The organism is Lysobacter sp. 1R34A (assembly GCF_051217035.1).
Taxonomy (GTDB): Bacteria; Pseudomonadota; Gammaproteobacteria; order Xanthomonadales; family Xanthomonadaceae; genus Lysobacter.
Genome location: NZ_JBPKJP010000022.1, coordinates 1 through 46,852, shown reverse-complemented (window position 1 = coordinate 46,852; position 46,852 = coordinate 1). Strand labels below are relative to the sequence as shown.

General features: G+C 66.7%; 32 protein-coding genes, 1 tRNA gene and 2 pseudogenes. 23 read left to right on the top strand and 12 right to left on the bottom strand.

All coding sequences use genetic code 11. The annotated features are described in order from the left end of the window. From ACSAMQ_RS08200 to ACSAMQ_RS08190, 3 genes and pseudogenes are all read left to right on the top strand, one after another. On the top strand, positions 1-653 hold a 653-nt coding region (locus tag ACSAMQ_RS08200), incomplete at its 5' end, for a hypothetical protein (RefSeq protein ID WP_435395165.1). Between the two features lie 356 nt (positions 654-1,009). Next, positions 1,010-2,134: pseudogene (locus ACSAMQ_RS08195) on the top strand (sensor histidine kinase); the annotation flags it as partial. Further along, positions 2,123-2,545, top strand: a complete 423-nt coding sequence (locus ACSAMQ_RS08190; RefSeq protein WP_435395166.1) for a response regulator — start codon at positions 2,123-2,125, stop codon at positions 2,543-2,545. The pseudogene ACSAMQ_RS08195 and the gene ACSAMQ_RS08190, both read left to right, overlap by 12 nt. Before the next feature lie 140 nt (positions 2,546-2,685). Here ACSAMQ_RS08190 and ACSAMQ_RS08185 read toward each other — a convergent pair whose 3' ends face one another. The 4 genes from ACSAMQ_RS08185 to ACSAMQ_RS08170 all read right to left on the bottom strand — a co-directional run bounded on the left by ACSAMQ_RS08185 (position 2,686) and on the right by ACSAMQ_RS08170 (position 6,140). Continuing rightward, complete coding sequence (locus tag ACSAMQ_RS08185; RefSeq protein ID WP_435395164.1) at positions 2,686-2,856, bottom strand: DUF1328 domain-containing protein; 171 nt, start codon at positions 2,854-2,856, stop codon at positions 2,686-2,688. Positions 2,857-2,984: 128 nt separating this feature from the next. Next, on the bottom strand, positions 2,985-3,164 hold the full coding sequence (locus ACSAMQ_RS08180; protein ID WP_435395163.1) for a hypothetical protein: 180 nt from the start codon (positions 3,162-3,164) through the stop codon (positions 2,985-2,987). Positions 3,165-3,413: 249 nt separating this feature from the next. Further along, complete coding sequence (locus ACSAMQ_RS08175; protein WP_435395162.1) at positions 3,414-4,712, bottom strand: hypothetical protein; 1,299 nt, start codon at positions 4,710-4,712, stop codon at positions 3,414-3,416. A 135-nt stretch (positions 4,713-4,847) separates the two neighbouring features. Further along, positions 4,848-6,140 carry a phospholipase D-like domain-containing protein gene (locus tag ACSAMQ_RS08170; protein WP_435395161.1) on the bottom strand — a complete coding sequence of 431 codons (1,293 nt, stop codon included), beginning with the start codon at positions 6,138-6,140 and terminating at the stop codon, positions 4,848-4,850. Between the two features lie 993 nt (positions 6,141-7,133). Here ACSAMQ_RS08170 and ACSAMQ_RS08165 point away from each other — a divergent pair. Further along, positions 7,134-8,339: a hypothetical protein gene (locus ACSAMQ_RS08165; RefSeq protein ID WP_435395160.1), complete on the top strand. Its 1,206-nt coding sequence runs from the start codon at positions 7,134-7,136 to the stop codon at positions 8,337-8,339. 192 nt (positions 8,340-8,531) lie between these two features. On the opposite strand, the gene ACSAMQ_RS08160 is transcribed toward ACSAMQ_RS08165, so the two are convergent. From ACSAMQ_RS08160 to ACSAMQ_RS08140, 5 genes are all read right to left on the bottom strand, one after another. Next, positions 8,532-9,314, bottom strand: coding sequence for a helix-turn-helix transcriptional regulator (locus ACSAMQ_RS08160; RefSeq protein WP_435395159.1), 783 nt, complete (start codon positions 9,312-9,314; stop codon positions 8,532-8,534). 1,222 nt (positions 9,315-10,536) lie between these two features. Further along, the gene (locus ACSAMQ_RS08155; RefSeq protein ID WP_435395158.1) at positions 10,537-12,162 is read right to left on the bottom strand and encodes a flavin-containing monooxygenase; all 1,626 of its coding nucleotides are present in this window, start codon (positions 12,160-12,162) and stop codon (positions 10,537-10,539) included. 80 nt (positions 12,163-12,242) lie between these two features. After that, positions 12,243-13,466: a flavin-dependent oxidoreductase gene (locus tag ACSAMQ_RS08150; protein WP_435395157.1), complete on the bottom strand. Its 1,224-nt coding sequence runs from the start codon at positions 13,464-13,466 to the stop codon at positions 12,243-12,245. Positions 13,467-13,713: 247 nt separating this feature from the next. After that, positions 13,714-14,040: an antibiotic biosynthesis monooxygenase family protein gene (locus ACSAMQ_RS08145; protein WP_435395156.1), complete on the bottom strand. Its 327-nt coding sequence runs from the start codon at positions 14,038-14,040 to the stop codon at positions 13,714-13,716. Positions 14,041-15,512: 1,472 nt separating this feature from the next. Then, a complete protein-coding gene (locus ACSAMQ_RS08140) occupies positions 15,513-16,538 on the bottom strand; it encodes a methyltransferase (RefSeq protein WP_435395155.1) in 1,026 nt (341 codons plus the stop codon). 632 nt (positions 16,539-17,170) lie between these two features. Between ACSAMQ_RS08140 and ACSAMQ_RS08135 the strand changes: the two genes are divergently transcribed. From ACSAMQ_RS08135 to ACSAMQ_RS08105, 7 genes are all read left to right on the top strand, one after another. After that, complete coding sequence (locus ACSAMQ_RS08135; RefSeq protein ID WP_435395154.1) at positions 17,171-18,577, top strand: class II 3-deoxy-7-phosphoheptulonate synthase; 1,407 nt, start codon at positions 17,171-17,173, stop codon at positions 18,575-18,577. A gap of 142 nt (positions 18,578-18,719) precedes the next feature. After that, a complete protein-coding gene (locus ACSAMQ_RS08130) occupies positions 18,720-19,346 on the top strand; it encodes an isochorismatase family protein (protein WP_435395153.1) in 627 nt (208 codons plus the stop codon). Beyond that, a complete protein-coding gene (locus ACSAMQ_RS08125; RefSeq protein ID WP_435395152.1) occupies positions 19,343-21,214 on the top strand; it encodes an anthranilate synthase family protein in 1,872 nt (623 codons plus the stop codon). The genes ACSAMQ_RS08130 and ACSAMQ_RS08125 overlap by 4 nt, the downstream gene beginning before the upstream one ends. Beyond that, positions 21,211-21,549 (top strand): hypothetical protein, encoded by a 339-nt coding sequence (locus ACSAMQ_RS08120; RefSeq protein WP_435395151.1) that lies wholly within the window; start codon positions 21,211-21,213, stop codon positions 21,547-21,549. Before ACSAMQ_RS08125 ends, ACSAMQ_RS08120 begins: the two co-directional genes overlap by 4 nt. 226 nt (positions 21,550-21,775) lie before the next feature. Continuing rightward, positions 21,776-22,405 carry a pyridoxal 5'-phosphate synthase gene (locus ACSAMQ_RS08115; RefSeq protein WP_435395150.1) on the top strand — a complete coding sequence of 210 codons (630 nt, stop codon included), beginning with the start codon at positions 21,776-21,778 and terminating at the stop codon, positions 22,403-22,405. A gap of 12 nt (positions 22,406-22,417) precedes the next feature. Continuing rightward, positions 22,418-23,272, top strand: coding sequence for a PhzF family phenazine biosynthesis protein (locus ACSAMQ_RS08110; RefSeq protein WP_435395149.1), 855 nt, complete (start codon positions 22,418-22,420; stop codon positions 23,270-23,272). Positions 23,273-23,338: 66 nt separating this feature from the next. Beyond that, on the top strand, positions 23,339-23,830 hold the full coding sequence (locus tag ACSAMQ_RS08105) for a PhzA/PhzB family protein (protein WP_435395148.1): 492 nt from the start codon (positions 23,339-23,341) through the stop codon (positions 23,828-23,830). Between the two features lie 458 nt (positions 23,831-24,288). On the opposite strand, the gene ACSAMQ_RS08100 is transcribed toward ACSAMQ_RS08105, so the two are convergent. Further along, positions 24,289-27,240 carry a winged helix-turn-helix domain-containing protein gene (locus tag ACSAMQ_RS08100; protein WP_435395147.1) on the bottom strand — a complete coding sequence of 984 codons (2,952 nt, stop codon included), beginning with the start codon at positions 27,238-27,240 and terminating at the stop codon, positions 24,289-24,291. A gap of 305 nt (positions 27,241-27,545) precedes the next feature. On the opposite strand from ACSAMQ_RS08100, the gene ACSAMQ_RS08095 reads away from it, so the two are divergent. The 11 genes from ACSAMQ_RS08095 to ACSAMQ_RS08045 all read left to right on the top strand — a co-directional run bounded on the left by ACSAMQ_RS08095 (position 27,546) and on the right by ACSAMQ_RS08045 (position 44,336). Beyond that, positions 27,546-29,657: a S8 family serine peptidase gene (locus tag ACSAMQ_RS08095; RefSeq protein ID WP_435395146.1), complete on the top strand. Its 2,112-nt coding sequence runs from the start codon at positions 27,546-27,548 to the stop codon at positions 29,655-29,657. A 486-nt stretch (positions 29,658-30,143) separates the two neighbouring features. Beyond that, a complete protein-coding gene (locus ACSAMQ_RS08090; protein ID WP_435395145.1) occupies positions 30,144-32,264 on the top strand; it encodes a S8 family serine peptidase in 2,121 nt (706 codons plus the stop codon). A 688-nt stretch (positions 32,265-32,952) separates the two neighbouring features. Next, a complete protein-coding gene (locus tag ACSAMQ_RS08085; protein ID WP_435395144.1) occupies positions 32,953-33,144 on the top strand; it encodes a hypothetical protein in 192 nt (63 codons plus the stop codon). 238 nt (positions 33,145-33,382) lie between these two features. Beyond that, positions 33,383-35,533 (top strand): peptidase domain-containing ABC transporter, encoded by a 2,151-nt coding sequence (locus ACSAMQ_RS08080; RefSeq protein WP_435395143.1) that lies wholly within the window; start codon positions 33,383-33,385, stop codon positions 35,531-35,533. After that, complete coding sequence (locus tag ACSAMQ_RS08075) at positions 35,511-36,746, top strand: efflux RND transporter periplasmic adaptor subunit (protein ID WP_435395142.1); 1,236 nt, start codon at positions 35,511-35,513, stop codon at positions 36,744-36,746. Before ACSAMQ_RS08080 ends, ACSAMQ_RS08075 begins: the two co-directional genes overlap by 23 nt. Next, a complete protein-coding gene (locus ACSAMQ_RS08070) occupies positions 36,733-37,422 on the top strand; it encodes an ABC transporter ATP-binding protein (RefSeq protein WP_435395141.1) in 690 nt (229 codons plus the stop codon). Before ACSAMQ_RS08075 ends, ACSAMQ_RS08070 begins: the two co-directional genes overlap by 14 nt. Before the next feature lie 11 nt (positions 37,423-37,433). Then, entirely contained in the window at positions 37,434-38,636 is a 1,203-nt protein-coding gene (locus tag ACSAMQ_RS08065) for an ABC transporter permease (RefSeq protein ID WP_435395140.1), read from the top strand. Beyond that, on the top strand, positions 38,633-39,940 hold the full coding sequence (locus tag ACSAMQ_RS08060) for an ABC transporter permease (RefSeq protein WP_435395139.1): 1,308 nt from the start codon (positions 38,633-38,635) through the stop codon (positions 39,938-39,940). Before ACSAMQ_RS08065 ends, ACSAMQ_RS08060 begins: the two co-directional genes overlap by 4 nt. Before the next feature lie 9 nt (positions 39,941-39,949). Further along, the gene (locus ACSAMQ_RS08055) at positions 39,950-40,594 is read left to right on the top strand and encodes a DsbA family protein (protein ID WP_435395138.1); all 645 of its coding nucleotides are present in this window, start codon (positions 39,950-39,952) and stop codon (positions 40,592-40,594) included. A 1-nt stretch (position 40,595) separates the two neighbouring features. Next, positions 40,596-43,370 (top strand): type 2 lanthipeptide synthetase LanM family protein, encoded by a 2,775-nt coding sequence (locus ACSAMQ_RS08050; protein ID WP_435395137.1) that lies wholly within the window; start codon positions 40,596-40,598, stop codon positions 43,368-43,370. A 264-nt stretch (positions 43,371-43,634) separates the two neighbouring features. Next, the gene (locus ACSAMQ_RS08045) at positions 43,635-44,336 is read left to right on the top strand and encodes a hypothetical protein (RefSeq protein WP_435395136.1); all 702 of its coding nucleotides are present in this window, start codon (positions 43,635-43,637) and stop codon (positions 44,334-44,336) included. A 208-nt stretch (positions 44,337-44,544) separates the two neighbouring features. Here ACSAMQ_RS08045 and ACSAMQ_RS08040 read toward each other — a convergent pair. Together ACSAMQ_RS08040 and rnd are read right to left on the bottom strand one after the other, a co-directional pair. After that, positions 44,545-44,620: transfer RNA gene (locus ACSAMQ_RS08040), tRNA-Ala, on the bottom strand. A gap of 79 nt (positions 44,621-44,699) precedes the next feature. After that, positions 44,700-45,803: a ribonuclease D gene (gene rnd, locus ACSAMQ_RS08035; protein WP_435395135.1), complete on the bottom strand. Its 1,104-nt coding sequence runs from the start codon at positions 45,801-45,803 to the stop codon at positions 44,700-44,702. A 271-nt stretch (positions 45,804-46,074) separates the two neighbouring features. Between rnd and ACSAMQ_RS08030 the strand changes: the two are divergent. Continuing rightward, positions 46,075-46,852, top strand: a pseudogene (locus ACSAMQ_RS08030) (formylglycine-generating enzyme family protein); the annotation flags it as partial.

The window sequence follows — 46,852 nt, the reverse complement described above, 5'->3', positions numbered from 1 at the left end:
CGCTTGCCGGCCCGATCGGCATGCTGATCGGCGGCGGCGTGGGCGCCGTCGCCGGCGCGGCGGCCGGCAAGGGCATCGCCGAGCGCATCGATCCGACCGGCGAGACCGAGTACTGGCAGAACGCCCACAGCACGCGGCCGTATCACGACTCGAAATACGATTACGCCACCGACTACGCGCCGGCCTATGCCTACGGCACCGAGGCCCGCGCGCGCCTGCACGATCGCAGTTGGGACCCAGCCACCGAGGCGGAACTGGAACGCGACTGGGCCAGTGCGCGCAACCAGTCGCGCCTGGACTGGGCCGATGCGAAGGCGGCGGTGCGCGATGCCTGGGATCGCACCGACCGGACTTACCGCACCTACGACGCGACCGACCGTTACTACCAGTCGAGATTCGACCAGGCGAGCTACCGCGACCGGGACGCGAGCTACGACGACTATCGGCCGGCTTATCGTTACGGCGTGCAGGCACGCCATGGCGCCGCCGGGCGCGACTGGGACGACAAGCTCGAAGCCGACCTGGGACGCGGCTGGGAGAAGGTCAAGGGCCAGTCCCGGCTCGGCTGGGAAAAGGCCAAGGAAGCGACCAAGGATGCCTGGCACACCGTGGAACGCGCCCTGCCGGGCGATGCCGACGGCGACGGTCGCTGACCGCTCGCTGCCCACGGCCGGCCTCGAGGGGCCGGCCTCGTACAGGCCTGATCGCGCGAGAGTTCGCCGGCGCCGCTCGGCGCCGGCGGACGCGGAGCACCGGCCTTCGCGCGGCGTCGGCCGAACCGACAGCGTCGTCGAGACGAGGGCGTTCGGGTCCGCTGAGAAGGGCCGCCGACGCGGTCGGCTTAGGGTTGGTTTTGGGTTTGATTTCGGGGCCGTCTCGGCCCCTTCCGGGGTTCGGTCACAGGCTCGTCGCAAACGCCGGCAGTCCGTCGGCTTAGCACTTGGCGAAGGGCCTGCGGGCAGTGTAGAAGGGCTATCCGACCTTCCACCATGCCCCCTGCCTCCGCGCCATGGACACTTCCATCCAACCCGCAGCCGAGCCGGCCCAGAACCGGGACGGCATATCGCTGATCCAGCAGTCGCGGCAGCTCGAATTGTTGATCATGAGCGTCGTCGACTACGCGATCTACATGCTCGATCTCAGCGGCAACATCGCCAGTTGGAACTCGGGCGGTGCACGCATCAAGGGCTATAACGCCGAGGAAGTCATCGGTCGCCATTTCTCCATTTTCTACACCCAAGAGGATGTCGCCGCAGGATTGCCGGCCATCGCACTGAACCGGGCCGCCACCACCGGGCAGTTCGAGGCCGAGGGCTGGCGGGTCCGCAAGGACGGCAGCCGTTTCTGGGCCAGCGTGGTCATCGACGCCATCCGTGAAGACGGCAAGTTGCTCGGGTTCGCGAAGGTGACCCGCGACATCACCGAGCGCAAGCGCTCCGAGCAGGCGCTCGAGGAAGCGCAGAACGCATTGCTGCAGGCTCAGAAGCTGGAGGCGGTGGGCCAGCTGACCTACGGCATGGCGCACGACTTCAACAATCTGCTCACCGTGGTCGGGCACAGCCTGGAGCGCCTGCGCACGATGCGGCACGACGACGACAAATTCGATCGCGCCATGACCACCGCGCGGCGCGCGCTGGACCGCGGTACCCGCCTGACCAAACAGCTGCTGGCGTTCTCGCGCGGGCAAGTGCTGCGGCCCAAGGCGGTCGACGTCAACGCGCTGATCCGCGATGCCGAGGTGTTGCTGAGCCGAGTCTGCGACGAAAGAGTCGAGCTCTCCCTGGACTTGTCCCCGGGCTCGGCGACGATACAGGCCGACCCGACCCAGTTGGAGGCGAGTCTGCTCAACCTGGTGATCAATGCCTGCGACGCGATCACCGGAAGCAACGGCCGGATCAAGGTCTCGACCGAAATCCATGGCGAACATTTGACCGTGTCGGTGTCCGACAACGGCAGCGGGATGACGCCGGAGGTCGCGAAGCGAGCCACCGAACCGTTCTTCACCACCAAGGAGGTCGGCAAGGGGTCGGGCCTCGGCCTCAGCCAGGTCTATGGCTTCGTCAAGCAGTCGGGCGGATCGTTCGAACTCAAGTCTGCGGCCGAGGGCGGCACCACCATCGCCATGCACTTCCCGGTCAGCGGCATAGTCGAGGCGGCGGCGCAGCCGACCGTACTGCTGGTCGACGATGACGAGAATATCCTCGACGTAGTGCAGGAGAGTTTGCGCGATGCGGGCTACGCGGTGCTGACCGCCGCGAACGGTTTGCAGGCCTTGCAGATTCTGACCGAGGACGCCGGCAAGCTGGATGTGGTGTTCAGCGATGTGTCGATGCCTGGCGGAATGTCCGGGATCGAACTGGCCAAGCATGCTTATCAAGTGAGGCCTGACCTGAGGGTGATCCTGACCTCCGGGTATTCGCCGAACTGGCTGCCGGAATTGCCGCCCAACTGCGAGTTCCTGCCCAAGCCCTACGAGATGTCGGACCTCGACCGCCGTTTACGGCGAAAGCGCCGCCAGAGCGATCGGGCGGCGCCTTCGGAGTAGCGATCGGCGAGCAAAGGTTTCAGCGGTTTCACGATCGCCTCGCGCGCCTGCCACGGGCCTGAGGCCGCCACCGGGACCGTATCGAATGCGGTCCCGGTGGCATCACGGTCCAGGGCGCAAGCGGCGCTTACGCACTCGCGTCAGGCGACCGGGCCGCGGCCGCGACCGCGGAAGAACGAAACTGCGGCCAGGATCAGGAACACGACGAACAGGATCCAGGCGATATTGCTGGCAGCGCCGGCGATGCCGGTAAAGCCGAGCACGGCGGCGACCAAGGCGATGACCAGGAAGACTACGGCGTAACTGAGCATGTCATGTCTCCTTCTTCGGTGGTTCGATATCGGGGGTGGGTCGGTGTGGCTATTTCGAATGAGCTGGCAATCGGATCTTCAACTTTGCGCCTTCCTTGACCCATGAGACGAGGACCCATGAAACGTGGTTAACGGCCGTTGCCGCGGTGGTCGCTTTCGGACGACTGGGTGCGCGCGTCGTCATCGGGAGCGTGCTCGGCCGGTTGCTTCGCATGCGGCTTCTGATCTTGCGGCGGGTTGCGCTGCGGTTCGCGCGGATGATCGCCCCGGCCTTGCGGGTTGTGGCCCTGATGCCTGGTGTCGGCCATGATGGTCACCTCGTCGTTTGCCGATCCGGATAGGTTCGGGTGACACCGACACTGAGCCATGGCTTGTTAACCACAGGTCGTGCAGTGCGGAGCTCGGGTTCACTACGCCGAAACAAAAAAACTGTGCGCTACGCGAGACCCCTCGCGCCGCTCATGTCGGTCATGGCCGCGTGATACGCGTCGTTGATGAACTGTTCATGCATGGCCGCAACGGTGCGGCAGCAGATCGTGCAGTTCGATCCTTGGCCGCTATCGATGCCCTGCGCCGGTGGGCGCGCGCTGGCAATGTCCGAGCCGATGAGCGAAATAGCGTTCCATCAGGGTCGTAGACAGGTTGTGCAGCGCCAACTCGATGCGAAACGGCGTGCGCGGATTGCGGTCGAGCAGGCGGACGATATGGAAGCCGACCGGCTTGACCCCTTGCTTATGCACGTAGATCTCGAAGCCGCGGTAGAACGGGTCGGCGAGTTCGGCGTCCAGCCGTGCCAAGGTGGCCTGCGCGGACGCGGGAAGCCCGGCGCGCAATGCCGGGTCGCGCTCATGCAACAGGCGCTCGAAGAAGCGCTTCGAGCGGTACGGCTGCAGCGCGCGTGCGAGACGCCAAATCTCGAGATTGCGTTGGTTGTAGAACTCGAAGCCGCCATGCCGCCGCAGCGCGGCCGCGGCCTGCGCGCTGACGTCGTAGACCACGAAGTTCTCGGCCTGATTGTTGATATCGTCCAGGCTGCTGCGGTCGAACACATGGAACACGAAGCCGGGCCGGCCCATGAACGCCTGGCGCCCCTCGCGCGCTGCGGCGATGGCGCGGCCATCGTGGACGAAGCGGCCGGCCGAACTGCCGAGCAGGATGCTGCGGGTCGAATGCAGGCGGTTGAAGGTGCCGATGACGATCTCGTCGGCGTCGAATTCGGCATCGAACCCGGCCATGCCGTACAGCTCGGCCTGCGCGGCGTACTGGGCGATCTGCCGTCCGAGCCCGCATTCGCCGCGGACCTGGCCTCGGTAGAACCCCTCGATCGCGCGCGAATTGGCGCCGTTAGGCCGATAGCCTCGACCGAACCAGGAGATCGGCCGCCAACCGTCGCGGGCCGGGCCGCTGGCGCCGAAGCCGATCCAGCCGAGTTGCACGGCGGAGAAACGAAAGCCGCGATTGCCGACCAGGCGGTCCACCGCGCGGCGTGTCGCCGCACCGAGCTGGAAATCGTAGGCGCAGGCGGTGGCCGGATGCTGCAGCAGGCGATCGTACAGGCGCTCGCGCGCATCGGCGTCGAGTCGGCGGGGAATCTCGATCCGCAGATCGCCGGCCGCGCGGGCAGCGTTCAAATCGGCGCGATCGCAGGGCGTACCGGCCTCGATCTCGACCTGCGCCGCATCGCTGGCGACGAATCGCCAGCCGAGTTCGCGCAGCAGGCGCGCCTTGCACTCCGCCGATGCGGCCGAGGCGCTCGCGCCGAGCGCCTGCGCCAAGCCCAACGCCGCCACGATGGCGAAACGCAGGCGCGCGCTGCGGATTAACTCGGACCGGGCCTGCGCCGCCTCGGCGGCCATGCGCTGCTCCTGAAGCGAGCCCGGCTTATGGGCGTCGCCACGATCGTGCACCCGGCGAGGTTAAGGCGGCGTGGCATGCGATGAGATCATCATGCCGTCGCTCCGGTCACCGCATCCGATGCCGCACCGCGCTCGTCACAGTTGGCTCTTCAGCGGCAGGATGAATTTCTCCGCCAAGCGCTCGCTCCATGGGCGATGCTGCCAGTGCTCGAGGGTATACGGCCGGGCCTGCTTCAGGTCGGCCTCGAACACGCCGGTCATGCGTTCGGCGAAACCGCTGTCGTAGACGTTGAGGCTGGCCTCGTCGTTGAGCCGGAACGAGCGTATGTCGAAGTTGGTCGAACCCACCGAGACCAGGTGCCGGTCCACGATCAGCATCTTGACGTGCATCATCGTCGGCTCGTACTCGTGAAACTCGATGCCGGCGCGCAGCAGCGGTTCCCAGCCGGCTTTCGAGGCCAGCCGGACAGCGTCGGAATCGGTATGCCGGCCCGGCACCAGAATGCGGATGCGCACGCCGCGGCTGCGCGCGGCCAGCAGGGCGCGCGCGATCAGATCGTCGGGGACGAAATAGGCTGCGGCCAGATCGATCGAACGCGAGGAAGCCGCGATCGCCATCAGATACATCAGGTGCATGCTGTCGCTGCCGCCGGCCGGCGAGCTGAGGAACATCTGCGCATCCATCTTGCCTGCAGCGGGCAGCGGCGGGTAATAGGCGGCACCGTTCAACACCTGGCCGGTGGTCTTGATCCAGTTGTCGCTGAAGGCCGCCTGCATCTGCGCGGCCACCGGGCCGCGGACCATGAAGTGGCTTTCGCGCCAGTGCTCGGGGTCCTGCGCGTGGCCGAGCCATTGATCGGCCACGCCGACGCCGCCGGTGAACGCGGTCGCGCCGTCGACGACGAGGATCTTGCGGTGGGTGCGGTTGTTGATCCGGTCCAGGCTGTGCCAGGCGATCGGCCGATAGCGCTGCACGCGCACCCCGGCGCGCTGCATCTGTTCCAGCAGGACCGGGTCCATCTTCGCGCTGCCGAGCCAGTCGACGGTGAGATGCACGCGCACGCCGGCGCGGGCCCGCTCGGACAAGGCCTCGCTGAACTGCTTGCCGATCTTGCCGGACCAGTAGATGTAGGTCTCGAAGGTGATGGTGCGGCGCGCCGAGCCAATCGCCTGCAGCATCGCAGGAAAGATTTCGTCGCCGTTCTGCAGATCGACCACGTGGTTGCCGGGCAGCAGGGCGGGTCCCAGCATGACCCCCATTTCCTGGCGAAACTGCGGGTCGGTCACGGCGTAGCGGTGCTCGGGCATGCGCTGCAGGCGCTTCTCGGGCCCGGCCAGATTGACTGCGAGCCAGCCCAGCAAGACCGTGACCAGTACGGTGACGACGATGGCCAAGACGACCTGCTTTCGGGTCCAGCGTTCAGACATGAGTAGCGACCGTGAAGGGCGAGCGCGGTGGTTCCCGCAGCGTGAGGATCGGCCGCGCACTGTGGAGCCCGTGCGAAGTTTCGGGGGTTGAGCCCGGGGCGCTGCAGGACGTGAGGCGACGTGGTCGACCTGGGCCGCTCGTGCCTGGGGCTGCCGGATCAGCGTCTGGCCGAAAACCTGTGCTTGTAAGGGACGTGAGTCCCGACCGCGCCGCATCAGTCTCGCGTCGGCGGTGCGCGGCCCGTCGGGGGGGCGCAAGGCGCGACCACGGGACGCGCAGAGCGACGAGGCCGCCGGCGGTCGTCGAAGCGGTGCGCTTTCGCCAGGGTAGGAGCGGAGCAAGCCGCGACATCGCTGAGACAGTCTCGCGACGCATCGTTCATCGAACGATGATCAAAGATCAAGATCAAACCCAAAGCTTCCGCCACTAAAGCGGCGGGTTACTTTCTCGTCTAAAACAACAAAAGAAAGGTAACCAAAGAAGTTGCTTTGTTTTGAATCACAGGCCCGCGCGAGCGATGCCGACGCGGGGATCTACATGCGGGACCCCCCTGTCCCGATGAAAAACGGCCCGCATCCCTGCGGGCCGCCCTCCGGGTCTTCTTTAGCCGTCGGGAGTGCGAGGCGGCCCATAGCAACAGGGGCCAAGGCCAATGCCGGCATAGGGAATCAGGTCGGCGACACCAATCACTGTAGGAGCGGCGTGAGCCGCGACCACGGGACGCGCAGAGATACAGGGCGGATTTCATCCATCGTAGCGGCGCGCTTTCGCCAGGGTAGGAGCGGCGCAAGCCGCGACATCGCTGCTGCGGTCTTGCGGCGCCTCTCTGAAGCAAGATCAAGATCAAACCCAGAGCTTCCGCCACTAAAGCGGCGGGTTACTTTCTCGTCTAAAGCACAAAAAAGTAACCAAAGAAGTTGCTTTTCTTTGAATCAAGGGCTCGCACGATCGATGCATACGCGGGGATCTACATACGGGACATCCCCGTCCCGATGAAAAACGGCCTGCATCCACGCAGGCCGCCCTCCGGGTCTTCGACTGCTTCGCTAGTTCGAGGCGGCGCACAGCCGCAGCAAAGGCAACATCCCTGCGGCAACGGCAACGGCAACGGCAACCGCAACGGCAACCGCAACCGCAACCGCAACCGCAACGGTAACGGCAACGCAAGGCAGCGGCATCCCCGAGCTCTTTTCAAAGGGGACGGCCTGTGGCTTGGCTCACCGGGCGACGGCAGGCATCCGGCCCTTGCCGTTTTTGCTAGCCCGGTGGCATGGCGGCTGGAAAATCACCTGGCGACGCAGCACAATCGCGCTCCAGCCGTGTCAGGGATCGACCGCATGAGTGCTATTCGTATCGCCGTCCTCGCGAGTCTGCTCGCCTTCGTGCCGCTGCGCGGCGTGGCGGCCGAGGCCCCAGGCGCCGTGCAGGCGCCGCCGACGCAGGCGCAGTCCGACTGCCGGCGTCTGTCGCGGCTGGCGCGGTGCCTGGCTTCGCTCGAGATGCGCTCGAACTCGCCGCCGGACGAGACCTATCGCGGCCAGTGGCAGCGTTATGCCGGCAACGAAAGCCGAGCCTCGGTACAACTCGGCGGTCAGCACATCGAGTCGATCGTGCTGGGCAACGGCCGGCATTTCTGGAAGACCAGCCAGCCCTCGCAGGGCGGTCCCAACCCCGCGGAGCTCGGCGCCTTGCTCGCCAGCACCCCGGTGATGTGGCTCGGGCTGCTGCTCGGCCAGGATTTCGAGTTGCCCTTGCCCGGGCAGGACATCGACGCGGTCGGCGAGAACAGTTGGGCCTACGGCGTGGAAAGGTACCGGGTGCAGGTCCACGCGCAAGACGATGGGCGTTATCGCATCGATCTGGCCAAGACCGCGACCACCGGCGGCGAAGCGCCGCCCGAACCGGCGCCGCAAGCAGGGGACTGCAGCGATGCCGAGGCCCGGGCCGGGCGCTGCGAGCAGCCCATGATTTTCAGCACCGCAGACGACCGCGCCGCGCGCCTGGCCGAGTTGGCGCCGGTCGGATCGGGCTTCACCGCGACCCTCGGCCTGCAAACGCCGACCCAGACCTTGCCGGATTCGCTGTCGCTGAGCGGATGGACCTCCAGCGACGGCAAGACTTACGCAACCCTCGGCGACGCGCGCCGTGCAGTCCGGCCACGGCGAAGCCATGATCGGAGGACGGGCCAGGGCGGCTGAGCCGGGCCCTCGCTGTCGGCCGGACGCATATCGCCCCCTCATCGCAATCTCGACTGCCTGCGTATCCGATTGGCCGCTGTCGGGCCACGGGCCTTAGCAAGGCTTCGGCCTGGCCAGGTAAGCCATCGGCGCTATCGCCTTCAGCCCGCCGCGAGCCGCCCGCGCCGGATGGCGCCGGCGGCCCCGCATCGCTCAATTGGCCGACAGATAGGACGGGGCGTTCGAGGGCTGCATCAGCGACAGCGGCGGGGCGCCTTGGAAGATGATCTTCGACGAGCATTTCATGAACAAGCTGTCGGGAATTACGTACAGATAGCCCTTGCAAATGGCCTTTTCGATCAAATCGGGCTTGGTCAGCACTTCGAACTTGTCCTTGAGCACGTCGATGTATTGCTCGACCGTGCGCGAGGAGATCGACAGCAGCTCGGCGATGCGCTTGGAAGTGCCGCCGCGCAACAGGAAGAACAGCACTTCGTATTCGCGACGGGTCATGTCGATGTCGGCGTCCGACTCGGCGTGGGCCCGACCGGTTTGCGGCAGGCCGTGGACCGAGGCCAGTTGCGGGCCGAGATAGCCGAAATACGAACCGAGTACGCCGGCATTGATCGCGGTGATGTCGGTGCCGTGGAACAATACCCCGCGGATGTTGGTTTCCTGGTCGAAGAACGGCTTCTTGACGATCAGGAAGGCCCGCCATTTCGCGCATTTGAAGCGGTGCACGTTGAGGGTGGTGATGGAGATCTGCCGTTCCATCACGTACTTGTCCTGTTCGCGAAACGCCTTGCTGTGCGAAGCGACTTCGCAGGGCAGGTCGAAATCCGACAGCCCGTCCACGTCCTCGTCGGGTTCCAGGCCGACCAGCGCCTTGAATTCGGTATTGGCGTAGAGGAATTTCGAGTCCTGATCCTTGCAGGCGCACGGTCCCGGCATCTGCTCGATCATGGAAGAAAGCGCCGAACTGATTGCGATTGCCATGGTGGGACATCCTTGTTGAAGGGCAGCAATTCCGAATCTTTCCGGAACGAATGGGTTGGACTTCCTCGATAGTGCGGTTCGCAGGGTTCCACGCAGCAAGGCAGAGCCTTGTTGCCTGAATTTGGCCATTTGCCCGGTCCGCTGCGACGCAGCGGGCGCGAGGCGAGTCACTGCAGGGCGACTTCGGCGTATGTCCTGTGGTCCGTCATGCCGTCGACGCATCCATACCGCCAGCCACTACGCTCCCTGCCGATCGCCATCCGCGCGCCCTGTTTTTTGGTCGAGTGACGGGCGCGGCCTGCCCGCACTGCGGGGCTGGCGCGATCCAGGTCGAGTTCCGGTTCGTCCGTGCAGTCTGCCGGGGGGCTTCCCTTGCGAGTCGCTGCAAGGAACCGACCTTGTTCGCGTGCTTGGAATAGATCGGACATCGCGAGGCATCTTGCATGTCTGGAGCCGGATTCGGGCTGACTACTGCGCACTTTCCGAGGATGTGGCGGCTTCGGAATCGTGCCGGGCTATTTAAACGTGATGCATGATTTTATTGTGTGATAAGCATTGGGAATCGCGCAGTGCAAGCCAAGTATCAACCGATTGCGTTACCGGTCTGTGATCGAAATGACGATTTCCGATTCGAGTGATCCGTGTTTAGATGGCGTGGAATACCCTTGAAAACAAGGGTAATTACGCGGACAGCGGCAATCTCGACAGCATTCGTATTCGCTTGGCTAGTGACAAATGACACAAAGTCGAAGAGCGTGAACTCGATCGGTTTCGGGCAGCGAGTTTCATCGTCGCCTGCGATAGTTTTGTGGAGAGTTGGAAAGTCGGTTTGCATCGACGGCAATCGATTCAGCGTGTTCGTCGCTTTTCGGTCGTCGGACATCGTGCATGGCATCGATGGCATCGCAGCCGTTCGGGGCATTGCGCCATGCAGCGCTGCTGCGTATCGCGAGCGGCTCTGTCGGTTTGCGTAACCGCGAGTTGCGCACGATGCCGCGCCTGCGCGCAGAGCGGCGACAGGTGGCCGCAGGCGCTGGCGTTGCGTTTCGATACGGCTCGTGCCGGTGCGGGACGAGCGCTTGAGGAATAACTTGGTAAAAACAAAATAAAAAAAGAATAAGTCGCCATCACGAAGCCGGCCCCACCGCGAAGGGTGGGGCCGGCTCGTACTCTCGGCATGGTGCGCGAACGCCTTGCGGCCTTGGCGTCCTGGCTTGGCGGCTCAGGCGACCATCGAAGACGGGTCGCTGTGCAGGACGAAGCCCTCGTAGCCGGCGTCCGCTACTTCGCGCAGCTTGGCGCGATAGCCGGCAAGGCCGCCGAAATAGAACAGCACGCGGCTGCTCCTGCCGGCGATGTTCTCGCCGAAGATCCACGACTTGACCTTCGGGAACAAGGTATAGGCGGCGATTTCCCAGCAGGTCGCGGTCCAGGCGTCCTCGGCCTCACGGGTGGTCTCGATGACCGGCGTGGACTCGCCCTCGGCCCAGCCGATCAGCTCGCCGATCCACTCCACCTGGCTTTCGATGCTGGGCGGCAAGTTGCTGAAGGCGCTGTTCGGGCCGAGCACCATGAACATGTTCGGGAAGCCCGCGGTGGCGACACCCAGATAGCTGCGCGGCGCGTCCTTCCAGTGATGCTGCAGGGTTTCGCCGCCGCGGCCGCGGATCTCCATCTGGTTGTAGCTGCCCTCGACCGTCTCGAAACCGGTCGCGAACACCAGCAGATCGAGCTCGTGTTCGGCGCCGTCCTCGGTCAGCACGCCGCTCGCGGTGAGTTCCCTGATCGGATTCTCCGGCAGGCTGACCAGGGTCACGTTCGGCAGGTTGTAGGTCTCGTAGTAGTCGTTGATGCAGATCGGACGCTTGGCGTAGAGCTCGGTCGGACACAGCTTGCGTGCGGTTTCCGGGTCCTTGACGATTTGGCGGATTTTGGCGCGGATGAAGTCCGAGGCGGCCTGGTTGGCGGCCGGGTCGGAGGCGATGTCGGAGAAGGTGCCGAACATGAAGCGGAAGCCGTTGCCGATCTCCCAATGGTGCTCGAACACCTTCTGGCGTTCTTCCTCGGACACGCTCATCGCCGCGACGCCGCTTTCCTCGAAACCGCAAGCGATGCGCGAGTTGCGGATGCCGTCCCAGATCCGGTCGAAGTTCTGGCGGTATTCGGCGACGTAGGCCTCGCTGACCTGTCGGCTGCCGGCCGGCACGCAGAACTGCGCCGAGCGTTGGAACACGGTCAGGTGCCGGGCGAGCTTGGACGCAGCGCAGATGAACTGCACGCCGGTCGAGCCGGTGCCGATCACGCCGACGCGCTTGCCCTCCAGCGACAAGTCGGCCGGCCACGCGCCGGTATGCACGACCTGGCCCTGGAACTTCTCGCGTCCGGGAATCTGCGGGAACACGGTCTTGGACAGCACGCCGACCGCGTTGACCAGATAGCGGGCGGTGAACAGCTCGCCGGTGCTGGTGGTCAGCGTCCACACATGGTGGATCTCGTCGAACACGGCTGTGTCGATGCCGGTCTTGAGCTGGATGTCCTTGGCCAGGCCATGGCGGTCGACCACCGCCTGCAGGTAGCCGAGCATCTCCGGCTGGTCGACGTAACGGTTTCGCCAGTCCCAGTTCTCGCTGGTTTCCTTGTCGAAGGAATAGCGGTAGACGAAGCTCTCGGTGTCGGCGCGCGCGCCCGGGTACTTGTTCCAGTACCAGGTGCCGCCGACGCCGCCGGCCTTGTCGAAGGCGCGGACCTTGAGGCCTAGCTCGTTGCGCAGCTTGTGAAGCATGTAGATGCCTGCGAAGCCGGTGCCGATGACGATCGCATCGAAGTGGGTCTTGTCATTGTCGATCACGGATTGACTCCTGGATGCTCCTCAGCGTCCGCGATCACTCGGAAGGCCTGGCGTCGGAGTAGTTTCGGGAAACCACGTTGTCACCGCACGTGCGAGCGATCGACGATGCTGCGATAGGAACTCGTGATCGCCGCGAGCGCGGCGGTTTTTTCCGGGTCCGGACGAGCGGCGATGGCGCGCTCGGCGCTGTCGCGGTCGCGGTTGGCCAGGACGATCGCGGTGGTCGGCGGGCGGCGCACCGCTTCGTAGCGCTGCAGTGCATCGACCGTGTCGCTGTTGTCGCCGAGCTCGCCGGCCAGGCTGACCGCGTCGAGAATGGCCTGCGAGGCGCCGTTCGCGCCGACCGGGTACATCAGGTGGGCGGCGTCGCCGAGCAGGGTCGCACGGCCGATGCCCCAGCGCGGCAGCGGGTCGCGATCGACCATCGGGTACTCGAGGATCTGGGTGCTGCGGGTCAACAGATCGGGAACATCGAGCCAACCGAAGTTCCAATCGGCGAAGTAGGGCAGTACGTCCTTGAGCTGGCCCGAGCAGTCCCAGCTGGCCTCGCGGGTCAGGTCCTGGGCGACGTCGGGCACCATGCAGACCCAGTTGACCAGGGCGCGGCCGTGCTGGGCGTGGCGCGCCGAGCAGGGATAGGCGATCAGGCGGGTGGAGCGATCGTCGTTGGCGACGATCATGCTGCGGCCGTCGAGGAACTCGTCGACTTCGGTCAGGCCGCGCCACATCTGGATGCGGGCCGGCAGCAGTTCGCAACGGTCGGGATGCAGGCGGGCGCGTACCGCCGAATGCAGGCCGTCGGCGCCGATCAGGGCGGAGGCTTCGAAGGTTACGGCGGCCGAGTTATCGGCGCGGTCCTGGGCGCGGACGCGGATGCCGGTGCGGGTGTGTTCGAAGTCCTGCACGCGCAGGCCGGTGCGCACGGCGTCGGCGCCGAGCCGCTCGCGCACGGCCGCCAACAGCAGCATCTGCAGTTCGCCGCGATGGATCGCGTACTGCGGATACGGGTCGCCGGCGGCAAGACCACGCGGCTCGCTCCACAGCGTGGTGCCGGCATGGTCGAGATAGCGCAGTTCGCGGGTGGCGATGCCGGTCGCGGCGATCGCCTCGCCCAGGCCGAGCGCGAACAACTGGGCGATGGCGGCGGGCTGGACATTGATGCCGACGCCGAGCGGCCGGATCGCGTTGGCGCTTTCGAGCACCACGACTCGTTCGATGCCCTGCGCATGCAGGGCCAGGGCGGTCGTCAGCCCGCCGATGCCTGCGCCGGCGATCACGATGTCGGTTTGCGTGGAGGTGGACATAACGACGGAAGCTCCTCGACCTTGAGTTGTCGGACTGCCGGTCGCAACCGCCTTCCGATCGAGGACGCCGAGGCTGATGCAACGGTGTCGGCGACGATGAGCGACCGCTGGACTGCAGGCCTGCGGGCAGAGGGGCCGCGACGCTCGCCTGAGCGACCCGGCCCCTCGTCGCCTTCCATCCGTCACAGGCGGCGCCGGGTCCGGGACAGCGGGTCTCGGGCCGGGCCGCCGCGACGGGCGATGCGCATCAACGATGGACCGACGCGACCGAGTAAACGTGCGGGGTGGCGCGCGCGAGTTCGGCGCTGCGCTTGCCGTAGTCCTGCGCGGCGGGGTCTTCGCGGGTGGCCTTGATGTCTTCGGCGCTGCGCCACTGGGCATAGTTGACGACGCGGCTGCCGTCCTTGCTGGCGAGGATGCTCACCGAGATGAAACCGGGGCGGTGGCGGATCACCTTGTCGGCGCCTTCGTTGAGGAGGTCGACCAGCGCCTGCTGCTTGGCGGGCTCGACATCGAAAACGTTGATGAAGGTCACCGTGTCGTCGGCGCGGATTACCTGTTCGTTCTTGGCCATGATGTGATTCTCTGCTTTGTTCCGGCGGGACTAGCCGGTCGGTGGGTATCACGGCAGACTCGCCAGCGAGGGCTGCCGCGCATGTCGAAGACCCTGTGTCCGCTTGCCGCGAGCGAAATTCGCGGTCGGGCTTCGACCGATAAAGTAATGAGAGGCCTTGGCTGGCGCATCTGTAGTTTCTACGGATAAAGAATGGCGATGCGGGGATTCCGAAGTACGCGCGGAGATGACATCGGTCGCGAAGTGCGACGTCGGGGTGAATGTGCCTAATATTAGAGATTCGGTTTTTGTCACAAAATGTCTTAAAAACAGCGGTATTCGACGATCCTTTGTAGATCTAGAAATCGCGCGGCAATCCGTGCAAGTGTTATCTGTCATATAAAAAATCAGTATGTCGTCATGACTTCAGTTGCCGCAGAATCGGCATGCGGACCCCTGCTGAAGGAGCGGTGAGCTGGCGATGACGCAGCGATGACAGGCATTGTTGGCTGTGGCGACCGGTCGGTGGCAAGGCCGGTTCAGATGCCTGTAGGGGCGACGTGAGTCGCGACCGCGGTACGCGCAGAGGCGCCAAGGCCGGTGTCGTTCGACGAAGCGGCGCGCTTCGCCAGAGTAGGAGCGACGCAAGTCGCGACCGCGTTGTAGCGCCTTATTGTGTAACTTTGGATCAAGAGCAAAGCTTCCGCTCCCTAAAGGGTGCGGGTAACTTTCTCGTCCAAAGCAACAGAAGAAAGTCACCAAAGAAAAGTGCTCCCTGCAAGGGCACCAGCCGTGCGATCGGTGCCGACGCGGGGATGCTCCAGACAGGCCATCCATGGCCTGCTTGCGCACGGCCCCCTCCCTGCGGGCCGCCCTCCGTGTCTTCAGTTGACCGGCAAAGCGGCAAAGCGGAAAAGCGGTAAAGCGGTAAAGCGGTAAAGCGGCAAAGCGGATCAAAATCCGGCACGGCAGACGACGCATTGCTCTTGGGTAGGAGCGGCGCAAGCTGCGACCGCGCAACCCCGACCATCCGCGCCGGCAGCCGCAGATTCGCGGTTGCGACTCACGTCGCTCCTACAGGGGATACGACCGGCGACGGGGCGAGATTGAGGCATGGCAGTCGCGGCTGGCGCCGCTCCTACCCCGGCGAAGGTACGCCGCTTCGATGGATGGCAAGGGCGTTGTCGCTTCGACGCGTCCCGTGGTCGCGGCTTGCCCGGTCCTTTCTTTTGTTGCTTTAGACAAAAGAAAGTAACCCGCCGCTTCAGTAGCGGAAGCTTTGGGTTTGATCTTGATCCTGATCCTGATCCTGATTTGGGGGGCGCAGTAACACCGTCGCAGCACGGCGTCCACGCAGAAAGGGCGTTACAGCAGCCGATCCATGCGGTACCAAATAGTCAAGACCCGGTTAGACAATGGATGTGACGAATGCAGCCGGCCGCATCAGCAACCGGCTGCACCAGATCGGTCCGGCGCACGGCCGAACCCAGCGATCAAATCGGACGCGCCTCCACGATGCTCAGGCCCGAAGCAGTCGGCAGGACTCGCTCCATGGCGAAGCCCGACGCGGCGAACAGAGTCTTGAACTCGTCGGCAGTGCGCTCCTGGGCGCCCAGCAGCACCAGCATGTGCAGGTCCAGCCATTTGCCGAAGAACGGCTCTTCGCCCTCCGGCAGTACCAGCTCGACGATCAGCAGCTTGCCGTGCGCCGGCATCGCGCGGCGGCAATTGCGCAGGATCTCGATGCTGCGTGCGTCGTCCCAGTCGTGCAGCAGCAGCGACAGGATGTAGACGTCGCCGTCGGCGGGCACTTCGACGAAGAAGTCGCCCCCGACCGTGCCGCAACGTTCGCCGACGCCGGCCTCGGCCAGGCGCTTGCCGGCGGCCTCCGCCACGTGCGGCTGATCGAACAGGATGCCGCGCGCCTCGGGCTGGCTGCGCAGGATCGCCGAGAGCAGCGGGCCGTAGCCGGCGCCGATGTCGACGACGGTCTCGAACGGCGAGAAGTCGTAAGCCTCGACGACGGCCTGGGCGACCTGCTTGGTATAGCCGGCCTGAGCTTCGTTGAACACGCGGTCGGCTTCCGGATGCTGGGCCAGATAGCCGAAGTAGCTGGTGCCGAACTGCTTCTCGAACGCGGTCTCGCCGGTCTGCACGTTGTGCAGCACGTCGGCCCAGGCGCGGTACTGCTCTTCGCCGTGCATGATCGCCTGCGGACGCATCGAGTCCGGGGTGCCGCTGCGCAGCAGCGCGGCGAGCGGGGTGATGCCGAACACGCCCGGCTGGTTCTCGGTGAACACGCCGATGCTGGCGATGGTGCGCAGCACGCGCTTGAGCAGCGGAGCCTTGGCGCCGGTCGCGGCCGCCAGTTCCTCGATCGGCTTCGGCGCGTCGGCGACCAGGTCGGCGATACCGAGCTTGGCGGCGACGTAGAGCGATTGCGTCACCCAGTAGCCGGTGATCATCTGCAGCAGGATCGACGACAAGGGTACGGCGCCGGCACGGATATTCTCAGTCATATGCACTCCTGGAGTAGTTATGCGCAATAAAGTCGTGGGATGGCGTCGGCGATAAGCGGGTCGCCCAGCAGGATGGACGGGCCGGGACGAGGCCTGCGCATTCGCTGAGCCGGTGATTGGAACGCCGCAACAAGTCCGATGCATGACCGCCCCCTGCGAACATCGGATTCGTTATGAGACTTCGCGGCGCTTTATGCGCCGTCCGGACAACGCCGGCGTGTCGTGCATGATAAAAAACCGATAGCGCTCACACTAAGTCCGAGACTGCGATGCAGTGCCGGATGCGCCGCGCGATGGGTCTGCTCGGCGGCTGCAATCTACATCGATCGCATCATTGGCGGTTACGTACTTTCTACGGTTAAACCGCCATTTTTCATCTGATAATTTGCCGTCACTGCTGGAAATCGCCAGCTGCATCCGAACGAGGAAACAAACGGTTCGGGCGGCATTCGCGATGTTCCCATCGGCATGGTTGGGGCATCGGCCGCAGTACGCGCTCGCTATATGGCACGCCGAATTCCGGCGCCGCGGCGTGCGCCGCCCGGTTACGCAAGTTCGCATGCAAGGATCGACGCGATCGATCGCGTGCCGGGACTCAAACCTAATGGGGAGACGATTCCATGTTTCGACCGTTGAGCGTAGTCAGAAACGAGGACGATTGGTCGCCGCAGACCTGGCAACAGCGTCCGGCGCAGCAACAACCCCAATATGCTGCGGACGGAGAACTGGAGAAGGCGACCGACCGGCTGGCGCGATTGCCGCCGCTGGTGACTTCGCTCGAAGTGTTGAAGTTGAAGCGGGCCCTGGCCGAAGCGCAGGAAGGAAGACGCTTCCTGCTGCACGGAGGCGATTGTGCCGAGAGCTTCGTCGACTGCACCAGCGAGATCATCGCCAACCGCCTCAAGGTGTTGCTGCAGATGAGCATCGTCCTCGCGCATGGCCTGAAGCAGCCGGTGATCCGGGTCGGCCGCTTCGCCGGACAGTACGCCAAACCGCGTTCGACCAACGAGGAAACCCGCGACGGCGTGTCGCTGCCGAGCTTTCGCGGCGACATCGTCAATGGCGCCGATTTCGACGAGGCCTCGCGTCGTCCCGACCCGAACCGCCTGTTCGAAGCCTATGCCCATTCGGCGCTGACCCTGAATTTCACCCGCGCCATGGTCGATGGCGGCTTCGGCGACATCCACCATCCCGAGTATTGGAAACTCGATTGGGTCGAGCACTCGCCCCGCGCAATCGAGTACAGGCGAGTGGTAGAAGAAATCGCCGATTCCTTGCGTTTCATGAAGACCGTCGGCGGGCAGTTCGTCGACAGCCGCATGCACACCGGCTTCTACACCTCGCACGAAGCCTTGCTGCTGCACTATGAGGCCGCCTTGACCCGGCGCGTTCCGCAACGAGGGGGCTGGTTCAACCTGTCGACGCATCTGCCCTGGATCGGCATGCGCACCGCGGCGCTCGACGGCGCCCATGTCGAACTGTTCCGCGGTATCGGCAACCCGATCGCGGTGAAAGTCGGGCCGACCACCAAGCCCGACGAATTGCTGCGCTTGATCGATGTGCTCAACCCCTACGAAGAACCGGGCCGCCTGACCCTGATCACGCGGATGGGCAAGAGCCGGATCGCCGATGCCCTGCCGGGCTTGCTCAAGACGGTGCGCCAGGCCGGACGCCGGGTGCTGTGGGTCGCCGACCCGATGCACGGCAACACCGAGAGCGCCGGCAACGGCTACAAGACCCGGCGCTTCGACAACATCCGCGGCGAGCTGGACTTGGCCTTCGACATCCATGCCGCCGAGGGCACGCGCCTGGGCGGTGTGCACCTGGAACTGACCGGCGAGGACGTGACCGAATGCCTCGGCGGCGCGCGCGACCTGGCCGAGGCTGACCTGAGCCGCGCCTACAAGACGGCGGTCGACCCGCGCCTGAACTACGAACAGTCGCTGGAGCTGTCGATGTTGATCGTCTCCGCCAGCCGCGCCACGCCGTCGGCGCGGCCGGTCGCGCCGCCCCTGCGGGCGATGGGCGGCTCGCTGTGAGGAGCCAGGCCACGGCCAACGCACGCGATGCACGCCGCCGCAGGCGATGCCGCCGCGAGTAGCGAATCTCCGCCGCGGCAGCGCCGATAGCGCCGCGGCAACCGCCACGAAGGGCGCCATGCCCGAGACGATGGAAGCAATCATGACCGGTATTCCGAAGATCCAGCCTTATGCGATGCCGACCACCGCCCAGCTTCCCGCCAACATCGCGAGCTGGAAGATCGATCCCGATCGCGCGGTGCTGCTGGTGCACGACATGCAACGCTATTTCCTGCGCCCGATCCCGTCCGAAGGCCTGGGCTCGGTGCTGGTCCGCAACGCCGCCTCGATCCGCCGGCGCTGCCAGGCGCTCGGCATTCCGGTGGCCTATACCGCGCAGCCCGGCGGAATGACCGCCGAGGAACGCGGCCTGCTCAAGGACTTCTGGGGCAACGGCATGCAGGTCGACCCGGTCGACCGCAACGTCGTCGACGAACTGAGCCCGGCCGAGGGCGACTGGTCGCTGACCAAGTGGCGCTACAGCGCGTTCTGGAAGTCCAACCTGCTCGAGCGCATGCGCGAGTCCCGCCGCGACCAGTTGATCATCTGCGGCGTCTACGCTCACATCGGCGTGCTGATGACCGCGGTCGAGGCGTTTTCCAACGATATCGAAACCTTCGTGGTCGGCGACGCCGTCGCCGACTTCTCCCTGGAACGTCACCTGATGGCGCTCGAGTACGCCGCGCGCTGCTGCGCCGTCGTGGTGACCTCGGAACAGGTGGCCGCATGACTACTTCATTGCTGCACGATATCGTCGGGGGGCAGGCCGGCCAGGGCGCGTTCGCACTGTTGTTCCGGCCGCAGTCGGACGTCCAGGACATGCTGGACGTGTTCGCCGGCGAGATGGGCCAGTTCGATACGCTCGAATCGATTCCGCTGGCCGACGCGGGAACCGTCGGCGAGGAAGTGTTGGTGCTGGTTCCCTACGGACAATTGCGCGAACGCGGCTTCGCGTCCGTCGACGATGGCCAGCGTCTGCAAGTCATGACGATCCATCAGCGTGAGCGCGTTTGCGTCGAGGAGGCGCTGAAGACCATCGCCGCGGCGCCGATCGAGCTGGCCGGCGGCGAGTTCGACATCGACGACGAAGCCTATGCCGAGAAGGTGCGGCGGATCGTCGCCGACGAGATCGGCCGCGGCGAAGGCTCCAACTTCGTGCTCAAGCGGACCTTCGTCGCCGACATCAGCGGCTATTCGCTGTCGGTCGCGCTGGCCGCGTTCCGCCGCCTGGTGCAGGAAGAGGTCGGCGCCTATTGGACCTTCATCGTCCACACCGGCGAGCGCACCTTCATCGGCGCCAGCCCCGAGCGCCAGGTCAGCCTGCGCGACGGCGTGGCGACGATGAACCCGATCAGCGGCACCTACCGCTATCCGCCGTCGGGCCCGTCGCTGTCGGGCGTCATGGGCTTCCTCGCCGATGCCAAGGAGAAAGACGAGCTGTACATGGTGGTCGACGAAGAGCTGAAGATGATGGCCCACTTTTGCCCGCAGGGCGGCAAGGTGGTCGGGCCGTATCTCAAGGAAATGTCGCGGCTCGCCCACACCGAGTACTTCATCGAAGGACGTACCAGCAGCGACCCGCGCACCATCCTGCGCCATACCTTGCTCGCCCCGACCGTCACCGGCAGCCCGATCGAGAACGCCTGCAGGATCATCGCCCGCCACGAACCGGAGGGCCGCGGTTACTACGGCGGCGTGGCCGCCCTGATCGGGCGGGACGCGAACGGTCGGGCGATGATGGACTCGGCGATCCTGATCCGTACCGCCGACATCGATGCCGGCGGACGCATGCGCATCGGCGTCGGCGCGACCATCGTGCGCCATTCCGACCCGGCCTCGGAGGCCGCGGAAACCCGGGCCAAGGCCAAGGCGCTGCTGGCCGCGCTCGGCCACGGCCGCAAGTCGAGTTTCGGGCTGGACCCGGACGTGCAGGCCGCGCTAAAGCAGCGCAACGGCGGCATCGCCGATTTCTGGTTGTCCGATGCCGACGACCGCATCCGCATCGACCCGGCCCTGAGCGGTCGCAAGGTGCTGATGGTCGACGCCGAGGACGCATTCACCGCGATGCTCGCGCAGCAGCTCGAGTCGATCGGCCTGGACGTCACCATGTGCCGCTTCGACGAGCCGGCCTTGTTCAAGGGCGACTGGGATCTGGCGGTGATGGGTCCGGGCCCGGGCGACCCGCGCAACATGGACGACCCGCGCATCGCCAGCATCCGCCGGGCGATGAGCCATCTGCTCGCCGAGAAGAAGTCCTTCCTCGCGGTGTGCCTGAGCCACCAGATCCTGTGCCTGGAGCTGGGGCTGGAGCTGATCCAGCGCGCCACGCCGAACCAGGGCGTGCAGCGCGAGATCGACTTCTTCGGCAGCCCCGAACTGGTCGGCTTCTACAACACCTACGTCGCCATGTGCGACAGCAGCCAGTTCGCCCGCGGCGAGCACAGCCTGATCGAGGTCAGCCGCGACGCCGAGTCGAACGAAGTCCATGCGCTGCGCGGCGCCGGCTTCGCCTCGATCCAGTTCCATGCCGAGTCGCTGCTGACCCGCCGCGGCGTGGACATCATCGCTTCGAGCGTAAAGAGAGTGTTGACCGCATGAAAACGACGATCAGCTGGTGGAACCTGGACCGGTCGGGCCAGACCATAGAGTCGATGCGCGACTACCTGAGGGAGGAGGGCGTAGCCCCATGGGAAGACGTGCGCGGCATGCATTCCAAGTTCTGGATCTCCGATCCGGCCAACAACCTGTGGGGTGCGGTGGTGGTATGGGAGTCGAGCGACGCGATGAGCCAGCCGCTGCCGCCGAACCGCGCGACCGAGTTGATCGGCTATCCGCCGAGCATGCGCACCACCTTCGACATGGAGGTATTGATCGAGCACGGCCGCGCCGGCCCCTGGCTGGTCGGCGACGCGCTCGAGGAAGAGCACGCCTGAAACACCGTGCTACCGCGCAAGGTCGAGCGTTCGGCCGACGGCGCAGCCGGGCAGCGCGCAGGGTTCGTCGGTGCAGGCGACGGGTCGGTACGCGCACTGCGCGGCTGCGCCGAAGCCGGCGACGGCAGGCGCCCCGATCGCCACGCGCGCCGCGCCCGCCAGGCATCGAGGCCGGGCGACGACTTCGATGCAGGACGCAAGCTCCCCATACACCGGACGAACCGACATGAGTCAATTCAACGCTACATCAGCCCAGGCGCTGGAGATTTCGATCTTCGACGTGCCGCCCGAACAACCGATTCCGCTGCTGCGCGAATGGTTCAACCAGGCCATCGACAACCGCGTGCGCGATCCCGGCACCCTGGCCCTGGCGACCACCGGCATCGACGGGCGCGCTTCCAACCGCATGGTCCATCTGCTTGAGATCACCGGCGATTCGCTGGTGTTCACCACCCATGCGAAAAGCCAGAAGGGCCGCGAGATCGCCTTCAACGGCTGGGCCTCGGGCGTGCTGTATTGGCGCGAAACCAAGCAGCAGATCGTCCTGAGCGGACCGGTCGGGCCGCTGTCGGCGGCCGAGTCGGACCTGCTGTGGAGCAAGCGTCCGCCCGAAGCCAATTCCATGTCGACCGTGTCGCGCCAGAGCGCCGTGCTGGAAGACGAGAAGGCATTGCGTCTGCAAGCGCAGCGCCTGACCCGCGCAGCGATTCCGCTGGTGCGGCCGGAGGGCTGGCACGGCTATGCGCTGCGTCCGACCATCGTCGAATTCTGGCAGGCCTCCGACGATCGGTTGCACAGCCGTTTGCGTTACGACGCGGCGCCGTCGGGCTGGACCCATCGCAGGCTGCAACCATAAGGAGGCGCCGACATGACCGCAGGCAAGTATGTAGTGGCCGATGTATTCACCGACCGCCCGCTGGAAGGCAACCCGGTCGCGGTGTTCACCGATGCGTCCGGCCTGGAAGCGGCGGACATGCAACGCATCGCCCGCGAAATGAATCTTTCCGAGACCACCTTCGTGTTCCCGCCCGGCGCGGACGGCGATTTCCACGTGCGCATCTTCACCCCGGTCAACGAACTGCCGTTCGCCGGGCATCCGACCCTCGGCACCGCGATCGTGCTCGGCGAGCAGTGCGATGCCGCCGGCTTCGGCCTGGAAACCGCCATGGGTACGGTGCCTTTCACCTTCCAGCGCAACGACGACGGCAGCATCCTCACCGCGAGCATGCAGCAGCCGATCCCGGCCTGGGAGCCGTACGAACTCGCCGACGTGCTGCTCGAAGGCCTCGGCCTGGCCTCGTCGACCCTGCCGGTGGAGATCTACCGCAACGGCCCGCGCCACGTCTTCGTCGGCCTGCCCAGCATCCCGGCCTTGTCGGCGGTGAAACCCGACCTGCGCATCCTCGCCACCTTGCCGGACATGGCCGCGAACTGCTTCGCCGGCTCGGGTTCGCAATGGCGCATGCGCATGTTCTCGCCGGCCTACGGCGTGGCCGAGGACGCCGCGACCGGCTCGGCCGCCGGGCCGCTCGCTTTGCATCTGATCCGTCACGGCCGGCTAGGCTTCGGCCAGCCGATCGAGATCTGCCAGGGCGTCGAGATGGGCCGCCGCTCGGTCATGCACGCGGTGGTCGAAGGTTCGTTGGCGCAGATCGGGCCGATCCGCGTATCCGGCACGGCGACGGTGGTGGCGCGCGGCGAACTGACCCGCTGGAAAGCTTGAGACCGGCGCATCCGCCGCGCATCGGTCGCCAATCAACCACTCATGGCCTACATAGAGGACGGCATCATGATCGAACATGCTTTCAAGACTTCCGAAGCCGGCAGCGACGACGATCTGCGCCGCAGGCACCGGGCGGTGGTCGAGGATTATATGAGCCGCAAGGGCGAGGCGCGGCTGACCCGCTATCTGCTGTTCACGCCCGACGGCAGCGGCGGCCTGTGGACCAACGACACCGGCGAGCCGATCGTGTCGCGCGGCCACGAAGGCTTGAAGGCGCACGGCGCGTGGTCGCTGAAATGCTTTCCGGATTGGGAATGGAAGAACGTGCAGATTTTCGAGACCCAGGACCCGAACCGCTTCTGGGTCGAGTGCGACGGCGAAGGCCAGATCCTGTTCCCCGGCTATCCGCCGGGCTACTACAGCAACCACTTCATCCATTCTTTCCTGCTGGAGAATGGGAAGATCAAGCAGAACCGCGAGTTCATGAACCCCTACCAGCAGATGCGCGCGCTCGGCATTCCGATTCCGGCGATCAAGCGCGAAGGTATCCCGGCCTGAGGCCGTTCGTTCCCGGGCGCCGTACGACTTGGCAGCACTGCAGCCTCTCGTCGTCGTGACCGGAGTGGAGCGCGAGATGGATATTCGCTAGGCGCGGGCAAGCGTTCTGGAGGGAGTGCGCGACCGTTCGCTCCCTTTGGCAAAGGAGAAAGCGCTTGGTTGAATGCCTTCCGAGCGGGGCGCGTTCCTTCGCCCTTTGGAAAAGGGGTTGGCGCCGACGTCCATGGAGGTCGAGATAGGGCGGCTGCGCCAGGATCTGCTTCGGTCGATGCGACGGAGAGCAGTCTCCATCCTCCTCAAAGGGGACTCACGGCGTCGTAGCGCTCAGCAACTAAATCGTCGCGAATGAGGCTGGGGGGCGTTCGCCCCCTTTGGACGGACTGGCGCCTGCGTGAACCGGGGCGGGGGATGCGGCTGCGCCGGGGACTTGTTTCGGTCGTTGCCATGAACGACGCCGCTCAAGGCGACAACGTTTCCAACGCCGGTTCCGCCGCCAGCGGCGATTTCGGTTGCAGCCACGCCAGGCTCGCACCGCGCATGCCGGTGCTGGCGGTCATGCTGTCGCGATGATTGCGGCTGCAATCGGCGGCGACGATGCCGTGCGGCATCAGGCTATGCAATTCCATCTGGGTCAGGCGGTCGCCGCCGCGTTGCGCCTGGGCGTGCAGTGCCGAGGCCAAGGCCGCCGCGCGTTGCTTGTCGTCGACCGCCAGCGCGGCGACGATGTCGAGCAGGTCCAGGCGGCTGGTCAGGGACCAGGCGTCGGCAGGCAGCTTGCTGCGGGCCTGCGCACCGAAGCGCCGGCTGGTGGCCCAATCGCCGCGTGCGGCGGCGTTCTCGGCCAGGCCGGTCTCGGCGCCGGCGACCAGCCAGTGATACTGCGCCGCGCGCATCACGGGCAGGGCGCGTTGATACAGCCGGTCGGATTCGGCGAAGGCGCCGGTGCGCGTCAACAGCGTGGCGATATCCATTGCCGCTTCCGCGCCCTCGGGCGAATCGCCCAGCGCCGCGAGCGCCGTCTGCGCGCGTCCCAGCAGCTCCGCCGCGGCTTCCTTGTCGCCGCCGAGCCATTCGGTGTGCGCACGGCCGACCAGCGGCGAGACCAGAGTGGACTGTTGTTCGGAGGCGGCGCAACGCAACCAGTCGCTGCGCGCTTCCTGCAGGTCGCCTAGCGGCAGGCGGGCCTCGGCACGCAGGCAGGCGATGCGGGCGCGCGATTCGCCGGCGCCGCCGGCCGGCAGCCGGGCTATCTCGCGCTCGGCACCGTCCAAGACCGCGACGGCATAGGCGTAGCGGCCGTGCATCGAGCTCAGGGCCGCATCGAAATGCGCCAGGTCGACGACCCAGCGGCCTTGCAGTCCGGCCTTGCGCAGTTGGCGCAGGCGTTCGGCCGCGCTGTCCAGGCGCGCGCCGACGATATCCTCGATCAACAAGGCCATCGCCAGCCGGTGGCCGATCAGCACGTCGCCGGAATCGTGGGTGACCATCAAGGCTTCTTCGAGCAACCTGCGATAGCCGGGCAAGTCGCCGGCGTTGAAGTGCTGGGCGGCGGCGCGCGCGAGAATGTCGATCTCCAGCCGGCGATAGCCGCCCGCGCGGGCCTGCGCCAGCAGTGTTTGCATGCGCGCGGTGGAGGCCGCGCCGGGCGCGACCGTGGCTTCGGCGAGGAAGCGCGCGTACAGCGCCCGGGTGCGGTTGCCGGCCGCTTCCAGGCGCTTGGCCGCGTGTTCGTACTGGCCGACGTCGGCGCGCTCCTTGTATTGCAGGGTGTCGGCCACCGCGATCATCAGCAGGGCATTGCCGTGTTCCAGTTCCCAGCCGGCGCCGGCTTCGCGGGTGATGCGCTCGGCGCTGCGCGCATACTCGCGCATGCGCTCCGGTTCGCCCATCAACTGGTGGATCTCGCTGATCAGCAGCAACCGGGCGACGCGCGTGCCCATCGGCTTGTGGTCCCAGTCGGGCGTGGACAGCCTGCTCATGGCCTGTTGCAGTTCGCCGGTCTGCGACAGCAACTGGGCGTACTGGAGCGCATAGCTCGACTGCGCGGGATAACGCGCGACGAGTTTCGCGTACGCCTCGCGCGCCTGCTGATGGCGCCGAGGATCCATCGCCAGGGCTTCGGCGCGCATCGATTCTTCGACTTCGGCCGGCACCGGCTTGGTCGATTCGATCGCGACCTGCATCTGCTCGATCGCCGAAGTGGCCTGGGCCAGGCGCGATTGCGCTCGCGCCAACTGCATCCGCGCCAGCCCGAAACGCGGGGCCTGACGCACGACTTCATTGGAGATCGCGGCCGCGGCGATCCAGTCGCGCCGGTCGATCGCCTCCACCGCGTCGGCGTAGCGGCGCGCCGCCGGCGCGGCGAGGTTCAAGGCCGGCCAGGCATCGGCGCGGCCGGGTACGAGTTTGGCCATTACCTGCTGCGACAGCGTGTCGACCATCGCCGGCACCTGCGAGACCGGCCCCTTGACTTCGAGCCGTTGTTCCCGGCCCTGGTCGTGAAAGCGAGCGCGTATCAGAACCTGCGAGGCATCGCCTGCGGCGATGCCCGACGACAGGAAGACTACTTTCGGCGAACTCGACTCGCCGTCGGCGGCGAGGTCGGCTTCGGTCATCAGGGTTACTTCCGGCAGGCTGCCGAGTTTCCAGCGCAGCCATTCGCGCAACAGCTTCACCGGCCAGCGCGTGGCATTGGCGCGGTCTTCCACTTCGATCAGGGCGACCGCCAGCGGTCGTGCAACCGCGGTCGCGCCCGTGCCGGCCGTTGCGGAATCGCGAAACCACAACAACGCGCCGGCGACGGCGAGCAGGGCGATCGCCGCGGCGGCCCAGGCGGCGGGACGGGCCCAGCGTCTCCAGCGCGGCTGCACCGACGTACTCGGGCGTATTGCCGGGGCCGATTCGACGGGCGATTCGACGGACGATTCGGTCGCGACAGCGGCCGCCGGCTGCGCAGCGGCGACTTCGTCGGTATCGGTTGCCGTTGCGACATCGGGCACCGGCTCGGCGGGAGGATCGGCTGGGGTACTGGCTGGAGGTCCGGCCGGCGCGGGCAGTTCGGCGAACCATTCGACCGGGCCGGGCGGCTCGAACACGTAGCCGCCCTTGGCGACGGTGCGGATCCAGCCTTTGCGCGGCTCGCCGAGCGCCTTGCGCAGCAACCACATGTTCTGGGTCAGGTTGGCGTCTTCGACGACCAGCCCCGGCCACAGGCGCGCGAACAGCTCGGCGCGACCATGCAGGGTGTGCGGCTCGGCCATCAGCAGCGCCAGCAGGTCGAACAGGCGCTGCGGCAGCTCGACTTCGACCCCGCCGCAGTTCACCCGGCGATAGCGCAGATCGATGAGCAGGTCGCCGGTGCGCAGGTAGCGCGAATCGGGTGGCCAAGGCGGCGTACGCGGGTCGGTCATCGGTCGCCTCAGCCGCTTTACGAAGTCGATGCTGGCGATGGATCGCCAGGCCGCAACATCCTGCCGCATGCCTATCGCTGGGGACAGGCGCCTGGGTGAGGGGGCACTGCCCTATTAATGTGACCAGAATATCGTTTTCAGCGACAAATGAGAAAAAAGTGATCTCTCGTCAGAGGTAACAGCCCTCTGCGCCGCACTACATCTGGGACACCGGTCGCACGGCGTCGCCCACCGAAGACGACCGGACAGCGAGCGAGTTCGTTCCTGGACTCGCAATTCCGATCAGCTCAGAGGGGATTCATTAGATGTCCACTGTATCGAATAACGGCATTCGCAAGAACCTACTGGCCACCGCCACCGTATTGGCCCTGTCCGCGCTGGCCGCTCCGGCCCTCGCCGGGCAGGTCCACCTGGACGGTCTGCAGGCGCCGCAAGGCTACGATGGCTTCATCGTCAAGTACCGCAACGGCTCGGTCCAGCGCCAGGACAGCGCCAAGGTAACGGCCTCCCTCAGCCAGAGCTTGCGCGCCAAGGTCGCCGGCCGGCTGATCGCGCTGAAGCACGTGCGTCGCCTGGCGATCGGGTCCGATCTGGTGCGCGCCGACGGCAAACTCGATCGAGTCGACGCCGAAGCCTTGATGCGGCAACTGGCGGCGGATCCGAATGTGGAGTCCGTTCAGGTGAACCGCCTGTGGACCCACACCATGGATCCGAACGACAGCCGTTACGGCGAGCAGTGGCACTATTCGGGCGTCAACGGCGCGCGCGTCAACACCGCCTGGGATCGTGCGACCGGCGCCGGCACCGTGGTTGCCGTCGTCGATACCGGTATCGTCCCGCACGCCGAACTCAACGGTAACAACAATCTCCTGCCTGGCTACGACTTCGTCAGCGATGCCGCCCGTGCGCGCGACGGCAACGGCCGCGACAACAATCCCAACGACGAAGGCGACTGGTTCGGGACCGGCGAATGCGGCCTGGGTTCGCAAAAGCGCGACTCCAGCTGGCACGGCAGTCACGTCGCCGGCACCATCGCCGCGGCGACCAATAATGCCGCCGGTGTGGCGGGCGTCGCTCATGGCGCCCGGATCGTCCCGGTCCGCGTGCTGGCCAAGTGCGGCGGCAGCACCGCCGACATCGCCGACGGCATCGTCTGGGCCGCAGGCGGTGCGGTCAACGGAGTACCCGCCAACGCCAACCCGGCCGAGGTCATCAACCTGAGCTTGGGCGGCGCGTCCGCGCAGTGCGATGCGGCGTATCAGGATGCCATCGACAAAGCCGTCGCGCGCGGCGCTACGGTGGTAGTCGCCGCCGGCAACAGCAACAAGGATGTATCCGGGTTTACGCCGGCCAACTGCAACAACGTCGTTGCGGTCGCCGCGACGGACCGCAACGGCGATCGCGCCTTCTATTCGAACTACGGCGCGACGATGGACATTGCCGCTCCGGGTGGCGAGACCTGCACCCCGAATGTTCGTTTCCTGGCGCTCGGACAGCAACCGTACTGCGACGTCAACCACAAAGAGCAGGGCGTTCTCTCGCTCGGTAACACCGGCCTTACGGTGCAGGCCGCGGCCGACTACACCTTCATGCAGGGCACCTCGATGGCGGCTCCGCACGTGGCCGGCGTGGTCGCGCTCATGCAGTCGGCGGTCGCGAACCCCCTGACTCCGGCCCAGGTCGAGCGGGCCCTGAAGGATTCCAGCCGCGCGATCGCGGCGGCCAATTGCCCGGGCGGATGCGGTACCGGCCTGGTCGACGCCAATGCGGCCGTCGTCGAGGCAATCCGGGTCGCAGGCGGTGGCGGCGGCAACGTCAACCCGGTCGCGAACTTCACCTCCGCCGTCAACGGCCTGACCGCGACCTTCACCGACAGTTCCAGCGACAGCGACGGCAGCATCGTCTCGCGCAGCTGGAATTTCGGCGACGGCAGCGCGGCCTCGACCGCCACCAACCCCAGCCACGCCTACGCCGCGGCCGGCACCTACAGCGTCAGCCTGACCGTCACCGACAATGCCGGCGGCACCCACACCAAGACCGCCTCGGTCACGGTGGCCGCGCCGGCCGGCGGCGTGCAGACCTACACCAACGGTACCGACTACACCATCAACGACAACAGCACGGTGGAAAGCCCGATCACCGTCACCGGCCGCAGCGGCAATGCACCGAGCAACGCGACGGTGACGGTGGCGATCGTGCACAGCTTCCGCGGCGACGTGCGCGTCGACCTGGTCGCGCCGGACGGTTCGACCTATCTGTTGAAGAACTACAGCACCTACGACAGCGCCGACGACATTCGCGGCACCGCGACCCTGAACCTGTCGACCGAGAGCCTGAACGGCACGTGGAAGCTGCGCGCACGCGACAATTACGTCAACGACACCGGCAAGATCGACAGCTGGAGCATCAAGTTCTGAGGGACGCTTGATCTTCGATAGTCCGTGAATACGAAACAGCCCCGGCCCTCGCCGGGGCTGTTTTGTCAGGTCGGCCCGCCGTCGCCATGGCAACCAGACAGGGTCGCCGCCAGGCCGGATCGGTGACGAGATGGGATCGATCGCGAGGCCGCCGGTTCGTAGCGACGAACAGGTCTTCAGCGTTTGGCCCGCTGTTCCCCATCGGGGCAGGAGAATTTGCTCTTGCCAGCATGAGCCGCGCCAACCCGCGCAAGCCCGGTGCCGACGCCGCCCCGCCGAACGCTGCTGTCCCGGTGTGCCCGTTCACCCGCACAAAGCGACCGTTCCGCGTCAAATGAGAAAAAAGAGATATCTCCTTAGAGGCTGGCCGGCACTCGATCGCACTACATCTGCGACACCGGTCCCATGGCGTCCACGCCGACGAAGGCCGGACCGTCAGCGGGTCCGTTCAAGACCCGATATTCCGATAGCTCAGAGGGGTTCCAGATGTCCACTGCATCGAACAACGGCATTCGCAAGAATGTCTTGGCCACCGCCACCGTGTTGGCGCTGTCCGTAATCGCCGCCCCGGCCTTCGCCGGCCAGGTCCACCTGGACGGCCTGCAGGCGCCGCAAGGCTACGACGGCTTCATCGTCAAGTATCGCAACGGCTCGCTACAGCGCCGCGACAGCGCCAAGGTGGCGACCTCCCTGCGCGAGGCCGTACGCGCCAAGATCGCCGGCCGGCTGATCGCCATGAAGCACGTGCGTCGCATGGCGATCGGCTCCGACCTTGTGCGCGCCGACGGCAAGCTCGATCGCGTCGACGCCGAGGCGCTGATGCGGCAACTGGCCGCCGACCCGAACGTCGAGTCGGTGCAGGTCAATCGCCGGTGGACCCACACGATGACGCCGAACGACACCCGTTACGGTCAGCAATGGCACTATTCGGGCGTCGCCGGTGCGCGCGTCAACACCGCGTGGGATCGCGCCAGTGGGGCCGGTACCGTGGTCGCGGTGATCGATACCGGCATCACCCCGCATGCCGAACTCAACCTCAACAACAACCTGCTGGCCGGCTACGACTTCATTACCGATCCGTGGATGTCGCGCGACAACGACGGCCGCGATAATAACCCTAACGACGAGGGCGATTGGGTCGCGCGGGACGGAGACTGCGGCAACGAGTCGTCAGCAAGAAGCTCGAGTTGGCACGGTAGCCATGTGGCCGGCACCATCGGTGCGGCGACCAACAATGCCGCGGGTGTGGCCGGCGTAGCGCATGGTGCGCGCATCGTACCGATTCGCGCGCTGGGCCTGTGCGGCGGCACCACCGTTGATATCGCCGATGCCATCGTGTGGGCCGCGGGGCTCCATGTCGATGGAGTACCGAACAACCCGAATCCGGCCGAGATCATCAATCTGAGTCTCGGCGGCCTGACCGAGGACGGTTGCGATCCGGCTTACCAAGCGGCGATCGACAGGGCGGCAGACGCTGGCGCGACCATCGTCGTCGCTGCCGGCAACAGCAATCTTGACGTGGCCAATTTCACCCCAGCCAACTGCAACCGCGTGGTCGCGGTTGCGGCAACGGACCGAAATGGCGATCGCGCGTTCTACTCCAACTACGGCGGGACCATCGACGTCTCCGCGCCTGGTGGCGAAAACTGCAGCCCGCTCCCGCGTTTCCTGCCACTTGGCGCCGACCTAAGAGGCACCTGCGTGCGAACCCACGATGACCAGGCCGTCCTTTCGCTCGGCAACGCTGGCCTGACGGTTCAGGGCGGCGCAACCTACACCTGGATGAGCGGAACCTCGATGGCCGCCCCGCACGTGGCCGGCATCGCCGCGCTGATGCAGTCGGCCGTCGCCGCCCCGCTGACCCCGGCGCAGGTGGAACAGGCCTTGAAGGATTCGAGCCGTGCGATCGCGCTGGCGGCTTGCCCTGGCGGTTGCGGTGCCGGCCTGGTCGACGCCAACGCCGCCGTCGTGGAGGCGATCCGTATCGGCGGGGCAGCCGGCGGCAATCTCGCCCCGGCGGCGAACTTCAACAGCCAAGTCAACGGTTTGACGGTGACTTTCGCCGATGCCTCGACCGATAAAGACGGCAATATCGTCTCGCGCAGCTGGAACTTCGGAGATGGCAGCGCGCTGTCGACCGCGACTAATCCCACTCGCACCTACGCCGCGGCAGGTACCTACAACGTCAGCTTGACGGTGACCGACAACGCCGGCGCTACCCACACCAAGACCGCCTCGGTCACGGTGGCCGCGCCCGCGGGCGTGCAGACGTACAGCAACGATACCGACTTCGCGATTAGGGACAACACCACGGTCGAAAGCTCGGTCACGGTCGCCGGCCGCATCGGCAAGGCTCCCAGCAATGCGACGGTGACGGTGGCGATCGACCACAGCTACCGCGGCGATCTGCGTATCGACCTGGTCGCGCCGGACGGTACGATTTACCTGGTAAAAAACTACGCTACCACCGATAGCGCCGACGACGTCAGGCTCTCGCATGCGCTGAATCTGTCGACCGAGGACTTGAACGGCACGTGGAAGCTGCGCGTGCGCGACAATTACGCCAGCGATATCGGCACTCTCGAAAGCTGGAACATCCGGTTCTGACCGACGTCGCTTATCGTTAGTCTGTAACCAGACAGCCCCGGCCCCGGCCGGGGCTGTCTGGTTTGCGGTCTGCGCAGGGCGGCCGCCGGCATGACGGTGGGACGGAATGCCGCGCAGGCGGGTCCGCTTTACTTCGGCCGGGCCGGATGTCCAGGGCTTTATCGAGGCATGGCTCTGAAGTCTCTGCGGCCCGGCCAGCGCGCACGGCGCCCTGGCGGTCGTGGATGCGCGAGCCAGTGGCTCGAAAGCGCATCCATTCACCCCGCCTTCGCGAGAATGACGGTCGGGCAGATTGTCGCGATGACTGCTTATCGCCGAGGACGAGTTCCGCCGAGTGTCTCTCCAGGAAAAGGTAATCAACGACGGATGGAACAACGCGCGCCCACGCGATGACGAAAGTTCATGCTTGGAATGATGCGCAACGAGCGTCGGCCATCGATTCGTTCTTCCGCGCGGAATCGTCGCGAGTTCACGATTTGGCGCACCTTTACGCAGTTTTTCGCATGTCGAAACGTCATCGCGATACGCATCGTGCAAGCCGCATCGGCATCATCGCTTCGTCGCGAAACGATTCTTGACGAGGACCACGGAACCGCGCGATGCATCGTGATAACAAGTGCAACGTCGAAAGTCAGGGGGCATCGACCCACTCAGCGCATCGCTGGTGGCCAAATCTGAGGACTTCCCCATGTTGCAGCAACACGATCTGGTCCAGGATCCAAGCACGTCTGCGGTACCGTTCGCCGAGGAACTCTCGGACGACAATCTCGAAGCCTTGTTCGGCGGCAAACCGGTGGTATGCGGTTGCGGCTGGCTTTGTTCGTTCACCGGCGAGTGCGGCTGTTCCAACGGCCACTCGGTATGTGTCGGACACTGCTGATCCGCTAACCGGAGCCGCCTGGCGGTAGCGGGCGGCTCCTTCGAGTACGGCGCTTACAGCGAATCCAACCGCGATGCCTGCGCATCGTGCGTCGGGCCGTGCACGCATCGTCGGACGGGGCGCAGCCGTGCGCGTCGCGTACGCCGCTGGGCGCGTCGCCGACGGTCGCGCATTGCGTGGAGATACGCCGGAAGTCCGCCGCTCCCAGCCCTCGCGGCGTCTTGCCTGGACGGACAGCGTGAACAAGCCATTGCGGCGCGTCAGCAACAAAACCAAGTTCGTCAGCCAGACTTCGGCCGCCGATTGCGGCCACGCCTGCATCTCGATGCTGTTGTCGGGGCTGGGCTTACGAATGCCGATGCTCGCGCTGGCGGCGCGTTACCCGGTCAGCCAGCGCGGCATGTCGGCCAAGGAAATGCTCGACGTGCTGCGCATGTGCGGTGTCAAGCCCAAGGCGCTGCGGGCCACCGACGGCACCGTGCAAGCCCTGCGGCACGCGGCGCTGCCGGCGATCGTGCATCTGCGCCACGAGCACTTCGTCGTGGTCGGTGCGGTCGACGACACGACCGTGACGGTGCTGGACCCGGCCACCGGCGAGAGCCGCATAGCCCACGGCGAATTCGAGGCGATGTGGAGCGGCGTGTTCATCTGCGCCGAACGCGATGAAACCGCGCGCTCGCGGGTGTCGATATCGCCGCTCGGACAGCTGTTCAAGGAATTCCTCGGCGAGAACTGGTCGCTGTGGCTGTTCCTGCTCAGCGTGATCGCGCTGACCGTGGCCACCACCATTTCCTTCCCCTGGCTGTTGAGCCGGGCGGTGACCTTCCTGGCCTATGGCGGCAGCGGCAGCGCGACCGGCCTGGGCATGGGGTTGCTGGTGTTGTCGCTGGCCTTCGTCGTCGCGCACTGGATGCGCGCGCGGGTGTCTTTGCTGATCCAGTTGCGCCTGGACCGCTCCCTGATCACCCGCTTCGTCGATCGTCTGCTGAAGTTGCCGCTGCGGATCTTCTCGCTGCTGCCGGCGGGCGATCTGATCGCGCGGGTCAACTCGGTGTCGGGCGTGCGCGATTTCCTCTCGGCGCGCATCACCGGCCTGATCCTCGATTCGGGCGTGCTGATGGCGACCCTGGCGGTGTTGGCCTTCCAGAGCGCGCCGGTGGCCTTGCTGTTCCTCGCCTTGACCTTGCTGTCGACGGCGGTGCTGATCCTGTGCTGGAAGCGCTTGCTGCGGCTCACCGGCGGCGAGGTCCTGGCGTATTCGGGCTACTACAGCACCCTGGCCGAAACCCTGACCATGGCGGTCGACGTCAAGGTCAATCGCAAGGAGCAGGTGTTCGCCGACCGCCTGATGGACCGCTTCGGCGAACACCAGAAATGGCTGGAGGCGCGCGGCAAGCTCAATGCGGTGTTCGAAGCCTTGTACGCCTACCAGGACAAGGTCGTGCCGATCGCAGCGTTGCTGCTGCTGTTCGTCGCATTCCCGAGCATCGACCTGTCCGACCAGACCGCGTTCTATTGCTACTTCCTGCTGGGGTGGACCGGACCGTCCGTGCGCGCGATCCAGATGTTCTTCATGCAGTTGGTGGTGGTGCGCATCAACGCCGACCGGATCGAATCGATCCAGGGGCTGATGAGCCTCGACGAGGGCGCGCCCGGCGCCGACGAAGCCGCGCCGCCGTGGGCGGGGCCGAGCCAGGTCGCGGTCAGCGGCGTCGGCTTTTCCTATCTCGGCACCGGCACGCCGGTGCTCGAGGACGTGTCGGCGAACTTCGACGACCGCGGGCTCAACGTCATCGTGGGGCCTTCCGGCTGCGGCAAGAGCACCTTGCTCAAGCTGATCGGCGGCCTGCTGTTGCCCGACGCCGGCAGCATCCAGGTGCGCGTGCACGGCGAGCGTTCTGGCGTGGGCACGGGGGCCGGCACGAGCTCTGGCGCCAGCGCGGCCTCGGTGGCGTATCTCAACCAACACCCGGCCTTGTTCGCCGGCACTGTCGCCGAGAACATCGCCATGTTCGACCCGCAAGCCGACCAGGAGCGCATCGAACGCTGCGCGCGCGCGGCCTGCATCCACGACGAGATCGTCGCCTGGCCGCTGGCCTATCGCACGCCGGTGGTCGCGGTAGGGCAGAGCCTGTCGTCCGGCCAGTGCCAGCGCATCGCCCTGGCGCGCCTGCTCTACAGCCACGCACCGATCATGCTGCTGGACGAATTCACCAGCGACATCGACGCCGCCACCGAAGGCGCGATCCTGCGCCATCTGCGGCTGTGGCCGGGCATGAAGATCATCGTCACCCATCGCACTCAGTGGATCCAGCCGGGCGATCGCGTCCACGACCTCGGCCGGATTGCGCAAGGAGGACAACGCCATGAACGTCCCGTCTATGCGTGAGCGGCGCCCGCGGCGGCTGGCGCTCGCGGTCGGCGCGGTCGCGGCTGGCGTGCTGGTGCTCGGCTTGCTGATGGTGCGCAACACGGTCGCCTCGGTGGCGCCGGTGGCGGTGGTCAAGCCGGCGCTGGACGCCTTGCCGACGACGATCTTCGCCGACGGCACCTTGTCCTACCGCAACGAACTGGCGCTGACCTCGGAAGTGCTCGGCGCGGTCGAGGAGATCTACGTGCGCCAGGGCGACGAGGTCAAGCGCGGGCAGCCGTTGATGAAGCTGCGTTCGCAGCAGTACGAGGCGCAGCTGGCGCAGCGCGAGGCCGGCCGCGATGGCGAAATGGCCTCGCTCGAGGTCAAGCGCGCCAGCCGCGAACTGGCCGCGGCCAAGCTGCGCCGCTTCACCGAACTGCGCAAACAGCAACTGGTCAGCGAGGAAGGCCTGGACGAGGCCGAGGCGGCGTATCGCCAGGCCGACGCGGCCTACCGCGAAGGGCATGCGCGCATCCAGAACCAGCGCGCCCTGGTCGATGAGGTGCAGGACAGCTTGCACAAGTCCATCCTGCGTTCGCCGATCGACGGCACGGTGCTGTCGATCGACGTGTCCCCCGGCGAGACCGCGGTGCCGAGCGCCTTGAGCTTCAGCGGCTCGACCGTGGCGCGCATCGCCGATACCCGCGTGCTGGTCGCCACCGCCAAGCTCGGCGAGTACGACGTCTGGAAGATCCGTCCCGGCGCCGTCGCCAACGTGGTGGTGCCGGCCTTCGACGAGACGCCGCTGCCGGGCACGGTGCGTTCGGTATCGATGGCGCCGGCGCGCCCGACCACCGGCACCGGCGCGCCCGCGGCCGGCGCGGCGAACTACGAGGTGCTGATCGAGATCCGCAACACTCGCCGCGCGAGCTTGCGCACCGGTATGACCTGCCGGGTCGAGTTTCCCAGCCGCAAGGCCGCGCCGGTGCTGACGGTGCCGATCGCGGCGCTGCGCGACGACCCGGCCGAGCTGGGGGCCGACGCGGGGCAGGGCGCCAGCGGCGCGGTGTTGGTGGTGCGCGACGGCGTCGCCAGCCTGCGCCGGGTGCGCTTGGGCGACGTCAACGAGACCCATCAGGAAATCCGCGGCGGGCTCGCTGCCGACGACCTAGTGGTGGTGCCGGCGACCGGCCAGCCGTCTTTGAAGCCCGGCACGCGGGTGCGGGTGATCTCGTATGAACGCGGTTGAGCTCAGCGGCGTCCGCAAGAGTTACCGCCTCGGCGCCACCGAGGTGCCGGTGCTTCGCGGGGTCGACCTGCACGTGGCCCAGCACGAGTACGTCGCGGTGATGGGCGCCTCGGGTTCGGGCAAGTCCACGTTGTTGAACATCATCGGCTTCCTCGACACGCCCGACGCCGGCGAGATCCGCATCCACGGCGCGCCGGTGCAGCGCCAGGACGACGCCGCATTGTCGGGCTTTCGCAACCGCACCATCGGTTTCGTGTTCCAGAGCTTTCACCTGCTCGGCAACTGCTCGGCGCTGGAGAACGTGATGCTGCCGCTGCGTTATCGCGGCGAAGCGCGCGCCGCCGCCGGGCGCCGCGCCCGGGCCGCGCTCGAGGAAGTCGGCATGGCCCATCGCGGCGCGCACCGGCCCGACGAATTGTCCGGCGGCGAACGCCAGCGCGTGGCGATCGCCCGCGCTATCGTCGGCGAGCCCGACATCATCCTGGCCGACGAGCCGACCGGTAACCTCGACTCGAAGACCTCCGACGAAGTACTGGAGGTGTTCGCGCGCATCCACGCCAGGGGGCGCACCCTGATCGTGGTGACCCACGCGCCTCAAGTCGCCGAACGTTGCCAGCGCACGATCCGGGTCTGCGACGGGCAGGTGATCGACGCCACCGCGGCTGCGGCCGCCTGAGCACGACCGGCATGCGCCGTTGGCTGGCCAACCTGTGGGACGCCGCACGCTCGCTGGCGCGCAGTCCGCGACAGAGTCTGCTATGCGCGAGCGCGATCGTTCTGGCGGTGATGGCGTACTCGACCGTGGTCAGCATTGCCGACGGGATGTCCCAGGTGCTCGGCCGCCGCTTCGAGAGCCTCGGCGACGACACCCTGGTGATCCGCGGCCAGTCCACCGCCGGCGGCGGCTTCGTGCCCGGCCGCGGCGATCTCGAGGACCTGCAGCGGATGCCACAGTGGATCGCACGCGCCGCGCTGGTGCAGGAGTTGTCCGGCGCGGCCACCTTGCTGGAAGGCGCGGGCACCCGCCAGGTCGCGCAGGTGCTGGCGGTGAGCGAGGATTACTTCGCCATCGACCGGGTCGCGATCGGGCAGGGCCAGGCCCTGAGCGGGCGCGGCGTCTCGGCCAAGCGCTGCGTGCTGGGCGCGCGTATCGCCGCTCGGCTGTTCCCCGGGCAAGCGCCGCTGGGCAAGTTCCTGCGCATCGGCGGGCAGTGGTATGCGGTCGGCGGCGTACTTGCGGCGACCGACGAGCCGGGCAAGTTCGTCTCCAACGATGATGCCGTGTTCCTGCCCTTGGCCGGCGCCGGCGCACTGGCGAAACCCGGCGACGACGGCGGCCGGCTGGTGGTCAAGGCCGCGCCCGGCGTCGAGATCGAAACCCTGCGGGCTAAGCTGCAGGCGTTGCTGCTGCGCAAATACGGCGGCCGCTACCGGGCCGACGACTTCCGCATCGAAGCCAAGCAGGCCTTGCTGCAGAGCGCGCGCGCGGCCACCGAGAGCCAGGGCCGCACCCTGGCCTGGATCTCGCTGCTGGCGTCGCTCGTCGCCGCCCTGGGCGTGATGAACATGATGTTTCTCAGCGCCGACGAACGTTCCGGCGAGATCGGCCTGCGCCGCGCGATCGGCGCGACCCGCGCCGACATCGCCTGGCTGTTCGTGTGCGAGGCCTTGCTGCTGTGCCTGGCCGCGATCCCGTTGGGGCTGGTGCTGGGGCGCATCGCCGCCGGCCTGCTCAAGGGCGTGTTGCGTCTGGATTCGGCGCCGATGCTGACCTGGCAGGCCTGTGCCTGGGTAGCCCTGGCGACGACAGCGCTGGTGCTGGCGTTCTCGCTGGCGCCGGCCTGGCAAGCGGCACGTAAGGACCCCAAGCGGGTGTTGCGCGCCGAATGAACGCGACCACGCCCGTTGAAGTGAATTCGGCGCCGGCGGCGGAGCGCGCCGTCGCATCGCCGATCGACGCGGCGCCGGGTGTCTGGTTCGTGCTCGGCGAAGCCTTCCAGGCCGCCTTGCGCCAGCTGCGCAGCTTCCCGGTGCGCACCGCGGTGGCGATGCTCAGCGTGGCCCTGGGCGTGGCCGGCATCGTCTCGGTGGCGTCGTTGTCCGAAGGGCTGTCGCGCACCCTGGTGCGTTCGTTCGAATCGATGGGGCGGCAGGTGTTGATCGTGCGCTCCGACCCGTCCTACGAGTCGCTGGTGCTCGGCCGCGCCAACCGTCTGTCCGAACGCGACTTGCGCGTGGTCGCCAGCGCCTTCGCCCAGCGGCCGGTGGCGCCGGTGCTGCGCTACGGCGCGTTCAACAACGCCGTCGCGCTCGGCGCGCGCACCAGCGGCGCGGCGATCTACGGCACCACGCTCGACTACTTCCGGCTCGGCGAAGTCGAGTTGATCGCCGGCGCCTGGCCGTCGCGCCAGGACTGGCGCGGCAGCGGCCGCCAATGCCTGCTCGGCCGCAGCCTGGCCGAGGAGTTCGGCGGCATGGCCGCGGTGCTCGGCCGCGACCTCAGCCTGGCCGGACGCTCCTGCCGCGTGGTCGGCGTGGTCAAGGGCGCCGGCAGCGCGTTGGGTTTCGATGCCGAGCGCCTGGTGATCGCGCCGATCGGCCTGGTGCGGGCGATGGACGCCGACGGCAGCCTCAGCGACCTGGAGATTCATGCCGGTTTCTCCGATGCCGACGACATCGAGGCGATCGGCCGGCGCTTGTCGGCGCAGTTGCGCCGGCAGCGCCACGTCGGCGGCGGCGAGGACGACTTCATCGTCGTCACCGCGCAACGCCTGCGCGGCTATCTCGACGATACCCTGGCCAGCGTGCGCGCCGGCCTGTTCCTGCTGATGGCGGTGGTGTTCGCGGTGGCCGCGCTGGGCATCGGCAACGTCATGGTGTCCGGCGTCAACGCGCGCCGCCGCGAGATCGCGATCAAACGCGCGATCGGCGCCTCGCGCGCCAACGTCTTCCTCGAATTCCTGTTGGAGGCGGTGATCCTGACCGGCTTCGGCGGCGTGCTGGGCGTGGTCCTGGGCGCGGCGGCGGCGCTGGCGATCACCTCGGGTTCCAGTTATTTCGGCGAACCGACCGTGTCCTGGCCGGGTTGCCTGTTGGGGGTCGTCACCGCGCTGCTGGTCGGGCTGCTGACCGGCGTGTGGCCGGCGGCGCGCGCGGCGCGGCTGGACCCCGTCGCCGGTTTGCATCATCACTGAGGTGAGGACATGAAAGGACCCTGGGTCTGGATAGGCGCATCGGCGCTGGTGGCGGTGCTCGCGGTGTCGCTGGGTTTCGTGCTGATGGCCGCGGGCCGTTCCGAACCGCTGCAGGGGATGCAGGTCGACGATCTGCCGATGCTCGGCCGCGGCGATGCGCCGCACGAAATCGTCCTGGTCACCGATTACGGCTGCCCGGCCTGCAAGCGCTTCCACGCCGAGATGCTGCCGCAGCTGATGAAACGGTACGTCGACAACGGCAGCGCCAGGATCCGCGTGCTCGCGTTTCCGATCCGCGAAGGCTCGACCGAACTCGCGCATGCGGTGACCTGTCTGCAACAACGCCCGGGCAGCGACGCCAAGGCCCTGTACGACCGTGTCTACGGTCAAGACCTGACCGGTATCGCCGGCGTGGAACTGGCGCAGCGCCTCGCGCCGGCGGCCTCTGCGGTCGGTCTGGATGCCGCCGGACTCAATGCCTGCATGCAGCGGCCCGAAACCGCCCGCCGCGTCGAGCAACAGCGCTACCGCGCCATCGTCCACGGCATTTCCTCGGTGCCGACCGTGGTCATCGACCGCGTCGCGTTGAGCGAGCCCTGGACCTACGCCCACTACGAGGCGGCGTTGACGCCCGCCGCGACGGAAGCCCGATGACATGAGCAGCCTGGATTTCGATCGTTACTACATCGCCGCGATCTGCCGCGCCGAAGCCGAAGCCCTGCGCGGCGAAGTCGCCGCCTGCGTCGCCGCGAGCCGTTTGCCGCCGGGGTTCCACGCGCCGATCGCCGATGGCGCCAGCGAATACCTGATGCAGCGGCTGTGCTGGATGTTCCAGAAGGTGTTCGTGTTCGAACTCAACCGCTACGCCGCGGCCGCACCGAAGCGCGACGACGCGCCGACCGCGCCGACCGCGGTCGGCGACCCGGTGTTCGTCGCCTTCGTACAGGCCATCGCCGGCGGCGACGCCGCCCGCGAACTGCGCCAGCGCTACGGCTTTTTGTTCCAGCGCGCGCAATGGTTCTGCGCGGGCTTCATCGAATTCCTCGGCGAGCACCTGCTGCATCTGGGCGACGATCTGCCGGCGCTCGCGGACTTCGATCTGCGTGCAGGCGATGCGCCGCAGCGGGTCGAGTTCGGCCAGGGCGACCCGCACCGCGGCGCGCGCGCCACCGTCCGTTATCGCTTCGAGCGCACCGACCTGTACTACAAACCGCGCGGCCTGGGCCTCGATCTGCTGTTCGCGGGCTTGCAACGCTTGATCGATCCCGACATGGCGGTGCTGGCCTCGATCGAACGCGGCGATTACGGCTGGCAACTCGGCATCCGCGGCGGCGGCGCCCAGGGCAGGGCGGCGGCCGAACGCTTCTATCGCTCGCTCGGGGTCTGCACCGCGGTCGCGCATGCCCTGTGCGGCTCCGACCTGCACTTCGAGAACATCGTCACCGACGCGCAAGGCCGGCCGTTCTTCGTAGACGTCGAGGCCTTGTTCACCAACACCGCGCGCATCGATCGCCAGCCGCCCTCGAGCGTGCCCTTGCTCGATGCCGAACGCGAACTCGACCGGCGCCTTGGCGAATCGGCGCTGTCGGTCGGGGTGGTGTCGCTGCGCCGCACCCGCGAGGGCGTGTTCTCCGGCGCCGCGCAAGGCGACAAAGTCGCCGCGCCGGTGTCGCGCGAAGTGGCGGTCGACGCCAGGACCGCGAGCATGCGCCTGTCGCGGGTGCAGGAGGCGATCCAGATCGACAGCCCGGTGCCGCGCGTCGACGGCGAACCGGCCGCATTCGCCGCACATTTCGACGGTTTCGCCGACGGCTATCGCCAGGCCGCGGCGGCACTGACCGCGCACATCGACGAAGTCGAAGCCCTGCTGCGCGACAACGCCGCGCTGCGTTCACGGCAGATCCTGCGCCACACCTATCTGTACGGCCTGTTCCTGGCCGAGACCACCCATCCGGCGCTGGTCGACCCGGCCAAGACCGATGCCTTGCTGCTCAAGCTGCGCCGCGAGGAAGCCAGCAAGCCGTTCCTGCGCCACCTGTATGCCAGCGAACGCGAACAAATGCTGCAGTTCGACATCCCATACTTCGAGGCGCAACTCGACGGCCGCGACCTGCTCAGCCCCTGCGGCAAGGTCGAAGGCTTCTTCGAGCGCTCGGCGCTGGAGCAAGTGCGCGAGCGTCTGGCGCGTTTCGCCGATCCACGCTGGATAGCGCGGCAACTGAGTTATGTCGCCACCGCACTGGGCTGCGAAACCGGTCCCGAGTTGGGGCAGGGCGATATCGCCGATGCCGCCGCGGCGCTGCTCGCCGAACAGGCGGTGCCGGGGGAGGGGGACGGCAGCGTGTTGTGGACCTACAGCCCGCCGGTCGGCACGCCCGGCGGCGAGTTCGCGATCATGCCGATGGGCCCGGACCTCTACACCGGCCTCGCCGGCCTGCTGCTGTTCCTGTCGCGCCGCTGCGCGCACGGCGCCAGCGCCGACGACCACGCTCTGAACGAACGCCTCATCGCCACCGGCCGCCGCATCCTCGTAGAACGCAGCCCCATGCTCGGCAGCGGCGCCTACTCCGGCATGGAAGGGCTGATCCTCAGCCTGAGCGAAGCCGCCGGCGACCGCGGCGACCGCGAACTCGCTTCGCTCGCGCTCGAAACCTTCCTCGCCCGCGAACCGCAATGGGACCCCGCGCGTCACGACATCATCGACGGCGCCGCCGGCATCGCCCTGGTTGCCCTCGCGCTGCGTCGCCAACAACAAGACCCGCGCTTGGTCGACGTCGCCCGACGCCTCGCTACCCGTCTGACCGAAGCCGCCCGCGACACCGCCGACGGCCCCGAATGGTGGCTGCACGGCGTCGACCGCTGCGTTACCGGCTTCGCCCACGGCGGCAGCGGCATCGCCTTCGCCCTGATCCACCTCGCGCGCGCACTCGGCGACGCGAACCTGCACGAACTCGCCTTACGCGCCCTGCGGCGCGAAGACCGATTGTTCAATTCTGAGATCGGCCTATGGCCCGACACCCGCATGGACGAGCCGCAGTACTCGCTGGGTTGGTGCAATGGCGCTGCGGGGTTCTTGCTGGCGCGGGCTGAAGTTTGGAATGACTTAGAAGCCTGGCAACGCGAGCACGTGCGCACCGCGTTCGCGCGCAGCGTCGAGTGGTTTGGGCGGCTGGAGGATGATTCGCTGTGTCATGGCACGGCGGGGGTTCGGCTGGCTCTAGCGGCGGTCGCGGGCAAACTAGGTTTAGCCTCCGATGTGTCGCAATCAGAGTTGGCTCCCAGTAAGAATCACTGTCGCGGAGGTTGGAGCCACGACAGCGGCAATCTGGGGCTGATGGTGGGCCTGACTGGCATAGGAGTGGCGCTCTTGCAGGGCAATACAAGGAATGGCAGATATGCGGTCCGAATATGCCCCCTGACGCTAACTTAGCGTGTTGTCTCCGGTCACCAATTCAAGTTCCCAAATAACATTTTCATAGCTCGTCCCGAAACATTCTACTAGATCTGGAATTAGCAGGGCTTTCAGTTCATACGGGAATGGCGTGCTCTCGAAGCACGTCATTTTTTTGCAATGCCCCGGCAGTGAAGATTCGTCCCGCCTGCCGACAGGCTGAGTAATCCTGATAAGGTTCCCGAAAGTGCCCGATGGGCAGTTGGCAGACTGAGTCACTCTACGGGAAGTGTTCAAAGACCAATGAGCGAGATTATTCTGGATCATCTGGAAAGAATTGCTTACAACCCGTTGGGCGACGGCAACCATTATTTGCAAGCTATCAATGTGTTCCGCTACGGACTATATGACCTAGCCACACAGGTGCGCCAGATCGAACAGCGATTCATAGATGATTGCGAGTGGCCATCACACGGAGCTGAGTCGTATCCGAACCTTGCACTTCGCGAGCCGCAATTGTTCTGCGCTTTCGATTGGTTCGCCATGTCGCTAACTTCGTATCTGCGACTAGTCAAGCTGGCGGCGATGGCACGAGCCAACGGATGGACCCTCGAGGCATTGGCGGCAAAGGGTAATGAGAAAGAGATCAATAGAGAGTGCGCCGCATATATGGAAGGTGTAGCGCCAGCTGTCACAAAGTGGCGCCACAAAGTAGCAGCCCACCCATCTGCCACCGCGCCGCGCGGCGATCATTTGGCGACGATTCTTCAATCCATCGCATACCCGATGACTCGTTCGGCCGGATACTTCGAAGTCGGTCGAGAGAAATTCGTAACAGATGGCGGAACAGCTGACGTGCTGCCGTGGTCTGTGACATGGACCTACGAGCGGCTCACGCCGCGCCTTTGGCCAGAGCATGCAATTCCAGCACCGCGCCATCGCCCTGGGTCGGAGCCGCGCGACGACGAAGGCACCTATCTTCGATCAGTGAAGACGGCCCGATAGATAAATATTTCAGGCTGGACTCAGAGCGCATCGCACGCCTAATGCAATGGTTTAAGTCACAACAAGGCGAACGTGTATTCGGTGGCGCAAGCGCGACCGCGCCCAGGTCACGCCCTATCTGCAACATCGATTGTTGCAATTCATAAACCCCAAAACAAAACAGCGCGTCACGCCGCAAGGCGTAACACGCTGTTCTGTCTGGATAAGTTGGTGGAGCGGAGGAGGATCGAACTCCCGACCTTCGCATTGCGAACGCGACGCTCTCCCAGCTGAGCTACCGCCCCACTTCGGGATCAAGTTTAGCGGGCCTCGCTGAGAGGCGCTAGTCCTGGCGCTCGGTTCCGCGGGCTCGGTTCCGCGGACTCAGGCCTGCTGGGCCAGCAAGGGCGCGAGGTCGGGCTCGAGCGCGGTGCGGCGCCAGCCGGACAGGGCGTCGGGCCAGTCGCCGTGATCGAGCAGGGCTTCGAGCCAGCGGCGCGAGGCGAGCACGCCGTCGGGCAGGCCGAGGGCGGCGCTGCGGGTGGCTACGGCCTCTTGCAGTTGGCGCAGGCGCTGTTTGTCGCGGGTTTCGGCGACGCCGGCGTCTGGGGTCTGGTCTTCGTCGGCCAACGGCGTGGTGAGCGCGGCCCAGATGGCGTCGCCGAGTTTGCGCGGGGCCTTCGGGTGGGCGTCGAGCTGGCGCTGCAGGGCGTCGCGGTCGGCCGGGACCTGGCGCGCGATCGAGACGGCGAGTTCGTTGTCGAGGATCCAGCTGCGCGGGCGGTCGCTGTCGCGCGCATACGCGTCGCGCCAGCGCAGCAGGCGCACCAGGCGGCGCTGGGCCGGCGCGTCGAGGAACTGGGCGCTGCGCATCGACAGATGCGGCCAGCGTTCCGGGGCTTCGTTTTCGGCGTTGTGGACGGTGCGGGCGGCGTCTTCGTCGAGCCAGGCGCGGCGGCCGAGCGGGGCGAGCAGGCCGTCCAGGGCGTCGAGCATCGCGAACAGGTGGCGCACGTCGTCGGCGGCGTATTCGAGCTGCGAGGGCGACAGCGGGCGGCGCATCCAGTCCGAGCGGGTCTCGCCCTTGGCCAGGGCCACGCCGGTCAGTTGTTCGACCAGCTTCTGGTAGCCCAGGCCGCTGCCGATGCCGGCCAGGGCCGCGGCCTGCTGGGTGTCGAACAGCGGCTTGGGCACGACGCCGCAGGCGTGCTTGAAGGCGACCAGGTCCTCGCTCGGGCTGTGCACGATCTTGAGGATGCTCTCGTCGGCGAGGATCGGCGCCAGCGCTTCGGCGATGCCGGGGCGCAAGGGGTCGACCAGCAGGATCGTCGGTTCGTCCGCGTCGGCGCTTTCGATCGCGATCTGCACCAGGGCCAGCTGCGGCCAGTAGGTGCGTTCGCGGATGAATTCGGTGTCCAGCCCGATGCGCTCGGGTTTGACCTCGAAATGCGCTTGCAGCGCGGCGGGGGTGTTGATCCAGACGGGCATGTTTCGGTTCTTTCGCGTGGCCGGCGTCGAGGTTGCCGGGGCGGGCGACAATAGCCTACTTTTCGCGGCGGCGGGTCGCGGTGGCCCCGGCAGGGCAAGGCGCGCAAGGCGGTGGGCCGGGCATTGCCGCCCCTTGCCGGGCCGGGAGGCCGCGACCGCGCGTGCCGGCACGGCCTGGATGCATTGCGCGCACGCCGCCTGAACATGGCGCCGCGGTCGAAGCGATATGCTGTCCCATCGATCGCCAAGACGGTTCCGGAGAGGTTGCAGGTTGCGCGCATTGATGTGGTCGGGCATCGCCGCGATAGGGCTGCTGGTCGGGTGCACCGACCGGGGCGGCAAGGCGTCGTCGCAGGACGCCGGCGCGCGCGCGCCGATCGTGACGATCAGCGCCGACCAGGCGGTGTCGCCGGTGCCGCCGTGGCGGGCGCCGGCCATCGCGGTCACCGCCGAGAACCTGGAAGACTTGAACAAGCGCGGCGAGGCGGCGCTGGCCGAAGGCCGCCTGCATGCCGACGCCGATTCGGCGATCCCGATCTATCTGGCCCTGCGCGCTTACGCCCCCGACGACCGCCGCTTCGCCAAGGGCCTCGACAAGGCGGTGGCCTTGCTGCTGGTCGAAGGCGATGCGGCACTGAAAGGCATCGACGACGATCCCCTGGCCCTGCGCGGCGCTCACGAGGCGGCCGCGGTCGCGCGCGTGGCCGCGCCCGGGCATCGCAAGGTGGTGGCCTATCTGGAGCGGGTCGACCGCGCCGACCAGGCCCAGGAGGCCAACCGGCTCGGCGAGGAGGACTTGAACGCCGGCCGCATCGGCGAGAACGGCCGGGGCGGGGCGCTGGCGCGGTTTCGCGAGGCGCTGGAGCTGCGGCCGAACGATGCGCGCGCCTCGCAGGGCATCGCCGCGGCCGAAAGCGCGCTGATCCGGCGCGCCGAGCTCGCGGCCGAACGCGACGATTACGCCGGCGCCGACCGCTGGCTCGCGGCTGCGGCGCAGGTCCGGCCCAAGTTCGATACCGCGGCTACCGCCCGGGGCCGCATTGCGGCGC

Coding starts and splice junctions, on each gene's coding strand:
- ACSAMQ_RS08190 (WP_435395166.1), top strand. CDS start 2,123: ATGCACTTCCCGGTCAGCGGCATAGTCGAGGCGGCGGCGCAGCCGACC.
- ACSAMQ_RS08185 (WP_435395164.1), bottom strand. CDS start 2,856: ATGCTCAGTTACGCCGTAGTCTTCCTGGTCATCGCCTTGGTCGCCGCC.
- ACSAMQ_RS08180 (WP_435395163.1), bottom strand. CDS start 3,164: ATGGCCGACACCAGGCATCAGGGCCACAACCCGCAAGGCCGGGGCGAT.
- ACSAMQ_RS08175 (WP_435395162.1), bottom strand. CDS start 4,712: ATGGCCGCCGAGGCGGCGCAGGCCCGGTCCGAGTTAATCCGCAGCGCG.
- ACSAMQ_RS08170 (WP_435395161.1), bottom strand. CDS start 6,140: ATGTCTGAACGCTGGACCCGAAAGCAGGTCGTCTTGGCCATCGTCGTC.
- ACSAMQ_RS08165 (WP_435395160.1), top strand. CDS start 7,134: ATGAAAAACGGCCTGCATCCACGCAGGCCGCCCTCCGGGTCTTCGACT.
- ACSAMQ_RS08160 (WP_435395159.1), bottom strand. CDS start 9,314: ATGGCAATCGCAATCAGTTCGGCGCTTTCTTCCATGATCGAGCAGATG.
- ACSAMQ_RS08150 (WP_435395157.1), bottom strand. CDS start 13,466: ATGTCCACCTCCACGCAAACCGACATCGTGATCGCCGGCGCAGGCATC.
- ACSAMQ_RS08145 (WP_435395156.1), bottom strand. CDS start 14,040: ATGGCCAAGAACGAACAGGTAATCCGCGCCGACGACACGGTGACCTTC.
- ACSAMQ_RS08140 (WP_435395155.1), bottom strand. CDS start 16,538: ATGACTGAGAATATCCGTGCCGGCGCCGTACCCTTGTCGTCGATCCTG.
- ACSAMQ_RS08130 (WP_435395153.1), top strand. CDS start 18,720: ATGACCGGTATTCCGAAGATCCAGCCTTATGCGATGCCGACCACCGCC.
- ACSAMQ_RS08125 (WP_435395152.1), top strand. CDS start 19,343: ATGACTACTTCATTGCTGCACGATATCGTCGGGGGGCAGGCCGGCCAG.
- ACSAMQ_RS08120 (WP_435395151.1), top strand. CDS start 21,211: ATGAAAACGACGATCAGCTGGTGGAACCTGGACCGGTCGGGCCAGACC.
- ACSAMQ_RS08115 (WP_435395150.1), top strand. CDS start 21,776: ATGAGTCAATTCAACGCTACATCAGCCCAGGCGCTGGAGATTTCGATC.
- ACSAMQ_RS08110 (WP_435395149.1), top strand. CDS start 22,418: ATGACCGCAGGCAAGTATGTAGTGGCCGATGTATTCACCGACCGCCCG.
- ACSAMQ_RS08105 (WP_435395148.1), top strand. CDS start 23,339: ATGATCGAACATGCTTTCAAGACTTCCGAAGCCGGCAGCGACGACGAT.
- ACSAMQ_RS08100 (WP_435395147.1), bottom strand. CDS start 27,240: ATGACCGACCCGCGTACGCCGCCTTGGCCACCCGATTCGCGCTACCTG.
- ACSAMQ_RS08095 (WP_435395146.1), top strand. CDS start 27,546: ATGTCCACTGTATCGAATAACGGCATTCGCAAGAACCTACTGGCCACC.
- ACSAMQ_RS08090 (WP_435395145.1), top strand. CDS start 30,144: ATGTCCACTGCATCGAACAACGGCATTCGCAAGAATGTCTTGGCCACC.
- ACSAMQ_RS08085 (WP_435395144.1), top strand. CDS start 32,953: ATGTTGCAGCAACACGATCTGGTCCAGGATCCAAGCACGTCTGCGGTA.
- ACSAMQ_RS08075 (WP_435395142.1), top strand. CDS start 35,511: ATGAACGTCCCGTCTATGCGTGAGCGGCGCCCGCGGCGGCTGGCGCTC.
- ACSAMQ_RS08070 (WP_435395141.1), top strand. CDS start 36,733: ATGAACGCGGTTGAGCTCAGCGGCGTCCGCAAGAGTTACCGCCTCGGC.
- ACSAMQ_RS08065 (WP_435395140.1), top strand. CDS start 37,434: ATGCGCCGTTGGCTGGCCAACCTGTGGGACGCCGCACGCTCGCTGGCG.
- ACSAMQ_RS08060 (WP_435395139.1), top strand. CDS start 38,633: ATGAACGCGACCACGCCCGTTGAAGTGAATTCGGCGCCGGCGGCGGAG.
- ACSAMQ_RS08055 (WP_435395138.1), top strand. CDS start 39,950: ATGAAAGGACCCTGGGTCTGGATAGGCGCATCGGCGCTGGTGGCGGTG.
- ACSAMQ_RS08050 (WP_435395137.1), top strand. CDS start 40,596: ATGAGCAGCCTGGATTTCGATCGTTACTACATCGCCGCGATCTGCCGC.
- ACSAMQ_RS08045 (WP_435395136.1), top strand. CDS start 43,635: ATGAGCGAGATTATTCTGGATCATCTGGAAAGAATTGCTTACAACCCG.
- rnd (WP_435395135.1), bottom strand. CDS start 45,803: ATGCCCGTCTGGATCAACACCCCCGCCGCGCTGCAAGCGCATTTCGAG.